The organism is Embleya sp. NPDC020630 (assembly GCF_044334985.1).
In the GTDB taxonomy this organism is placed as follows: Bacteria; Actinomycetota; Actinomycetes; order Streptomycetales; family Streptomycetaceae; genus Embleya.
In genome coordinates this window covers 789,449-847,119 of sequence record NZ_JBIRUB010000001.1, presented here as the reverse complement: position 1 = coordinate 847,119, position 57,671 = coordinate 789,449, and the positions used below count along the sequence as shown (strand labels likewise).

Sequence of the window (57,671 nt, the reverse complement as noted above, 5' to 3'; positions counted from 1 at the left end):
CGCCAGGCCGGGTGTGCGGCCGGCCTCGCCGGCCCGGTTGGCCACGGCCAGCGAGAGCAGGAACTCCGGTCGGTCGCATCGGTGTCGGAAGTACACCGCCGATGCCGCGGTCAGCAGCGACGACATCCACACGCCCATGGACTCGGCGGCGGCGATCCACCCGTCCGCCTCGGCGCGCGGCACGGTCAGCGTACGACTGACCATGCCGATGGAGTCGGCCAACTGCGCCCAGCGGTCCACCCGGCTCATCGGCTCGGCGAGCGCGACGCGCGCCGCGTCGGACAGCGGCACGCGCGGCACCTGCGCCGGCGCCGGCGCCTCGGCGAGGTAGTCGCGCCAGAACCCGGTGTCCTCGGCGAATTTCGGGGACTCCTGGTATCGCGCGGCGTCGGCTGCGAACGACTCGACATCCCATGGGTGTTCCGGCTCCGGCACGGCCGTGCCCCGAGCCAGCGCGGTGTACACCTCGGCGAGGCGCCGCGACAGCAGGCCGCCGGCGCCGTACCCGTCCGAGACGAGGTGGTGGTAGGCGATCACCACGAGGGAGCGGGCGGGCCCGAGCCGGACCACGCCGAGCCGGAGCAGCAGATCGCGCTCCAGGTCGAACGGCTGCTTCATCATGTCGGCCAGCGCCTCGCGCGCGGCCTGCTCGGGATCCGGCTCGGCGCCGACGTCCAGGAAGAACGGCTGCCAGTCGGTCGATTCCCGGGGCACCAGGAGCAGATTGCCCTCGCCGTCGTCGACGAAATCGATCCGCAGCACTTCCGCTTCCGCCAGCACGTGCCGGAATGCGGTTTCCATGACCGCCGTGTCGATTTCACCGTCCACGTCCCACATGCTCAGCGCATGGTTGAGCATGTCCGGAGACATTTTCTGGGCCAGCCACAATCCTTTATGCGCCGACGACGCACCGAACGAACGCACAGGGATCATCCCCTCGGCAAACAGGCCAGGAACCTGAATGAATTCGCAGATCACCTCCACCTTCACGGAGGTGTGATCGGCCGGTCAAGACAACGGGTGCCGGAACGCGCCGGGCCGCGTCGAATGCGCGGTGTCCCGCCGGCGGGACATCCCGACGGGCGAAATCCCGCCCGCAACGGCGGGGATACGCCGGACGCGCGCCCGCTTCCCGGCGTGGCGTCGCCGCGCCGCGCACCACCCCCGTCACGGTGGCGACGCTATCCCGCGCGTCCGCCCATCGACGACAGGATGTGCGCCGCGACCTGTCGCGGCGACGGGTGCCGCAGCGCCAGGTTGGCCCTGAGTTTGAGGCCGGTCGTCGCGGCGAGGCGTTTGCTCAGTTCCACCGAAAGCAGCGAGTCGAAGCCGAGTTCCCTGAACTCCCGGTCCGGGTCGACCGTCGCACCCGAGCCGTGCCCGAGCACCACGGCGACCCTGGTCAGGACATGGTCCAGCACGAATGCCGCCGCGTCGTCGGCGGACAGCGTGGGCAGCACGTCCGCGAGCGCGACGGCCTGCTCCTCGTCCGAGGGGGCCTCGGTCGCGGGCAGATCCGCCGTCGGCGCGGTGTGCGCGGAGTTCAGCCAGAAGCGCTGCCGCTGGAAGGCGTACGTGGGCAGGTCGACCCGGCGGCGCGCGCCGAACAGGGCGTCCCAGTCCACCGTGCCGCCCCTGGTGTGGAGGTGGGCCAGCGAGCCGAGCACGGCCTCCGCCTCACCCTGGTCCCGGCGGGACGAGGACAGGACCACCGCGTCGTCCACATCCTCGACGATCTCCTGTACGGGAACGGTCAATACCGGGTGCGGGCTCATCTCGATGAAGGTCCGGAATCCGTCGTCGACCGATCGCCGGATCGCGGTTTCGAAGCGGACTTGCTCCCGGAGATTGGTGTACCAGTACTCGCCGTTCAGTTTCGCGGTGTCGATCGTCTCGCCGTACAGCGTCGAGTAGAAGGGCAGTGTCGAGGTTATCGGTTCCAGGTCGGCGAGGGGTGCGATCACCTGTTCGCGGACCCGGGTCACCTGGTGGGAATGCGAGGCGTAGTCGACCGATATCCGCCGCGCCTGCGCACCTTCCGCCTTCATCTTCTCGACGAATTCGTCGAGCGCGTCCGGTTCCCCGGAAACCACCACCGAGCGGGGTCCGTTGACGACGGCGATGCCCACCCGGTCCTGCCACGGGGTCAGCCGGGCCGCGACGAGATCCGCGGATTCCGCCACCGAGGCCATCCCGCCGTGACCGATCAGGTCCACCAGGGCCTTGCTGCGCAGCGCCACCACCTTGGCGGCGTCGCGCAACGACAGCGCGCCGCACACGTGGGCGGCGGCGATCTCACCCTGGCTGTGCCCGACCACCGCGGCCGGTTCCACGCCCCAGGACCGCCACAGCGCGGCCATGGACACCATCACCGAGAACAGCGTCGGCTGGACCACGTCCACCCGGTCCAGCGTCGGCGCCCCGGGCGCACCGCGCACCACGTCGAGCAGCGACCAGTCGGTCCACTCGGCCAGCGTCGCTCCACACTCGTCGAGGGTGCGCGCGAACACCGGGAAGGCGTCGTAGAGTTGCCGGCCCATGCCGACCCACTGGGATCCCTGCCCGGGGAACATGAAGACGACCCCGCCGAGGTTCCCGGCGACACCGCGCACCACCTCGGCCGACTCGGTGCCGTCGCGCAACGCCGCGAGCGCGGCGAGCAGTTCGTCCCGGTCGTGGCCGAGGACCACCGCACGATGGTCGAACCGCGAACGGCTCGACACCAGCGACCAGCCGAGGTCGGCGACGTCCGCGTCCGGGTCGGCGGCGACGAACTCGTGCAGTCGGCCCGCCTGTCGCTCCACGGCCGCGGCGCTCTTGCCCGACAACACCCACGGCACCAACCCGCCGACGACGCCCGCGGCCGGGCCGCGCCGCTCGTCCTCCGGCTCCGGTACCTCCTCCAGGATCACGTGCGCGTTGGTCCCGCTGACGCCGAACGACGACACCGCGGCCCGCCGGGGACCGCCCGCCCGGGGCCATTCGCGCCCCTCCGCCAGCAGTTCGATCGCGCCGGAGGACCAGTCGACGTGCCGGGAGGGGGTGTCCACGTGCAGCGTCCTGGGCAGGTAGCCGTGCCGCAGGGCCATCACCATCTTGATCACCCCGGCCACCCCGGCGGCGGCCTGCGCGTGCCCGATGTTGGACTTCATCGAGCCGAGGCGCAGCGGCCGGCCCTCGGCCCGGTCCCGGCCGTACGTCGCGAACAGCGCGCCCGCCTCGATCGGGTCCCCCAGCACGGTGCCCGTGCCGTGTGCCTCGACCGCGTCCACGTCGGCGGCCTCCACCCCGGCGTTGGCCAGCGCCTGCCGGATCACCCGCTCCTGGGCCCGGCCGTTGGGCGCGGTCAGCCCGTTGCTGGCCCCGTCCTGGTTCACCGCGGAGCCGCGCACGACGGCGAGCACCGGGTGGCCGTTGCGGCGGGCGTCGGACAACCGCTCCAGGAGCAGGACCCCCGCGCCCTCGGCCCAGCCGGTCCCGTCGGCGGCGTCCGCGAAGGACTTGCACCGGCCGTCGGCCGACAGGCCGCGCTGCCGGGAGAACTCCACGAAGATCGCGGGTGTGGCCATCACCGACACCCCGCCCGCCAGCGCCAGCGAGCACTCCCCCGAGCGCAACGACTGGATCGCCAGGTGCAGGGCCACCAGTGACGACGAGCACGCGGTGTCCACGGACACCGCCGCCCCGGTCAGCCCCAGTTCGTACGCCACCCGGCCGGACGCCACGCTCAGCGCGCTCCCGTGCAGCAGGTAGCCCTCCAGCTCGCCCGCGCTGCCCTCCAGGAAGCGCAGTCCGTACTCGGACGAGGCCACCCCCGTGAACACGCCGATGTCGCTGCCGCGCACGTCGGCGGGCACGATGCCGGCCCGCTCCAGGACCTCCCACGAGGTCTGTAGCAGCAGGCGCTGCTGCGGGTCGATCGCCAGCGCCTCGCGCGGGCTGATCCCGAAGAACTCGGGGTCGAAGTCGGCGGCGTCGGCGAGGAATCCGCCGTGCCGTACGTAGGAGCTGCCGAGTGTGTCGGGGTCCTCGTCGTACAGGTCCCGCCAGCCCCGGTCCGCCGGGAACTCGTCGATCGCGTCGACCCCGTCGCGGACCATGTCCCACAGTTGCTCGGGCGAGGACACCCCTCCGGGGTAGCGGCAGGCCATCGCCACCACGGCGATCGGTTCGACCCTGGCGGCCTTGAGCGCGTCGTTCTCCTGGCGCAGCCGGTCGCGCTCCTCCAGGAGGGTGCGGAGCGCCTGGGCGACCCGGTCCCCGCCGTCCGCCGGGCGTTGCGCGGCGTTGTTCGCGGAGGTGTTCATGGTCACTTGCCCTTCTCGGCCAGAGCCAGGTCGACGAGTGCTTCCAGGTCCAGCGCCGCCAGTTCGTCCGCGCCGGTGTCCGCGTCGGGTGGTCCGGCGTCGGGTGGTCCGGCGTCGGGGTGCGACGGCGCGGCGGCGCACGCCAGGATCTGCTCCAGCAGGCCCGCGTCGCGCAGTCGGTCGATCGGGATGCCGCGCAGCACCTCGCGGATCCGCGCGTCGTCGTCCCCGTCCGCACTCGTGCGCTCCGCGGGGCGCAGCAGGTCGAAGACGTGTTGCCCCAGCTCGCGGGGGGTGGGGTAGCTGAAGACGAGGGTGGATGCCAGGCGCAGCCCGGTCGAGGAGGCCAGGCGGTTGCACAGCTCGACCGAGGTGAGCGAGTCGAAGCCGAGGTGGGTGAAGGCCTGGTCGGCGTCGACGGTCGTGCCGGCGGGGTGTCCGAGGACGACGGCGACCTGGTCGCGGACCCAGTCGAGCACGGCCGCCTCTCCCTCGCTCTCGGACAGCCCGGCCAGGCGGGCGGGCAGACCGAGGGAGCCGGCGCCGGCGGCGGTGCTCGCGCGGGTGCGGGCGGGGCGGCCGGCGGTGACGAGGTCGCGCAGGAGCAGCGGGAGGTCGTCGGCGGCTCGGCTCCGCAGCGCGGTGAGGTCCAGTCGGGCCGGGATCAGGACCGGCTTGTCGATCGTGCACGCGGCGTCGAGCAGGCTCAGTGCCTCGGCGCCGGGCATCTCGGCGATGCCGAGGCGGCGGATGCGCCGCAGGTCGACCTCGTCCAGGTTCTCGGTCATCCCGCTGCGCTGTTCCCACCAGCCCCAGCACAGGGACGTGCCGACCCGGCCGGCCGCCCTGCGCTGGGCGGCGAGGCCGTCCAGGAAGCCGTTCGCGGCGGCGTAGTTGGCCTGGCCGCCGGTGCCGAGCGTGCCGGCGAGCGCGGAGAAGAGCACGAACGCGGACAGGGTGTGTTCGCGGGTCAGTTCGTGCAGGTTGATCGCGCCGCCGGCCTTGGCCCGCAGGGCGCGGTCCAGGCTCTGCGGGGTCTGCGCTTCGAGGGTGCCGTCGGCGAGTACGCCGGCCGCGTGCACGACGGCGGTCAGCGGGTATCCGGGCGGCATCTCGGCGAGCAGGTCCGCCGCCGCGGCCCGGTCCGCGACGTCGCAGGCCGCGACCCGCACGAGGGCGCCGGCCGCCTCCAGGTCCGCGACGAGTTCGGCGGCGCCGTCGGCCGCCGGGCCCCGGCGGCTCGCCAACACCAGGCTGCGTACGCCGTGTTCGGCGACGAGGTGGCGTGCCACGAGCGAGCCGATGCCGCCGGTGGCGCCGGTGATCAGGACGGTTCCGCCGCCGAAGCCGCTGCCCATGTCGAAGATGATCTTGCCGATGTGTCGGCCCTGGCTCATCTCGCGAAACGCCCCGCGCGCGTCGCGGATGTTCCGTACGGCGATCGGGTTCAATTGCACCCGCCCGTCGGCGAACAGTTCCATGACCGCGCGGAACACCTCGTGGATGACCTCGGGGCCGGCCTCGTAGAGGTCGAACGCCGCGTATGCGACGCCCGGTTGCCCGGCCGCCACCTGCTGCGGATCGCGGATGTCGGTCTTGCCCATCTCGACGAAGCTGCCGCCCTCGGGCAGCAGGCGCAGCGAGGCGTCGACGAAGTCGTGTGCCAGGGAGTTGAGCACGACGTCCACGCCGCGACCTGCGGAGGAGGCCAGGAAGGTGTCGGCGAACTCCAGGTTCCGCGACGAGGCCAGGTGCGCGTCGTCGAGCCCGAGGGCGCGCAGGGTGGGCCACTTGGCCGGGCTCGCGGTGCCGTAGACCTCGGCGCCGACGTGCTTGGCCAGTTGCACGGCGGCCATCCCGACGCCGCCGGCCGCGGCGTGGATCAGGATTCGTTGGCCCTTTTCGAGGTTGGTCACGTGGAACAGGGCGTAGTAGGCGGTGAGATAGGCGCCCGGTACGGACGCCGCCTCGGTGTAGGTCCACCCGTCGGGGATGGGCATGAGCAGGCGGTGGTCCGCCACCGCGATGCGGCCGAACGCGCCGGAGAAGATGCCCATCACCCGGTCGCCCGGGGCGAGGTCGGTGACGTCGTCGGCCACCTCCAAGACGGTTCCGGCGCCCTCGCCGCCGATTCCGGCGTCCAGTGCGGTGCGCTCGACCAGTCCCAGGGCGATCGTGACGTCGCGGAAGTTGAGGCCGGCGGCCTGCACCGCGATGCGGACCTGACCGCTCGTCAGCGGCGCCTCCACCTCGGGGCAGGGAATCCAGGTCAGATTCTCCAACGTGCCCTTGGTCGGGATGCCCAGCCGGTACGCGCCGACCGCGGGCGGCTCGATCCGGTTGGGCGCGGGGGCGGCGGCGGTCAGGCGCGGCACCAGGTAGGCGTCGCCGCGCAGGGCCAGTTGCTCCTCGTCGAGGGCGAGCGCGTCGGGGATGCGGGGCCATGCGGCGGCCACGTCCTCGACGTCCACCAGCCGGAACCTGCCCGGGTGTTCGGTCTGGGCGGACCGGATCAGGCCCCAGACGGAGGCGCCGGGCAGGTTGTCCACCCGCTCTCCGCCGCCGGTGTCCACGGCCAGCCGGGTGAGCACGACCAGTGTCGATGCGGCGAGGGTGTCCTCGGCGAGGAACCGTTGCACGCATTCCAGGACGCGGGTGTCCGTGTCGGCGACGGCGGCGAACAGGTCGGTCTCGGACGCGGCGACGTCGTCCGGGCACAGCACGATGTGCCGCAGCGGCTCCCCCGCGACGAGTTCGTCGAGGCTCGCGTGGAACACGACTCCCTCGTGCGCCGGTTCGCCGAGTCGGGCGGGCGAGCCGAGCACGGCCCAGCGCCCGGGGGGTGTGGCCGGCTCGACCGCGAGGGCCGGGCGCCAGGCGAGTTCGTACAACGACCGCTCGCCGCGCGCCGCGCGCAGGTGTTCGGCGCTCGCCGGTCGGAACGTCAGCGCCCCGACATGCGCGACCGGGCGGCCCCGCTCGTCGGCGATCGCCACCGACACGGCACGGTCCCCGGCCGCCGGGTCGGCGGCCGGGGTGAGGCGAATCCGCACGGTCGAACCGCACGGCGCGAACCGCTCCACCCCGGACCACGAGAAGGGCATCCAGCCCTGGTCGGCGCCGATCTCGACGACCCCGCCGGCGACCACCGCGTGCAGCGCGGCATCCAACAGCGCCGGATGCAGGGCGAACCCGGCGGCGGCCGAGTCGTCGGCATCCGTCGGCAGCGTGGCGGTGGCGAACAGGTCGTCGCCGTGCCGCCACACCTCGCGCAGTCCGCGGAACACCGGCCCGTAGTCGAAGCCCGCGTCCGTGAAGGAGTCGTACAGGGCGCCGATGTCGACCCGTTCCGCCTCGGCCGGCGGCCATGCGAGCGGAGCGTCCGCGTGGTCGGCGCGCGCGCCGCCCGGTGCCAGGCTCCCCGTCGCGTGCCGGGTCCACCCGCCGGCGGCGCGGTCCTCGTCGCCGTCGGCGCCGGAGTACACGTCCAGCGTGCGGCGTCCACTCTCGTCCGGCGCGCCGACCACGACCCGGATTCGTACCTCGCCCGTGTCGGGGACGATCAGGGGTACCTCCAGGGAGAGTTCCCCGACCGTGGTACATCCGACGAAGCCGCCCACCCACAGGGCCAGATCCAGGTACGCCGTCGCCGGTACCACGACCGCGCCGAACACCGCGTGGTCGGCCAGCCATTCGTGGGTGCGCAGCGACCATCGGTCGGTGAACACCACCTCGTCGGTACCGGGGTGCTCCACCACCGCGCCCAGCAGCGGGTGTTCGGCGGCCGAGAGACCGGCGGAGGCCACGTCGGCGGTGCCGGTACCGGCCCGGAAGTCCAGCCAGTAGCGCTGCCGTTGGAACGCGTAGGTCGGCAGGTCCACCGGCCGCCGCACGTCGCCGAGCAGGGCCGCCCAGTCCACCGCGCCGCCGCGGACGTGCAGTTGGGCCAGCGAGCCGATCAGGGTGGACACCGGCCCGCGGTTGCGCCGCGACGCCGACAGGGCCACCGCGTCGGTCACGCCGACGGCGGCGAACGCCTCCTTGGCGATGCTCGTGAGGGCCGATCCCGGGCCCATTTCGTAGAAGACGCTCGCGCCGGCAGCCCGGGCGTTCTCCACGGCGGTGAAGAAACGAACGGGTTCGCGGACGTGCCGTACCCAGTGCGCGACGGACGTCAGTTCCTCGACCGTGCTCTCGCGGCCCGTCCTGGTCGAGACGATCGGGATCGCCAGGCGTCCCGTCGGGAGTTCGCCGATCGACGCGGCGAACTCGTCCAGGATCGGATCCATGAGCGGCGAGTGGAACGCGTGGTCGACGTCGAGCAGCTTGGCCGAACCCCCCTCGGCGACCAGCCGATCCCGCAGGTCGACGACCTGCTCGCGGGCACCGGAGACCACCACCGACTCCGGGCCGTTGACGGCCGCGATGCCGAGGTGGTCGTATCCGTCGAGCAGCGCGTCGACGGCGTCCTCCGAGGCGCGTACCGCCAGCATGGCGCCGCGCTCGGTGACCGCCTGCATGAGCCGGCCGCGCGCGCCCACGAGCCTGGTCGCGCCGTCCAGGTCCAGGACGCCGGACACGTGCGCGGCGGCGATCTCGCCGACGGAGTGGCCGATCAGGTGGTTCGGCTCCCCGCAGAACCCGGTCAGCAGCCGGTACAGCGCGACCTGGAGCGCGAACAGCGCGGGCTGCGCCACGTCGGTGCGCTGCGCTCGGGCCTCCTCGGGCGCCTCGGCGAGCAGCAGTGCCTTCAGCGCGAAGGGCAGGTGGGTGTCGAAGCGCGCGCAGACCTCGTCGAGGCTTTGTGCGAAGACCGGGAAGGTGTCGTACAGCTCCCGGGCCACACCGGCCCAGGGAGAGCCCTGCCCCGGGAACATGAAGACGGTGCCGCCGAGTTCGCCGACGACGCCGCGCACCAATCGCGCGGAATCGGCGCCCTCGCCCAGCGCCGTCAGACCGCTCAGCAACTCGTCCCGGTCCCGGCCCAGCACCACCGCGCGGTGCTCGAACCGCGACCGGCTCGCCACCAACGACCGGGCGATGTCGACGACACGCGCATCCGGCTCGGCGTCCGCGAACTCGCGCAGCCGCTGCGCCTGGGCGCGCAGCGCCGCCTCGGAGCGTGCGGACACCACCCACGGGATCACCTCGACGGGGTGATCCGCGCTCTCCGGCGCCGCCTCCTCGGACGCGACCTCCTCGGGCGCCTCCTCCAGGATCACGTGCGCGTTGGTGCCGCTGGCCCCGAACGCGGACACGGCCGCCCGCCGAGGCCGTCCGGGGGTGCTCGGCCACGGCCTCGCCTCGGTGAGCAGTTCCACCGCCCCGGCCGACCAGTCCACGTGTGTCGACGGTCGGTCCACGTGCAGTGTCCTGGGCATGAGCCCGTGCCGCATCGCCATGATCATCTTGATCATGCCGCCGACGCCCGCCGCCGCCTGCGTGTGGCTGATGTTCGACTTCAACGAGCCCAGCCACAACGGGTTCTCGGGGTCGCGGTCGCGGCCGTAGGTGGCCAGCAGTGCCTGTGCCTCGATCGGATCGCCCAGCGTGGTGCCGGTCCCGTGCGCCTCCATCACGTCCACGTCGCCGGCCTGCACCCGGGCGTTCGCCAACGCGGCTCGGATCACCCGCTGTTGGGCGGGGCCGTTCGGCGCGGTCAGCCCGTTGGACGCGCCGTCCTGGTTGATCGCCGAGCCCCGGATCACCGCCAGGACCCGCCGCCCGTTGCGTCGCGCGTCGGACAGCCGCTCCAGCACCAGCACCCCGACGCCCTCGGCGAATCCGGTGCCGTCGGCGGCGTCCGCGAACGCCTTGCATCGGCCGTCCACGGCCAGTCCGCGCTGGCGCGCCATCTCCCGGAACACCTGTGTGGTCCCCATCACGGTGACGCCCCCGGCCAGGGCCAGCGCGCACTCGCCCTGCCGCAGCGACTGCACCGCCTGGTGCACCGCCACCAGGGACGAGGAGCACGCGGTGTCGGTGGATATCGCCGGACCCTCCAGGCCCAGCGCGTACGCCACCCGCCCGGACGCCACGCTCAGCAGCGAACCGGTCTGCCCGTAGCCGGAGATGACCTCGGGGGTGGAGAAGTGGTTGCCGTAGCCGAAGTAGGCCAGACCGGCGAACACGCCGGTGGCGCTGCCGCGCAGGGTGTGCGGGTCGATGCCGGCCCGTTCCAGCGACTCCCACGCGGACTCCAGCAACAACCGGTGCTGCGGATCCGCGGCCAGCGCCTCGCGCGGGTTGATCCCGAAGAACTCGGCGTCGAAGTCGCCCGCGTCGTACAGGAATCCGCCGGCGCGCGTGTTGCAGGTGTTCGGCCGGTCCGGATCCGGGTCGTAGAGCCGGTCCAGGTCCCAGTGGCGGTCGTCGGGGAAGTCCGACACCGCGTCCCGGCCCTCCCGCACCAGGTCCCACAACGTCTCCGGCGAGGTCACCCCGCCCGGGTAGCGGCAGGCGATGCCCACGACGGCGACGGGCTCGGCGGCGGCCTCCGTCAGCTCGTTCAGACGCCGACGGGTGTCGAGCAGTTCGATCGACGTCCGCTTGAGGTAGTCGAGCACATCGGCGTTGTTGTCGTTTGTCATCGCTCTCCCCTAGCCGAGCTCTTTGTCCAGCAGCGAAAGCAGCTCACCGGCCGATGCCGCACTGATCCGGTCGGCGATCCCGACCGGCGATCCGTCGCCCGCCAGGGCCCGTACGCGGCCCTGCAATTCGCCGAGCAGCGTGGTGATGGTGGCCTTGTCCGCCGCGGCGAGGTCGCGGAAAGCGTCCTCCAGCCGGGCGCCCAATCCCTCGATTTCCTGGGTCAGGCGATCGGTCGGGGACAGCGGGTCGGCGACGGAATCGGGGTTGATGCCCGCGTGCAGGAATCCCGCGAGGGCGGCCGGGTTCGGGTAGTCGAACGCGAGCGTGGCGGACAGCTTCAGCCCGGTCACCGCCGTCAGCCTGTTCCGCAACTCCAGCGCCATGAGCGAGTCGACCCCGAGGTCCTTGAACGCCGAGGCGGGGCCGACCCGCGCGGCGTCGGCGAGGCCGAGCACACTCGCGGTCTGCGTGCGCACGGCGTCGAGCAGCAGCGCCTCCGCGTCGGCCGGGGGCAGCGAGGCGATCCGCCGCGCGAGTGGGATGTCGGCGGTCTCCGCAGCGAGAGGGCTCGTACCACTACCGGGACCGGCGGGCGTCCCGACCAGCGCGCGCAGGAGCGGCGACAACACCTGACCCGCACTCGGCGCGCCCGGCACCGGCAGGCTCAGCCGCACCGGCACCAGCACCGGCTCGTCCCGCGCGATCGCCGCGTCGAACAGCGCCAGTCCCTCGTGCGTGGCCAGCGGCCGCACGCCCTGTCGGCGCAGGCGCGCGATGTCCGACTCGCCGATGTCCGCGCCCGCCTCGGTGCGTTGCGCCCAGTAGCCCCAGCACAACGAGCCGGCCGCGAGCCCCTCGGCCCGACGCGCTTCGGCCAGTCCGTCCAGGAACGCGTTCGCCGCCGCGTAGTTGGCCTGCCCCGCCGTACCGAGCACGCCGGCGATCGAGGAGAACAACACGAACGCGGACAGGTCCAGGTGCCTGGTCAGTTCGTGCAGATACCAGGCGCCGCGCACCTTCGGCGCGAGGACCGTGTCCACCCGCTCCTCGGTCAGTGTCTCGACGACCCCGTCGGCCAGCACGGCCGCACAGTGGATCACCGCCGTCAACGGGTGCTCCACCGGCACGCCGGCGATCAGCGCCGCGACGGATTCGCGGCTCGTGACGTCGCAGGCGACGATCTCGACCTCGGCTCCCGCCTCGATCAACTCCTGCCGCAGTGCGGCGGCGGTCACAGCCGTCGGCCCCCGCCGGCCGGCCAGCAACAACCGGCGCACCCCGTGCCGCCGCACGAGGTGCCGGGCCAATGTCGCGCCCAGGCCGCCGACTCCGCCCGTGATCAGCACCGTCCCGGAGCCCAGGCCACGGGCCCGGTGCCCGGCGGAAATGCCCGGCACGTGGGCCAGTTGCGGGGTGGTCGCCACGCCCGCCCGGATCCTGAGCTGGGCTTCCCCGGTCTCGGCCACCGCCGGTACGCGCGCCCACGAGTCGGGGTGGTCGTCCGTGTCCACGAGTGTGAAGCGGCCCGGGTTCTCGGTCTGCGCGGTGCGTACGAATCCCCAGATCGCGGCCGCGGCGGGGTCGGTGCGGTCGGTCGGGCCGTCGGCGAGCGCCTCCCGCGTCACGATGACCAGACGCGAGTCGGCGAACCGGTCCTCGGCGAGCCAGCGTTGGGTCAACCGCAGCACCCGGTGCAGGTTGCGCTCGACCAGGGCCGGGGTGTTGCCGACGCCCGCGTCGGTGCGCTCGACGGTGGTCACCACGATCGGTGGGATCGGTCCTGCGGAGGCGGCGAGTTCGTCGAGGTCGGCGAACAGGGCCCCGCGCGCGCCGAGGGACGCGGTGAGCTCGTCGGGCGGCCCCGCCACGGCGAACCGGCCCGCGGCATCCCCGGGCTGGGCCGGGAGCGGGACCCAGTCCACCCGGAACAGCGAGTCCCGCCGGTCGAAGCCCAGTTCGGTCAGTTCCGCGACGTCCACGGGTCGCAGCGTCAGCGACTCGACACCGCCGACGGGGGCTCCGTGGCGGTCCGCGACGGCCACGGATCGGGCGCCCTCGCCGGTGGGTTCCAGCCGTACGCGCAGCACGGTGGGCGCGGCGGCGGTCAGCCGAATGCCCGTCCAGCGATGCGGCAGCCGGCCCGCGTCGCCGGCCCCCGGGCCGATCGGCAGCAGCGCGGCGTGCAGCAGCGCCGGGTGGATCCGGAACCGGCCCGGGTCCGCACTGTCGGGTGCGGGCAACTCAACTTCGGCGAACAGGACTTCACCGCTGCGCCAGACCCGCTTCAGGCCGCGGTACAGCGGCCCGTGGTCGAACCCGAGCGCGGCCGATCCGGCGTACGCGTCCTCCACGGGCACCTCGACCGCGCCCGGGGGCGGCCACACTGCGAGGTCGGGCTCGCGCCGGCCGGCTCCGGTGTCGCTTCCGACGGACCCGACGGCGTTGCGTGTCCACTCGGACTCGCCCGCGCCCTTGGAGTGCACGGCGAGCGTGCGCTTGCCGTCGATCACCACGCGGATCTCCCGCTCGGCCGTGCGGGACAACACCAGCGGTGTCTCCAGGGTGAGTTCGTCGACGACGTCGCAACCGACCTTGTGCGCCGCCCACGCCGCCAATTCGACCAGCGCCGTTCCCGGCACCAGTACCGCGCCGTGCACCACGTGGTCGGCGAGCCACGGCCGGCGGCGCACGGACAACCGCCCGCTGCCCACCAGTCCGCCGCGTTCGCCGTCGTCGGGCAGGTCGATCACGGTGTCGAGCAGGGGGTGGTCCGAGCTGCTCGCGGAGGCGCCCTCCACGGGCAGGTCCAGCCAGTAGCGCTCCCGTTGGAAGGCGTACGTGGGCAACTCGACCGCAGGCCCGTCACCGCCCGGGAACGCCGCCTCCCACGACACCGGGACGCCCGACACGAACGCCTCGGCCATCGACCGGTACAACCGGGCCGGTCCTCCGTCGCCGCGGCGCAGCGAGCCCACCACCACGCCGCCGGCGCCGGGGGTGTTGTCGAGCATGTCGCGGATGTTGATCGTGAGCAGCGGGTGCGGGCTCATCTCGATGAACGCGCCGTGCTCGGTGTCGAGGAGGCTGCGCATGGCGGCCTCGAACTGCACTGGTTCGCGCATGTTGCGGAACCAGTAGGCGCCGTCCAGTCCCGCCGTGTCGAGCGGCCCACCCGTGACCGTCGAGTGGAAGGCCACCGGCGAGGACACGGAGGTGACCCGGCCCAAAAGGTCCCGCAGCGGCCCCTCGAACCGGTCCACCAGGGGCGAGTGCCCGGGTACGCTCGCCGGGATCCACCGGGCGCGGGCGCCCTCGGCCTCGCAGAGCGCGACCACCTCCCGGACCGCCGCGGCCTCGCCCGCGACGGTGGTCGAGTAGGGGCCGTTGATGCCCGCGATCACCACTCCGGGGCCGACCCGCTCCAGCATTTCCCGGACCCGCTGCTCGGGCAGCACGATCCCGGCCATGCCGCCGTCCTGGTCGGCGGTGGCCAGCAGTTGCGAGCGCAGGGCCACGATCCTGGCCGCCTCCCGGAGGGTCAGCGCGCCGGCCGCGCAGGCGGCGGCGATCTCGCCCTGGGAGTGCCCGATCACCGCGTCGGGAATCACCCCGAAGGAACGCCACACCTGCGCCAGCGACACCATCACCGCGAACAGCACGGGTTGCACGACCTCGATGCGCTCCAGGTCCGCGCCCTCCGGCTCGCCGCGCACGGTGTCGATCAGCGACCAGGGCACCCACGGCGCGAGGGCCTGGGCACACTCGTTCATCCGCTCGGCGAAGACCGGGGACGTGTCGAGGAGTTCCCGGCCCATGCCCACCCACTGTGAGCCCTGGCCGGGGAAGACGAACACCGTCTTGCCGAGGGGTTCGACGGTGCCGGAGACCACGCCGGGCGGATTCCTGGTCGTGCCGACGTCGGTGCCCAGGCGGGCGAGCAGTTCGTCGCGGTCGGCGCCGATCACCACCCGGCGGTGCTCGAACAACGACCGTGTCGTCACCAGCGCACGGCCCGCGCCCGCGAGCGGCAGGTCGGGGTCGGCGGCCAGGCGGTCCCGCAACCGCAGCGTCTGCTCCCGCAGTGCCTCGGCCGAGCGCGCCGACACCACCCACGGCACCGCCCCGGGACGCGGTTCCGGCCCCGGCGCGGTCGCCGGCTCCGCCTCCTCGGGTGCCTCTTCGAGCACGACGTGCGCGTTCGTGCCGCTGATCCCGAAGGAGGACACGCCGGCGCGCCGGGGCCGTCCGGGCGTGGCGGGCCATTCCCGGGCCTCGGTCAGCAGTTCCACCGCGCCGGACGACCAGTCGACGTGCGGGGTCGGCCGGTCCACGTGCAGTGTCTTCGGCAACACCCCGTGGCGCATCGCCATGATCATCTTGATCATGCCGCCGACGCCCGCCGCGGCCTGCGTGTGGCCGATGTTCGACTTGAGCGAGCCCAGCCACAGCGGGCCGGCGGCGGCGCGGCCCTGTCCGTAGGTGGCGAGCAGCGCCTCCGCCTCGATGGGGTCGCCCAACCGGGTGCCGGTTCCGTGCGCCTCCACCGCGTCCACGTCGGCGGGCGAGAGCCCGGCATCGGCCACGGCGGCGCGGATGACCCGCCGCTGCGCCAGTTCGTTCGGCGCGGTCAGCCCGTTGGAGGCCCCGTCCTGGTTGATCGCCGAGCCCCGGATCACCGCCAGGACGCGCCGGCCGTTGCGCCGCGCGTCCGCCAGCCGCTCCAGGACGAGCACGCCCGCGCCCTCTCCCCAGCCGGTGCCGTCGGCCGCCTCGGCGAAGGACTTGCAGCGCCCGTCGGCGGACAGGCCGCGCTGCCGGGCGGCCTCCACCAACATCCCGGGGCTCGGCAGCGCCGACACCCCGCCGGCCAGTGCCAACGTGCACTCCCCCGCGCGCAGGGACCGCACGGCCTGGTGCACGGCGACCAGCGACGCCGAGCACGCGGTGTCGATCGAGATCGCCGGTCCCTCCAGACCCAGTACGTACGCCACCCGGCCCGAGGCCACACTGGTGTACGTCCCGGTCATCGAGTGGCCCTCCACCTCGGCGGCGGCCCCGCCGCCCATCCGCGGGCCGTAGTCGACCGCGTAGATCCCGGTGAACACCCCGGTCGCCGAACCGCGCAGGCCCACCGGGTCGATCCCGGCCCGCTCCAGCGCCTCCCACGACGTCTCCAGGATCACCCGCTGCTGCGGATCCATCGCCGGCGCCTCGCGGGGGCTGATCCCGAAGAACGCCGCGTCGAACTCGGCGAGGTCGGGGAGGAATCCGCCCGAGCGGGTGTACGTCCTCCCCTGCGCCGCGGGGTCCGGGTCGTACAGCGCCTCCAGGTCCCAGCCGCGATCCGTCGGGAAGTCGCCCACCGCGTCGACCCCGCCAAAGACCAGGTCCCACAACCCTTCGGGGGAGTTCGCCCCGCCCGGGAAACGACACCCCATGCCCACCACCGCGACCGGCTCGCGCGCGGACTCCTCCAACGCGCGCACCCGCTCGCGCAACTCCTGCGCGTCGCCGACGGCACGGCGCAGGTAGGACCGGAGCTTGTCGACATCCTCCACGGGAACTCCCCCAAGGGTTACTCGGACGAACGGGTGGCGCTACACGTATCCGCGGTCGATCAATGCGTACAACTCGTCGTCGCTGCGGCTCGCCGAAGGTGTCTTCGGCATCGGGGCCGGGGCCGCCGCCGAGGTCGACGTCGGCGTCGATTCCCGTGCCGTTTCCGGGACTTCGGGGGCCGACGGTGCGAGCAGCGTGAAGATGTGCCGGGCGAGCGCCCGTGGGGTCGGGTAGGTGAACGCGACGGTGGCGGGCAGTCGTACACCGGCCGCCGTCGTGAGCCGGTTGCGCAGCCGTACCGCCATCGAGGATTCGAAACCCAGGGCCTTGAAGGTCTCGGTCGACCTCGCGGCGAGTTCGGCGGCGGTGACGGGCGCGTCGGGCGTGCTCAGCAGCGCGGCCGTCTCGGTGCATACGAGTTTGCCTACCGCCGATTCCGAGTCGAGCTCTCCGGTACGGGAGTTCGCATCCGCCGGGGCGGTGTCCGCGGGTGGTGTCAGCCAGTACCGCCGCCGCTGGAACGGGTAGGTCGGCAGGGCGATCCGGCGCGGCCGGGCCGCGGCGAAGCAGGCCGTCCAGTCCACCGGCACGCCGCGCACGTACAGGTCGGCCGACGCCGCCAGGACCCGGCCCATGCTCCCGTCGTCCCGGTGCAGGGTGCCCGACAACACCGGCGAGGCGGCGAGCGCGTCGGCGGTCTCCGCCATCGCCACCGCGAGTACCGGATGCGGGCTGACCTCCACGAACACGCTGCCGCGCACGCGCATCAGGTCTTCGATCACCTCGCCGAATCGCACCTTCGAGCGCAGGTTGTCGTACCAGTACGCGCCGTCGAGCCCGCGGGTGTCGAGCGGGGCGCCGGTGACGGTGGAGTGGAACGCCGCGGCCGACGCCCTGGGCGTGATGCCCTCCGCGGCGGCGAGCACCCGGTCCCGGATACGTTCGACCTGGTGCGAGTGCGACGCGTATTCGATCCTGACCCGGCGTACCCGGACACCGTCGCCGGCCGCCATCGCGGCGAACTCCGCCAGTGCCTCCAGGTCGCCGGAGATCACCACCGAGCCCGGCCCGTTGACCGCGCCCACGCACAACCGCCCGGCCCACGCCCGCAACCGCTCCTCGACCCAGTCCAGGGGCGCGAACACCGCGTTCAGCCCGCCCAGTCCGGCCAGTTCGGTCAGTGCCGTGCTGCGCAGCGCGACCACGCGCGCCGCGTCGTCGAGGGAGAGCGCGCCCGACGCGCAGGCCGCGGCGATCTCCCCCTGGGAGTGCCCCACCACCACGTCGGGGACCACGCCCAGGGAGTGCCAGACCCGGGTCAGGGACACCATCATCGCGAACAGGGCGGGCTGCACCACGTCGTCGCCGCGCTCCAACAGCGCCGCCGAGTCCGTCCCCGTGACCACGTCCGGCAACGACCAGTCCAGCCACGGTTCCAGGGCCCGCGCGCACTCGTCGATCGAGCGGGCGAAGACCTCCGACTCCGCGTACAACCGCCTGCCCATACCCGCCCACTGCGACCCCTGACCGGGGAAGACGAAGACGATCGGGCCGGGCGGGTTCGCCGCGACCCCGCGCAGCACACGGGCCGAATCGCCGCCCGCCGCAAGGAGATCGAGCCCGGTCAGGGCCTCCTCGCGGCCGGCGCCCAAGACCACCGCCCGGTGGGCGAAGGACGCTCGGGTGGAGACCAGCGAGTGGCCCACGTCGGCCGCCGACGGCGTCGCGTCCGTGCTCAGCCGGTCCCGCAGCCGTGCCGCCTGCTCGCGCAGGGCGGGCTCGGTGCGCGCCGACAACACCCAGGGCACCGTCCCCTCGTCGACGACCCCGGGGCGCCCCTGCTCCTCCGGTGCCTGTTCGAGGATCACGTGCGCGTTCGTCCCGCCCAGGCCGAATGCCGACACCCCCGCCCGTCGCGGCCGGTCGGCCGGGCTCGGCCAGGCCCGGGCGGCGCTCGGGACGTCGAAGTGCTCGTGGAAGTTCGGGATGGCGGGGTTGGGCGTCCGGAAGTTCGGGTGCGGCACCAACCGCGCACGGTCCAGGCACAGTGCGGCCTTGACGAAACCGACGATGCCGGCGGCCGGCTCCAGGTGCCCGACGTTGGCCTTGGCCGAGCCGATCACCAGGGGGCGATCCCGCCCGGTCGTCCGGAACACCTCGCGCAGCCCGGCCGCCTCGGCCGGATCGCCGACGCGGGTCCCGGTGCCGTGCGCCTCGACGTAGTCGACGGTGTCGAACGGCACGCCCGACCGCTCCAGCGCGGTGCGGATCGCCGCCGCCTGCCCGGCCGGGCTGGGATCGGGCATCCGGCTGGTCGCGCCGCCGCTGCCCACCCCCCAGCCGCGCACCACCGCGTAGATGTGATCGCCCTCGGCGACGGCCAGGTCGAGCCGCTTGAGCAGGACGAACGCCCCGCCCTCGCCCCGGACGAAGCCGCCGGCGCGTTCGTCGAAGGGGAAGCAGCGGCCCTCGGGCGACAACGCGCCCAGGTTCGCCAGGCCCAGGCCCGCCTCCGGGTCGGCGATCAGGTGTACACCGCCCGCGAGCGCCAGGTCGACCGCGCCGGCGCGGATCCGGTCGCACGCGAGGGCCAACGACACGAGGGAGGAGGACTGGCCCGAGTCCGCGCACAGGCTCATCCCGCGCACGTCGAACAGGGTCGAGATCCGGTTCGCGATCCACGCGCCGCCGGACCCGAGCGCGGCGTAGTGGTCGTCCCGGTCGCCGCCGGACAGTTTGCGCAGCACCTCGTAGCCGGAGGGCGCGCTGCCGACCACGACGTCGATCTCCCGGCCGGCCAGCGCGGTCGCCGGCATCCGGGCGTCCTCGACGGCCTCCCAGGCGAGTTCCAGGCCGAGCCGCTGCACGGGGTCCATCGCGGTGGCCTCCGCCGCGTCCGTGCCGAAGAACTCCGCGTCGAACCCGTCGATGGCGTCGAGGAAGGAACCCGCGTTCACCGTGGCGGCGTCCGGGTGGGTCGAGCGCCGCACGTCGGCGGCCCGCCGCTCGGGGAAGGTCCCGATGGTGGACCCGCCGTCGACCAGCAGGCGCCAGAACTCGTCCGGACCGCGCACCCCGGGGAAGCGGCACGACATCCCGACAACGGCAATATCGGTGGCTGCGCCACTCATACGAATTCCTTCCGATTCCCTCGCCGGCCGGCGCTCGCGGGCCGCCCCGCCGTCACCGCCGGGCGGTCAGCAACTTCAGCAGCTCGTCCGGCGCGTTCATGAAGTCGTGGTGGCCGCCCTCGACGACCCGGATCTCGACCGAATCCGCGTACCGACGCCATCCCTCCAGTTGGTCCGGGGTCACGTCGGGGTCGTCGCGCCAGTGCAGGACGACGATGGGACAGCCCAGCCGCACCGGTTCGACCCTGCGGTAGGCGCGCGCGGCGGCGAGGTCCTCGAGAAGCACGCTCATCCCCACCTCGACCATGTCGGGCCGCGGCTCGATGCCCCGCCCGCGCACCACCGACACCAATTCGGCGCGCAGTTCGGCCTCGGTCATGGTGAGCATGCGATCGCTCGCGGCGTCGTGCGGCGCGGGTTGGCCGGACACGAACAGGCAGTCCGGCCCCGGCAGATCCAGTTCGGCGAGCCGGACAACGGTCTCGAACGCGGGCAGCGCGCCCGCGCAGTGCCCGAAGAACGCGAACGGCCGGTCCAGGCGCGCCGCCAGCGGTTCCACCAGGGCGGCGGCCAGATCCTCGTAGGTGCCGTAGTGCGGTTCGGCGAGCCGGCTCTCCCGGCCGGGGAACTGCACCGGGCAGACCTCGACGTCGTCGATCGTGGCCGGCCAGGCGCTGAACGCGGAGGCGCCGGAGCCGGAGTAGGGGAAGCAGAACAACCGGGCCGGGGGGTCGCCGGCCGGTGGCCGGACGAACCACGGCGACATGGCGGGGGCGCTGCCGGATGTCATGGCGTCGTTCGTTTCTGGGCGACGATGGGGAGGTGGGTCATCCCGGCGATGAAGTACGACCGCAGATGTTGCGGCTCGCCGTCGAGTTCGATCGAGCCGAAGCGGCCGAGCAGTTCCTCGAAGAAGATGCGCAGCGTCTGCCGGGCCAGCGGACCGCCGATGCAGTAGTGCGGCCCGAATCCGAACGCGACGTGGCGGTTCTCGCGCCGGGTGACGTCGAATTGGTGCGGGTCGGTGAACTGCGACTCGTCCCGGTTGGCCGAACCGATCCACGCGACGACCGCGCCGCGGGCGGGGATCGTACCGCCGCCGATCTCGGTGTCGTCGACCGCGTAGCGCATGAAGTTGCACGCGGCCGAGGTCCAGCGCAGTCCCTCCTCGACCAGGGACGGCACGAGCGAGGGGTCGGCCTGGACCTTGGCGAACTGCTCGGGCCGCTCGATCAGCGCGTGCACCGTGCCCGAAACGGTGTGCGGCGTGGTCACGTTGGCGCCGAGCAGGATGCTGTAGCCGTCGAGCGCGATCTCCTCGTCGGTCAGCGGCGCGTCGCCCGGTCGCACGGTCATCAGGTGGTCGAGCAGGCTGCCGTCCTCGCCGCCGGCGGCCCGCCGCCGTTTGACCCATTCGGTGACATAGGTGACGAGTTCGTGGTGGGAGATGGCCAGCGTCGCGGCCTCGCTGCCGTGCTTGAAGTGCGGATCCGAGGGCGCGGTGACCATCGCGGTCAGCTGTACCAGCTCGTCCCAGTCCCGTTCGGGGATCCCGAGCAGCGGTCCCGCGACGATCATCGGGAGCCGGTGCGCCTTCTCGGCGAGGTCGAACGTGCCGCCGTCCAGGGCCGGTTCGAGGAAGCGCACGATCGCCTCTCGGATCCGGTCCTGCCACGAGGCCACCGCGCGCGCGGTGAGCCGCGCGCCGATCGCCCGGCGCACCTGGGTGTGCCGAGGCGGGTCGGTGGAGGTCATCAGCTTGCCCGCCGCGACGTCGTCCTCCCCGAGATGGGTGACCACCGTGCCGCGCTCGGAGGTGAACCTCCGGTGGTCGCCGAGTACGGCGCAGACGTCGTCGTAGCGGGTCACCGACCAGAACTCGCGGCCGTCCGGGAGGACCTGGTGGTGCAGCGGAGCCTCGGCGCGCATCACGTCCCAGATCGGGTGCGGGTCGCCCGAGGTGTACAGGTCCAGGTCGAACAGGTCGACGCGGTCGAGGTCGATCTCGCGCGCGGCACCCGGCGTCAACCTCACGTTCGCGCCCTTTCCTGTTCGATCAGCTCGGCGACCCGGGCCGGGGTCTGGGCCAGGTAGAACCCGCGCACGGACAGGGCGACGCCGTAGTCCTGGGCCACCCGATCGATGATCTTGATCCCGATCAGCGAATTGCCGCCGATCGCGAAGAAGTCGTCGTCCGGCCCGACCTCGCGGCCCCCGAGGAATTCCCCCCACAGCGCCGCGATTTCCGGTACGAGGACGGTCGACGCGCCGTCCGGCGCCGCCTGTCCCTGCGATGTCTCGTCCTGTTCGCCTCGTTCGTGGATACGCGGCAACGATTCCATGGCCGGCCTCTCCTTCCTTCGCCGAACGGATCGGGAATGCGCCGGCGAACCGGCATGACAACGCCATCCGCAGGCGTTGTGCCCGCTGTTCGACGATTGGTTCGTGCCGGGGGCTCCGGGGACCCCGAGGTGAAAGCGACCGCCTGTGCACGCCGACCGAAGAGCGTTACGGTGGGCGGCTGTCGGGGCAAACTCGCGTCGCCAACATAAATCGCCGGGGAAAGCCGGTGCAAGGGACGGTGGTCCGCGCACACCGACGGACGCCGATGTCCCGCCGACAGGACAGTAATACGACACCGGCCGACCGAGGACCCCACGGCCCCGACGAATGCCGTGGATCGCCCGGGCATTGATTCCGGCACCGTCCGGTTTTTCGGCGTCGGCTGCCGATCGCCCCGAAATCGGTACCGAATTCCCGCGCGGTATCGACACGCGGACACGCCATATCGCGAACGAGGTCCGTCAAGGTTTCGGGATCCGGTCGGGCGGCCCGAACAACCGTGGCAAAATCGGTGGGTGCAGATCGGGATGCTGGGTCCTTTCGAGGTTCGCACGGACGCCGGCGGTACGGCCGACGTGCCGGGCGCGCGGCTGCGCGCGTTGCTGATCGCCCTCGCACTGAGACCGGGCCAGCCGGTCCCCAAGGCCGTGCTCGTGGACTGGATCTGGGGCGAGCACCCGCCCGTCGACGCGACGAACGCACTGCAACGCCTGGTGTCCCGGCTGCGCAAGGTGCTGCCCGACGGGGTGATCGAGGGCCGGCCGGACGGTTACCGGCTGTTCGTGGAACCCGACGCCGTCGACGCGGTGCGGTTCGAACGCCTCGTGGCCGCGGGCCGCCTGCGCACCGAGGACGCCTCCCGACGGGTGCGCCTGCTGCGCGAAGCCCTCGACCTGTGGAGCGGTGCGGCCATGCAGGACGTCGGTCTGGCGGACAGCGCCGCGTTCGACGCCGCGATCGTGCGCCTGGAAGGCTTACGCCTGACCGCCACCGAGGAGCGGTTCGACGCGGAGGTCACCCTCGGGCGCGGCGCCGAGGTGGTCACGGAGTTGACCGACCTGGTGGCCACACATCCGCTGCGGGAACGGTTCGCCACCGCGCTGATGCGCGCCCTGGTCGCGACCGGGCGCGACAGCGACGCGCTGCTGGTGTACCAGCGCACGAGGCAGGCCCTGGTGGACGAGTTGGGCGTGGATCCCTCGCCGGAGCTGGCCGCGTTGCATGGCGCGCTGCTGCGGGGCGAGTTGGGGCGGCGGGAGGAGAACCGCAGGAGCAACCTGCGCGCCGAGCTGACCACCTTCGTCGGGCGCGACGCCGACATCGCCGCGGTTCGCGAACTCGTCGCCGAGCACCGGCTCACCACGGTGATCGGGCCGGCGGGGGCGGGCAAGACCAGGTTGGCCACGGAGACCGCCCGCACCCTGCTCGACGACCTGCCGGACGGGGCCTGGCTGGTGGAACTGGCCGCCATCGGCACCGACGGCGACGTGGCCCGCGCCACCCTCTCCGGCCTCGGTCTGCGTGACGCGCTGCTCGGCGCGGCACCGAGCGTGGAGCCGACCGACCGGCTGATCGCCGCGATCCGCGAGCGGGAGGCGCTGCTGATCCTGGACAACTGCGAGCACGTGATCGAGTCTGCGGCGGTGTTCGCCCACCGGGTGCTCGGGGAGTGCCGGCGGCTGCGGATCCTGGCCACGAGCCGCGAGCCGCTCGGCATCACCGGGGAGGCGCTGTGGCTGGTCGAGCCGCTGGCCCTGCCGGACCCGGACGCGAGCCCCGACGAGATCGAGGCCTCGCCCGCCGTGCGGCTGCTGCGCGACCGGGCCGGGGCGGTGCGTCGGGACCTGTGGGTCGAGACCCCCGCGCCGGAGACGATGGCGCGCGTGTGCCGGGCGTTGGACGGGATGCCGCTGGCGATCGAACTGGCCGCGGCACGGCTGCGCACCATGTCCATCTATCAGCTCGCCAACCGACTCGACGACCGGTTCCGTCTGCTGACCAGTGGCAGCCGGACCGCACTGCCTCGACACCGGACACTGCGCGCGGCCGTCGACTGGAGCTGGGAACTGCTCACCCACGTCGAGCGGGTGGTGCTGCGCCGGCTCTCGGTGTTCGCCGGTGGGGCAAGCCTGGAGGCGGCCGAACGGGTCTGCGCCGGTGACGCGGTGGACTCGGAGCAGGTACTGGAGTTGCTCACCGCGCTGACCGAGAAGTCGCTGCTGCTCGTCGAGGGCGACCATACCCAGCGCTACCGCATGATCGGCACGATCAAGGAGTATTCCCGGCATCGGCTCGCCGAGGCGGGGGAATCGGACCGGGCGCGCCGCGCGCACCTGGCCTGGTTCACCGAACTCGCCGAGACCGCGGAGCCGCATCTGCGCCGCGCCGAACAGTTGGAATGGCTCGCCACGCTGGAGAGCGAGCACGACAACATCAGCGCGGCGATGCGTGGCGCACTGGCGGCGGGCGAGGCGCAGGCGGCGATGCGGCTGGCCGCGGGCACGGGTTGGTACTGGTGGCTCAGCGGACACCGGACCGAGGGCATCGAGCTGATCATCGCGGCCACCCGCACGCCGGGCGAGGTGACCGACGAGACCCGGGCCATGGTGTACGCGCTGGTCGTGCTGTTCGTCAGTTCCGGGCGCGGCGACGAGCACCAGGCGGCGGTGTGGATCCGCGAGGCGCACCGGTTCAGCCTGCGCAGCCGACGCCGCTACCCCCTGCTCGGGCTCGTCGCCGCGCTGGAGCGCCTGGTGCAGGCGCCCGACGCGTTCCTGCCCGCGTTCGAGCCGCTGCTCGACAACGAGGACCCGTGGGTACGCGCGCTTGCCCGGCTGCACCTGGGCAAGATGCGGATCATGCTCGGCCAGGGCGGGCGGGACGCGGACGCGTATCTGGAGATGGCGCTGGCCGAGTTCCGGGAGATCGGCGAGCGGTTCGGTATCTCGTTCGCCCAGACGGAGTTGGCGGATCGCATCGCCGTGCGCGGCGAGTTCGCCGGCGCGTGCGAGCACTACGAGCAGGCGATCGCGGTGGTCACCGAGGTGGGTGCCCTGGAGGACGTGATCCGGATGCGCTCGCGGCAGGCGCAGTTGTACTGGTTGCTGGGCGACGAGGAGGCCGGCACGGCCGCCCTGGCCGAGGCGGAGCGGCACGCGAAGCGGGTCACCTGGCCGGACGCGCTGGCCGAGTTGGCCTTCGCGCGTGCGGAACTCGCTCGGTGGAGCGGCGATACCGAGGAAGCGCGTCGGCAACTCGGCGTCGCGACGGCCATGTTGGGTGAAGAGGCGCAGCAGGCGAACGTCCGGGCGGCCACGCACGACCTGCTCGGCTATCTCGCCGAGGACGTGGGCGAGACGCGGGAGCACCGGGCGGCGGCCTGCCGGGCGGCGACCGAGGCGGGGCACGCGCCGGTGATCGCGCAGGTGCTCGTCGGGGTCGCTGACCTGGCGCTGCGCCGCGACGATCCCGCGCAGGCCGCGCGGCTGCTTGCGGCGAGCGCGGACGTACGCGGGTTGCCGGACCGCTCCCATCCGGACGCGGCGCGGATCGAGCAGGACGCGCGACGCCGCCTCGGCGACGGGGGTTACGCCGAGGCGGCTCGGGAGGGGACACGAACGAACTGGTCCCGCTTGGTCGAGATCACGCTCGCTTCGTGAAGCAGGCGTCGATCGAGGTCAGGCCCGCTTCTTGAAGGTGGAGATCGCCCACAGGTAGCCGACGACGGCGAGTCCGATGCACCAGGCGATGCCGGCGAGCGCGTCGCCGGTCGACGGATCACCCGCCAACAGCCCGCGCAGCGTCTCGATGATCGGGGTGAAGGGCTGGTATTCGGCGAACTGGCGCACGCCGGCGCCCATCGTGTCCGCGGGCACGATGGCGCTGCTCAGGAACGGCAGCATGATCAGCGGCACGGTGGCCAGGCCCGCCGATTCCGCCGACTTCGCGGCCAGCCCCAACGCCACGGTGAGCCAGCTGGCCGCGACGGTGAGCAGGACGACGAAGCCGAGGACGCCGAGCCAGTCGAGGGCGCTCGCGTCCGGGTCGAACCCCATCGCGAAGGCCACCGCGATGATCGCCGTGCAGGCCACCAGGCAGCGCACCGTGGTGACGATGACCTGCCCGGTCAGCACGGCGCCGCGGGAGATGTCCATCGCCTTGAAGCGGTTGATGATGCCCTTGGTCATGTCGTCGTTGACGGCCGTCGCGGTGGACCCGAGCCCGTAGCTGACGGCCATCACGAGCATGCCCGGCGTCGCGTAGTCGATGTAGCTCTCGCCGACCTCGAAGGCGCCGCCGAGCACCTTGACGAACATCAGCAGCAGCACGATGGGGAACAGGATCGCGTTGAACAGCACGAGGGGGTTGCGCATGGTGTGCTTGAGGTTGCGGCGCAACATGATCGTCGAGTCGGCCCACGCCGTGGCGACATTGCTCATGACGCGACCGCCTCCTCGCTCGGGTGCCCGGTCAGGGCGAGGAAGACGTCGTCGAGGTCCGGGGTGTGCACGGAGAACTCCTGTGCGTTGATCGAGTACTCGTCGAGCCGGTCCAGCAGGGCCCGCAGCGACTTCGACTGGCCGTCGCTGGGCACCCGCAGGAGCAGTTCCTGGTCGTCTCTCGTGCCGCCGCGCAACACGCGCGCCGCCGCGTCGAGTTCGTCGAGGTCGGTGAAGCGGAGCCGCACGTGGGTGCCGGGGACCTGACGCTTGAGTTGGTCGGGGGTGCCCTCGGCGACCAGCCTGCCCTGGTCCAGGACCACGACCTGATCGGAGAGGTGGTCGGCTTCGTCGAGGTATTGGGTGGTGAGGAAGATGGTGGTGCCGTCGGCCACCAACTCGCGGACGATCCCCCACATCGTGCGCCTGCTGCGCGGGTCCAGGCCCGTCGTCGGCTCGTCCAGGAAGATGATCCGCGGGTCGCCGACCAGCGTCATCGCCAGGTCCAGCTTGCGAGTCATGCCGCCGGAATAGGTCGAGATGCGCTTGTCCGCCGCCTCGACCAGGTCGAAGCGCTCGAGCAGTCGTTCGACCACCCGTTCCCCGGAGCGCACCCGCTTGAGGTCCGCCATCAGCTGCAGGTTCTCCCGGCCCGACAACAGCTCGTCCACCGCGGCGAACTGGCCGGTGACCCCGATGGCCGCGCGTACCTGCCTGGTCGCGGTCAGCACGTCGTGCCCGGCGACGTGCACCGTTCCGGCGTCGGCCTTCAGCAACGTCGCCAGCACGTTCACCGTCGTCGTCTTGCCCGCCCCGTTCGGGCCGAGCATGGAGAACACCGATCCCTCGGCGACCTCGAAGTCGATGCCGTCGAGCACCACCCGGTCGCCATATGCCTTGCGCAGCCCGGAAACTGCGATCGCCGAACTTCTCATGCATCCACCATTTCCACGGTGACTGTCACCCGACTGTCACACCCCTGACACGGCCGCTGCCATGGCATTTCGTCGTATCGCCCCGGGTCGGGACGCCGCCCCCGGGCAGGCGGCGGCTCGTCACCTCGCGGTGTCGCGGGCGGACTGCGCCTCGATCAGATCCAGAATCTCCCGGGCGTGATCGACCAGATACATGTGATCGCCCGGGAACTCGGCGTATTCGAACGTGCTCGTGGTGGCGTCTCGCCACTCACGGGCCTGGTCCGCGCTGACCAGGCCGTCGGAGCCGCCGCGAATCGAGCAGATCGGCACCGACACCGGGTCGTCGGTGCTGGGCAGGTAGTTCTCGTGCATCTCGCAGTCGGCCTGCAACACGGGCAGGATCAGCTCGCGCATCTCCGGGTGATCCAGTGCCTCGTGCCGAAAACCGGCGAACTCCTCCACCCGGGCCAGGAACTCCTCGTCGGGAAGGCCCGTCGCCCGCCGCTCGCGCTGGGTCCAGGGACCGGGCGAGCCACTGACGATCAGCCGCTCCACGGGCACGTCGCGCGTACTGAGCAGATGCACCAACTCGTACGCCAGCACCGCGCCCAGGCTGTGCCCGAACAACACGGTCCGCGACCCGCGGCCGAGGTTCGCGACGATCTCGTCGACCGAGTTCTTGGCCGCCTCGACGACATTGCGATACGGCGTCTCCAGGATCCGCCGCTCCCGGCCGGGCAGTTCGACCGAGAGCAGGCGCCACCGGTCGCCGGCCGGCGCCCGCCACGGGTGGAAGAACGACGGTCCCGCGCCGGCGAACGGCACGCACAGCAGCGCGGTTCGCCCTCGATCCGGCGCGGACATGCCGGGTGTGCTCACCCCGACCAACCCCAATCCTGCGTTCGATGGTTCATGGAAACCCGCGACCCGGCGACCGGGGGCGGCCAGGCGATCGGCGGCCCCGCTACGGCCGTTCGATGGCCGATCGTTCCGCGTCCGCGAGTTTGCGGACGATGACCTCCATGACCTCGGCCACGGGCGCGGGCATGTTCATCTCGTGGTGCGTGGCGCGCACGTCGTGCACCTCGATGTCGCCCAGGACCAGCGGTCGCCACATGTGCGCGTACAGATCGTCCTTGAGCGTCGCGCTGAAGAACACCACGTCGCCGCGGTAGACCGGCGATTGGAAGGTCATGATGTGCCGGGTGTTGTTGGCCAACACCTTCGACATGGTGTCCAGGAAGTCCTGTTGGTTGTCGGTGCCGATGTACTGGCCGAAGAACTCCTCGAGTTCGTCCCGGTAGTCCTCCAGCGTCTTGCCGGCGTGGATCTCCGAGAACCCCTCGCCGCCCGGCTGGGAGTCGAGGATCGCCACCAGGCCGACCTTGTGCCCGCGCCGGTCGAGCCCCTCCGCGACGGCCTGCACGACGGTACCGCCGTAGGACCAGCCGATCAGGTAGAACGGGCCCTCCGGCTGGATCTTCAACATCTCGGCGATGTAGTCGTCGACCATCTCCTCGACGGAGCCCGCGAGCGCGTCCACGCCGTTGGAGCCGCGCGATTGCAGCGCGTAGGCCGGGCGGTCCGGCACGTGCATGACGAAGCTGAAGTAGGCCCAGCCCAGGCCGCCTCCCCCGTGGAAGAACCACAGGGGTTCCTTGCCCGTGCCGGGATCGTTGTTCAGCGGCAGCACGACCCCGAACGGGTCGACATTGTCGCCCACGGGGATGCCGCCGATGAGCACGAGCGAGGCCAACTCGGCCACCGTCGGGAACTTGATGATCGTCCTGAGGGGCACGTCGACGTGGAACATGGCGCGGATGCGCACACTGAGCCGGGTGGCCATCAGCGAGTGGCCGCCGAGGGCGAAGAAGTCCTCGTGGATGCCGACGTTCTCCCGGCCGAGCAACTCGCCGAACAGCGCGCACAACTTCTCTTCGGTGACATCGCGGGGTCCTTCGCCGACCGCGGCGCTCGTCTGCTCCGCCGGCAGCGCCCGCCGGTCGAGCTTGCCGTTGGGCGTCAGCGGGATCCGCGAGAGCGCGATCACCGAGGCGGGCACCATGTACTCGGGCAGGCGCCCGCGCAGGTACTCGGTCAGTTCGGCGAGCAGCGCGACCGTCGCCTCGTCGTCGTACACGCGCGGCCCCTCGCCCGCCGGGGCATCGGAATCGGCCGGCGCGCCGACGGTGGAGGCGGGCACCACGTAACCCACGATCTGCCGGTCGTCCTCCCGGTCCTCGCGCACCACCACCGCAGCCTGCGCCACCGCGGGGTGCCCGGCCAGCGCGTGCTCGATCTCCCCCAACTCGATCCGGTAGCCCCGGATCTTCACCTGGTGGTCGGTGCGGGCGATGTATTCCAGCAGGCCGTCGCGGTTCCACCGCGCCAGGTCCCCGGTGCGGTACATCCGCGCGCCGGCCGGGCCGAACGGGCAGGGCACGAACCGCTCCGCGGTCAGGTCGGGCCGGCCCTGGTAGCCGCGCGCCATACCGGTGCCGGCGATGTACAACTCGCCCTGCACGCCGCGCGGGACCGGGCGCAGCCGCGCGTCGAGCAGGTACACCTGGGTGTTCCCGACCGGAGTCCCGATCGCGACCCCCGCCCCGGCCTTCACCGGCGCCATGGTCGACCACGTCGTGGTCTCGGTGGGGCCGTACCAGTTGCCCACCTCGACGGCCTGGTCCGCCAGCGTCTCGGCCAGCCGTACCGGCACCGCCTCCGCGCCGGTGATGATCCGCAGGCCCTGCGCGGCGTTCGGCTCGTGGGTCAGCACCATCTGCCAGAACGCGGGGGTGGCCTGCACCACGGTGACTCCGTGCCGGCGCAGGAACGCCACCATCCTCGACGGTTCGGTGACCGTGTCCCTCGTCGCCATCACCATGGTCGCGCCGCAGACGAACGGAAGGTACAGCTCGGTGTTGGCCATGTCGAACGACACCGTCGTGCTGAACAACATGCGGTCGTCGGGCGACAGCGGGAACCGTCGCCGCGTCGCGGCCACGAAGTTGGCCAGCGCGCCGCGCGGGATCGCCACCCCCTTCGGGGTTCCGGTCGAGCCCGACGTGTAGATCACGTACTGGGTGTTGTCCGGCCGTACGACCACATCCGGCGCCGAGTCCGGGTATCCGGAACAATCCGCCTCGGCCAAGGTGTCGGCGTCGAGCACCAGGAGCGGATCCGCCTGCCCGAGGACGTGGTCGATCCGCGAGCGCGGGTGGTCCGGATCGACCGGGACGTAGGCTCCGCCGGCCTTGAGCACCGCGAGGATCGCCACCATCAGGTTCACCGTGCGCGGCAGGCACACCGCGACCAGCGACTCGGCCCGCACGCCGCGCTCGACCAGCCAGTGCGCCAGCCGGTTCGACCGGACGTCCAGTTCCCGGTAGGTGAGCGTCTCCTCCTCGCCGATCACGGCGAGGGCCTGCGGCGTGGCCTCCACCTGTCGGTCGATCGCCGCCAACAGGCCCTGCTCCAGGCTCGGTTCGGCGGTGTCGTTGACCTCGACGAGCAGTTGCTCCCGCTCCCCCGCGACCAGCACGTCGACGTCCCCGACGCGCACGTCCGGATCGGCCACCACCTGCTCCAGGATCCGGACGAACCGGGCGGCCATGTCCTCGACGGTGCCCCGGTCGAACAGCTTGCCCGAGTACTGGATGTCGCCGTGCAGCCGGCCGGCCTCGTCCATGCCCATGCTGAAGAACAGGTCGACCATCGTCTTCTGGGTGAGCGCCTGCTGGAACTCCACCCTGAGTCCCGGCAGTTCAAAGCTGGGCCGGGCGTAGTTCTGCCAGCCGCACATCACCTGGAACAGCGGCCGGTACTCGGCCGAGCGGTCGGGGTTGAGCGTCTCCACCAGCACGTCGAACGGCACGTCCTGCTGCTCGTAGGCGGACAGCGCCTTGTTCCGCGTCCGGGTGAGCAGCTCGACGAAGGACGGGTCGCCCGAGAGGTCGATGCGCAGCACCAGGTTGTTGACGAAGCAACCGATCAGGTCCGCGAGCGCGTCGTCGGTGCGGCCGGCGATCGGGGTGGCGATCGGTACGTCGTCGCCGGCGCCGAGCCGGCTCAGCAAAACCGCCACCGCGGACTGCACGACCATCGCCATGGTCGTGCCGCGCTCGGCGGCCAGCTTCTCCAGTCCGGCCGACACCTCCCGGGTCGCCGCGAGGGCGACCGCGTTGCCGGCGGTGTCCGTCTCCACCGACCGCGGGCGATCCAGCGGCAGGTTCAACGGCTCCGGTACACCTTCGAGTTCGTCGCGCCAGTACTCGATCTGCGTGGCGACCAGGCTGTCCGGGTCGTCCACGTCGCCGAGGACCTCGCGCTGCCACAGCGTGTAGTCCTTGTACTGCACGGGCAGCGGCTCCCACTCCGGTGCCCGACCGTCGCGGCGCGCGGTGTAGGCCACGCCCAGGTCTCGGGCCAGCGGCGCGCCCGAGCTGCCGTCGGTGGCGATGTGGTGGATCACCACGGCCAGCACGTGATCCTCGGGCGAGCAGCGGAACAGGCTCGCCCGAAAGGGGATTTCGGTGGCCAGGTCGAACCCGTGCGCGACCGCCTCGTCGACCGCGCCGGCCACGTCCTCGGCCGCGAGCTCGACCACCGGCATCCGCGCCTGCGGAAGTGCCTCCGCCAAGGGCAGGATCCGCTGGTGCGGCTCACCGTCCTCGTCGGTCACGTACGTGGTGCGCAGGACCTCGTGCCGCTCGACCACGTCCCGGACGGCCGCGGCGAGGGCGTCCCGGTCCAGCGCTCCGGTCAGTCGGAACGCCGCCGCCATGTTCCAGGTTTCCCCACCCTCCAGTTGGTGCAGGAACCAGTAGCGACGCTGTGCGAATGACAGCGGAATCATTGCCTCACTCCTCTACGGTCATCTTGCGCAAACCGGGGCGGCGGGGAGCCGTCGGTTCCTCCGACCACGGTGCGAGCGCGGCCACTGTCGGCAGGTCGAAGATCTTGCGGATGGGAATCTCGATCCCCAGGTCGGCGCGGGCCCGGCTGATCAGCCGGGTGGCCAGCAGGGAGTGCCCGCCGAGCGCGAAGAAGTTGTCGTCGATGCCGACCCGGTCGATGCCGAGCACCTCGGCGAACAGTCGGACCAGGGTCTCCTCGCGGGCGTTGCGCGGCGCCCGATAGGCGGCCCCGCCGAGCTCCGGCTCGGGCAGCGCGGCCCGGTCCAGCTTGCCGTTGGGCATCAGCGGCAGCCGGTCCAGGAACACCAGTGCCGACGGCACCATGTACTCGGGCAGTCGCTCGGCGAGGAATCCTCGAACGGTGTCGCCGTCGACCTCGCCCGACGACACCAGGTACGCGACGAGCCGCGTGCCGACGCCGGTGCCCCGGGTGAGCACGGCGGCGCGGGCGATGTCGGGGTGCGCGGTGAGCGCGGCCTCGACCTCGGCGGGCTCGATCCGGAAGCCGCGCAGCTTGACCTGCGCGTCCCCCCGCCCCACGTACCGGAGTTCACCCTCGGCGTTCCAGCGGGCCAGGTCCCCGGTGCGGTACATGCGCGAGCCGGCCGGGCCGAACGGATCGGCGAGGAAGCGCTCCGCGGTCGATCCGGGGTTGCCGTGGTAGCCGCGGCCCACGTTCCCGCCGACGTACAACTCGCCGACCGCGCCCGGCGGCACCGGCGCGAGGTCGGGGCCGAGGAGGTAGGCGCGCATGTTGCCGAGCGGGGTGCCGACGGGCGCGCTGCCCGCCCAGTCCCGGGTGTCGCCGGAGACGGTACTGGTGGTGGCGTAGAACGACTCGCTCTGCCCGTAGGCGTTGACGATCCGGACGCCGGGGAACGCCTCGCGCGTCTTGTCGACGAGCGACGGCGGCAGGGCCTCGCCGGCGAAGACCACCGTCTCCACCTCGACCCGGTCGCGGATGCGGTCGACGAGTTCGGCGAAGGCCGACGGCACGGTGGACACCACCGCGCCGCTCCAGCTCTTCCGCTCGTCCAGGACCAGCACGTCGCGGACCACGTCGACGACGCCGCCGGCGGCGAGGGTGGTGAAGATCTCGAACGCCGAGACGTCGAAGTTGATCGACGTGCCGGCGAGCATGCGCTTGCCGGATTCCATGCCCACCCGGGAGGCGAGCCGCAGTACGCCGTTGACCACGTTGGAGTGGGTGATCGCGACGCCCTTGGGCTTGCCGGTGGATCCGGAGGTGTACAGCACATACGCCAACTGCTCGGCGTACGGCGGTCGCTCGATGGCGACGCGCGCGGTGGTCGGGTCGAGCACGTCGAGGAGCACGTCCGGGGCGTCGTGCTCCGGCAGCGCGGCGACAGTCGCGGAGTGGGTCAGCACCAGGTGCGGGCGCGCCTCCTCGAGGATGGCCCGCAGGCGTTGGCTCGGGTACTTGGGGTCGACCGGCAGATACGCGCCGCCGGCCTTCAGGACCGCGAGCAGGGCGACCACCAGGTCGGCCGAGCGCGGCAGCGACACCGCCACGGGCGACTCCGGACGCACCCCGAGTTCGACCAGTTCGCGCGCCAGCCGATCGACCCGGGCGTCCAGCTCGCGGTACGTGAGCGATTCGCTCTCGGCGACCACGGCGACCGCGTCCGGGGTGCGCGCCGCCCGGGCCTCGACCAGTTCGGTGATGCTCACGTCCGGGGTGGGCACGGCCGTGTCGTTGAACGCGACGAGCAGGCGCTCGCGTTCCGCCGGATCCAGCGTCTCGACCCGGGCGACCGTGCGTGCCGGTTCGGCCACGAGTTGCCGCAGGATGCGCAGGAAGCGGGCCGCGATCGCCTCCACCGCGGCCCGGTCGAAGGCATTCGGCGCGTACTGGAGGATGAACTCCGGGTGCGGGTCGGCGGCCACCATCAGGGCCAGCGGGTAGTGGGTGCCGTTGTTCGGGCGCAGGCCGGTGAAGGTGATCCCGTCCGCGGCGGCGCCGGCGGCGGTCAGGCCCTCGCGGTCGATGGGATACGACTCGAAGACCACCAGGGTGTCGAAGAGGGACGGCAGGCCGATGGCCTGTTGGATCTCGGTGAGCCCGTGGTGGTGGTGCTCCATCAGGTCGGCCTGTCGGCTCTGCAACGCGACCAGGACCTCGGCGAGGGTGTCGCCGGGGGCGTGGCGCACGCGGACGGGGACGGTGTTGATGAACATCCCGACCATCGACTCGACGCCCGCCACCGCGGGCGGGCGCCCGGAGACGGTGGCGCCGAAGACCACGTCCCGGCGGTTGGTGAGTCGGCCGAGCAGCAGTGCCCAGGCGCCCTGCACCAGGGTGTTGAGGGTGATGCCCATCGCGGCGGCCCGACGGATCCACTCGCGCGCCTCGTCGACCGGGAGGGCGATCTCCAACTGTTCGAGACCGCCCTCGCCCACGCCGGCGGAGCCGGGCGCGAGCAGGGTCGGCTCCTCGATCCCGTCGAGTTCGGCCGCCCACGCCCGTGCCGTCTCGTCCTCGTCCTGCCGGGCCCGCCAGGCCAGGAATTCGCCGTAGCTGCGGCTCTCGGGCAGGCCGGCCGGATCGCCTCCGGAGGCGTAGAGCAGGAGCAGGTCGCGCATCAACAACGGCATCGACCAGCCGTCGAACAGCACGTGGTGGGCGGTCATCACGAACTCCGCCCGCCCGGCCTCCAGGGTGATCAGGGCCAGTCGCATCAGGGGAGGGGTGCGCACGTCGAAGTGGGCGGCCCGGTCCCGGACGAGGAATCGCTCGAACGTCTCGGTCCGCTCCGCCTCGCCGACCGAGGTCAGGTCCAGGTGTGTCCAGGGCACGGTCACCCCGCGCGCCGGCACCGCCTGTACGAGAGCGCCGTCGGCCCGCTCGACGAACGCCGCGCGCAGGTTGGTGTGCCGCTCCAACAGTGCCTGACCGGCTCGACGCATGCGTTCCGGGTCGACCTCGCCGGAGAGCTGGAAGACCAGCTGCACGTGGTAGGCGTCGAAGGACGCGCCGGCCAGCATGCTGTGGAACAACATCCCCGATTGCGCGGGGGTGGTCGGCCAGATCTCGGTCAGCCGGCCGAGCCGGGCCTCCCAGTCGTCGATCTCCTCCTGACGCACCTCGACCAGCGGCGCGTCGGTCGGGGTCAACCCGCCCGCGTCGGGGGTCGCGGCGTGCCGGGCCAGCGCGGTCGACGCCTCGACCCACGCCTCGGCCAGCTCGGTCACGTCCTCGCGGGAGAGCACGCCGGTGGGGAAGGCGAAGTGGGCGGTCAACTCGTCGCCGGCGGCGGTGGGCGTGGCCACCACGTCGATCTCCAGGGCCGAGAGCACCGGCATGTCCGCGTCCGGTGCGGCGATCAGGTCCGGGTGCGTGGTGTCCGGCGCCCAGCCCAGGCCGCGCAGCTCCGCGGGGATGTCCGTGCCGGAGGCGCGGCCGAGGTAGTTGAACCCGATCTGCGGCTCCCGCTCGGCGGCCAGTGCCCCGGCGGTGTCCTGGTTGAGCCGGCGCAGCAGGCCGTAGCCGATGCCGTTGTCCGGCATCGCGCGCAGCTGCTCCTTGACCGCTTTGATCGCCAGGCCGGCGGCCGGGCCGCCGGCGAACGCGTCCGCCACGTCGATCCCGGCCAGGTCGAGCCGTACCGGGAACGAGGAGGTGAACCATCCGATCGTGCCCGACAGGTCCGCGCCGGGGATCACGTGCTCCTCCCGGCCGTGCCGCTCCATCCGCACCAGCGCCGAGGACTCGTTCCCGCCTCGGGTACGACGCCGCCGCGTCAGCGCCAGCGCGAGCGCGGCCAACAGCCCGTCTTCGGCCCCGCCACGGAACACCGCCGGGACGGTGGTCAGCAGGGCCTCGGTGACGTCGGCCGGCACCCGGACCCGCACCGTGTCGACGGTGGCCGCGACATCGCGGGTGCGGTCGAGTTCCCGGGCACCGAGCACGGGCTCGTCGCCGCTCAGGATCCGCTGCCACACGGGCAGTTCCGCCACGCGCGCGGCGTCGGCGGCCTCGGCGGCCAGGGCATGCGCCCACCGGCGCAGCGAGGTTCCCGCCGGCGCCGGTTCGGGGGTGCGGCCGGCGTGGATCCGTTGCCACGCGGAGATCAGGTCCGGTACCAGGATCCGCCACGACACCCCGTCGATCACCAGGTGGTGCAGCACGATCAACAACCGGCCCGCGCCCGGGTCGGCGGCGAACCACACGAACTGCGCCACGACACCCGCGTCCGGATCCAACCGGCTCGCGGCGGCGTCCAGTTCGGCGGTGACGTCGGCGTCGCCGCTGGGCACCTCCCGCAGCAGCGCGCCGGCGTCCACGCTGCCGGGCGGCTCGATCCACAGACCCGGCCGGGCCCGGTCGAGCCGCGAGCGCAACACGTCGTGCCGGTCCAGCACGGCCTGGAGCGCGCCGAGAAGTTCGGCGCGGTCGATGCGCTCGGGCAGGGTCAGCATCGCCAACATCGAGAACCGCCCGATGCCACCACCGAGTGCGAGCACGTGCGCCGCCATCGGCGTCAGTGGGGCCGGGCCGACGCCACCGCCCGGCAACTCGGCCAGGATCGGCCCCTGTTCGGCGTCCCGCCCCGCGACGGACTCGGCAAGCCGGGCGACCGTGCGGTGCTCGAAGATCTCCCGGACGCCGACCGTGATGCCCCGGGCCTTGGCCCGGGCCACCACCTGGACCGAGCGGATACTGTCGCCGCCCAGCGCGAAGTAGTCGTCGCCGATCCCGACACTCTCCAGACCGAGCACTTCGGCGAACACGGCGCACAGGATCTCCTCGCGCCGATTCCGCGGCGCCCCGCCGGTCGACACCTGTGCGAAGTCCGGCGCCGGCAGCGCCCGCCGGTCGAGTTTCCCGTTGGGCGTCAGCGGGATCGCGGAGAGCGGGACGATGGCGGCGGGCACCATGTAGTCGGGCAGCCGGGCGCGCAGGTGCTCGCGCAGGTCGGCGAGCAGGACGGCGTCCCGGGACGGCGCCGTGGCATCGGCCTCGGTCGGCGCGCGGTCCGGCGCAAGCTCCGGCGCGAGGCCCGACCCGGAGTCGGGTTCGGACTCCGGCTCGGGGTTCGGCTCGGGGTTCGGCTCGGGTTCCGGAACCACATAGGCGACCAGCCGCTTGTCGTCCCCGTCCTCGCGCACCACGACCACCACCTGCGTCACGCCGGGGTGTGCCGCCAATGCATGCTCGATCTCGCCGAGTTCGATCCGGAATCCGCGGACCTTGACCTGGAAGTCGGTCCGACCGACGTAGTGCAGCCGTCCCTCCCGGCCCCAGCGCACGAGGTCCCCGGTGCGATACATCCGGGCGCCGGCGGGGCCGAACGGACAGGCGACGAATCGTCCGACGGTCAGGTCGGGCCGCCCGTGATATCCGCGGGCCAGGCCGTCGCCGGCGATGTACAACTCGCCGTCGACCCCGCGCGGGACCGGCCGCAGCCGCGAATCCAGCACGTAGACCCGGGTATTGCCGATGGGTGTGCCGATCGCCGGGGCACCGGATCCGGGCGCGACGGGCGCGCTCGTCGACCAGATCGTCGTCTCGGTCGGGCCGTACACGTTGAGCACGTCGACGGCCCGGTCGGCCAACGTCTCGGCCAATCGCTGCGGCAGCGCCTCGCCGCCGACCAGGACCCGCAGGCCCGTCGCGGCGGTCGGCTCGTGGGTCAGCACCATCTGCCAGAACGCGGGCGTCGCCTGTACGACGGTGACCCCGTGCCGACCGATCGTCGCCACGGCGGCGGCCGGATCGGACACGGTGTCCTTGTTCGCGAGCACCACCGCCGCCCCGGAGATCAGCGGCAGATACAGCTCCAGCGCCGCGATGTCGAACGAGATCGTCGTCACCGCCAGCAGGCGATCCGCGGGCGACAGCGGGACCCGCCGACTCATCGTGGCCAGGAAGTTCGTCAGCGCGCCGCGCGGGACCGCGACACCCTTCGGGTTACCGGTCGAGCCGGAGGTGTAGATGACATAAACGGTGTTGTCCGGCGACACGCGCACGGTCGGCGCCGAGTCCGGGCCCGTGGACAGATCCATGTCGGCCCATGTCCCGGTGTCGAGCACGAGCACCGGGCGGGAGTCCGCCAGGATGTGGTCGATCCGGGAACCCGGGTGCTCCGGGTCGATCGGGATGTAGGCGGCGCCGGCCTTCTGCACCGCGAGCAGTGCGACCACGAGGTCCGCGGAGCGGGGCAGTCGGACGGCGACCGGCGACTCCGGCCGCACCCCGCGCTCGATCAGCCGGTGCGCCAGCCGGTTGGCCCGGGTGTCCAACTCGCGGTAGGTCAGCGACCGTTCCTCGCCGATGACGGCGAGCGCGTCGGGGGTGTCGCGCGCGTGCCGTGCCACCGTGTCCACGAGGTCGGCGGCGGGGATCGGCTCAACCGTGTCGTTCGCCGTGCGCAGCAGCCACGTCCGCTCGTGCTCACCGAGCACGTCGAGGTCACCGACACCCACGCCCGGATCGGCGACCACCAGTTCCAGGATGCGTACGAACCGCTCGACGATGTCGGCCGCCGTGGCCCGATCGAACAGTTCGGTCGCGTACTCGAGTCGGCCGTGCGCACGTCCGGTGGCGTCCGGGACCACGTTCAGGAACAGGTCGACCTTGGCTGTGTCGGTACCCACCGGCACGGGGGTGACCCGCAGACCCGGTATCTCGATCGGCGGCCACACGAACTGCCAGGCCAGCATCACCTGGAACAGCGGCTGGTACGCGGTGGAGCGTTCCAGGTCGAGCAGTTCCACCAACCGCTCGAACGGCACGTCCTGGTTGTCGTAGGCGGCCAGGGACTTGTCCCTCACCTGTTCGAGCAGTTCGCCGAACGAGGGGTTGCGGGACAGGTCGGCCCGCAACACCCAGGTGTTGACGAAGAACCCGATCAGCTCGGCCAGGGCATCGTCGGTGCGCCCCTCGATCGGGCTGCCGATCGTCACGTCGTCACCGCCGCCGAGGGTGCGCAGCAGCACCGCCAGCGCCGCCTGGGCCACCATCGGCGCCGTGGCGCCGCGGTCCGCGGCCAGTTTCCCGAGCCGGGTGAGCAGCTCGGGTTCCAACTCGAAGGAGACATGACCGCCGTCGTGGCCGGCCACCGTCGGCCGGGGCCGGTCGAGCGGCAGCTGCAACGGCTGCGGCACGTCGGCCAATTCGCCTCGCCAGTAGTCGAGTTGCGTGGCGGCGAGGCTGTTCGGGTCGGCCTCGTCGCCGAGCAACTGCTGCTGCCACAGCGTGTAGTCCTTGTACTGCACCGGAAGTGGTGTCCACTCCGGCGCGCTCCCCTGCCGCCGGGCCGTGTACGCCGACACCAGATCCCGGAGGAACGGCGCCATCGACGATCCGTCGGCCGCGATGTGGTGGAACACGAACACCACGACGTGCTCCTGCGGGGCGACCCGCAGGAGGGTCACCCGCAGGGGCAGGTCGGTGTGCAGTTCGAACCCCTCGCAGGCGACCTCCCGCGTCACGGCCTCGACCGCGTCCGCCGCCACGTCGACCACCCGGAACCGCGGAATGGCCGCCTCCGGGGCCAGGATCCGCTGCTCCGGCGTTCCGTCGGCGTCCTCCACGATCAGGGTGCGCAGGCTCTCGTGCCGAGTGACGATGTCCGTCACCGCCGCGGCCAGGGCCGCCGTGTCCAGTGGCCCGTCCAGGCGGAGCACGAACGGAATGTTGTAGGTCGCGGACGAGCCTTCCAGACGGTGGAGGAACCACAGCCGACGCTGGGCGAAGGACAACGGGATCATCGACGCTTCTCCTATGTGGTCATCGGGCGCAGCTGCGGGCGGCTGGAGGCGGTCGATTCGCCGAGGCTCTCCGCCAGCTTGGCGACGGTCGGATTGCGGAATACCGTCGTGACTTTCACGTCGACGTCGAGTTCGTTGCGGATGCGACCGGTCAGCCGGGTGGCCAGCAGCGAGTGCCCGCCGTGCTCGAAGAAGTCGACGTCGATGCCGATCTCCTCCACACCGAGCAGTTCGGCGAACAACCGGCAGAGCACTTCCTCCCTCGGGTTGCGCGGCCCGCGACCGACGGCGGCCTCGGTCTGCTCGGGCACGGGCAGGGCCTTGCGGTCGAGCTTTCCGCTCGCCGTCGTGGGGAACTCGGCGAGCGGCACGATGGCCGAGGGGACCATGTACTCCGGCAGCCGTTCCCGGGCCAGGTCGGTCAGCGCGGCGAGGTCGAGGTCGGCCGCCCGCGCGATGCCCGGGCCCTTGCCCGGGACGACGTAGGCGACCAGCCGCTGATCGCCGGCGCGCTCTTCACGCACCACGACCACCGCGTGGTCGACGTCGGGGTGTGCCGTCAGCGCCGCCTCGATCTCGCCGAGTTCGATCCGGAAGCCGCGCACCTTGACCTGGAAGTCGGTGCGGCCGAGGTATTCGACCTGGCTGTCCTCGTTCCAGCGGACCAGGTCGCCGGTGCGGTACATCCGGCTTCCCGGGGCGCCGTACGGGCAGGCGACGAACCGGTGCGCGGTCAGGTCGGTGCGGCCGAGGTAGCCCCGGGCGAGGCCGGCGCCGGCCAGGTACAGCTCCCCCGCGACGCCGGGAGCGACCGGGCGCAGTGCCGCGTCCAGCACGTACACCTGCGTGTTCCAGACCGGCGCGCCGATCGGGACCCGCTCCGCGCCGGGTACGTGTTGCCAGGCGGTGACCTCGACGGCCGCCTCGGTGGGCCCGTAGAGGTTGTGCACCCCGCAGTCGGGCAGCAGGTCGACCGTCTTGTTCGCGAGCGTGGCCGGGAACGCCTCGCCGGCGACCTCGATCCAGCGCAGGCTGGTGCACGCCGCGGCCGAGGGTTCGGCGACGAACGCCTCCAGGAGGGAGGGCACGAAGTCGGCGCCGGTCACCTTCTCGCGCCGGATCAGCTCGGCCAGATAGGCCGGGTCCCGGCGCCCGTCGGGCCGGGCGATCACCACGGCGGCGCCGACCTGGAGGGGGGCGAACAGTTCGGGTACCGACACGTCGAAGCTCGCCGAGGTACTGAGCAGCACCCGGTCCCGTTCGTCGACGTCGAAGTGCGCCAGGCCCCACTTCAGCCGGTTCATGATCGACCGGTGTGACACCTGTACGCCCTTGGGGCCGCCGGTGGATCCGGAGGTGTAGATGACGTAGGCGGCGTTGTCGGGCGACAGCGTGCGCTCGGGGTCGACCACCGGATATCCGCAGACGTCCGGGAGCGTCCCGTCGAGCACCAGGAGCGGCTTCGCGCTGTCCAGTACGTGGCGCACCCGGTCTTCGGGCAGGTCGGTGTCCACGGGGAGGTAGGCCGCACCGGCCTTGACCACGGCGTAGATCGCCACCATCAGGTCCACCGACCTGGGGATCCGCACCGCGACGGTGTGCTCGGGGCCCGCGCCCTGGACGATCAGCCAGTGCGCCAGTCGATTGGCGCGCCGGTTGAACTCGCCGTAGGTCAGCGTCTCGCGGTCGCCGATCAGCGCGATCCGGTCGGGCTCCCGTGCCACCTGGGCCTCGAACGCGCCCGGCAGGGTGTCGGGGGCCACCGGGTGCGTTGTGTCGTTGACCCGGCGTACCAGCCGGTCCCGCTCGTCCGCAGCCAGGACGTCGACGGCGCCGATCGGCACGGTGGGGTCGGCGAGCACCTGCTCCAGCACCCGCACGAGCCGGGCGGCGACCTCCTCGGCCGCGGCGCGGTCGTAGAGGTGGTTCTGGTAGTCGAGGGACAGTCGCAGGTAGGGGTCGGAGGCGTTGAGCGTGAGCGGGTAGTGCGAGCCCGCGAACGGCCGGATGGCGTCGATGGAGAAGCCCGCGGAGGTGTTCGCCTCGATCATGCCCTCGCGGTCGATCGGGTAGGACTGGAAGACCACGATGGTGTCGAACAGGGCGGGCAGTCCGACCCCGCGCTGGATGTCGGCCAGCCCGTAGTGGTTGTGGTCGAGCAGCGCGGTCTGCCGCCGCTGCAACTCGGTGACCACGTCGGCGACACGCTGGTCGGGTGGGCACGGGACCCGGATCGGCAGGGTGTTGATGAACAGGCCGACCATCTCGTCGGAACCGAGCAGGTCCGCCGGGCGACCGTTGACGGCGGCGCCGAAGACCACGTCCTGCTGTCCGGTGAGCTTGGCGAGCAGGATCGCCCACGCGGCCTGGAGCAGCGTGTTCAGCGTGACGCCGAGTTCGGCGGCGCGCCGGGCGAGTTCGCGGCCCTTGTCGATCGACAGCGGTACCTCGATCCGGCCCAGGGCCGACGCCGTCTCCCGCAACGCGGTGCTCGGGGCCACCAGGGTCGGCCGGTCGAATCCGGCCAGCTCCGCGGCCCACGCGGCGGCCGACGCCTCCCGGTCCTGCGCGGCCAGCCAGGCCAGGTAGTCGCCGTAGCCGCGGACCGGCGTCATCTCGTGGGTGCCGGAGTAGAGCCGGATCAGGTCCGTGATCACCGACGGCGACGACCAGCCGTCGAACAGCGCGTGGTGCGCCGTGATCACCAGCTTGGCCCGCTTCGGCCCGCAGGTGAGCAGGGCCAGGCGCAGCAGCGGTGGCCGGACGGGATCGAGTTGGTCGACCCGGTCCGCGGCGAGGAACCGGTCCAGCTCGGCGTCCTGTTCGACCTCGTCGCGGTCGGTCAGGTCGATGTGCCGCCAGGGGATGTCGACGTGTTCCGGCACGACCTGGATCGGCTCACCGCCGGCTCCGGTCAGGAACGCGGAGCGCAGGTTCGGGTAGCGGGAGAGCAGTGCCTGCCCGGCCGCCCGGGTGCGCTGCGGGTCCACGTGTCCGGACAGGTGCAGCACGAACTGCATGTGGTAGACGTCGAAGGAGCCGTCGGCGAGCGCCGCCTGGAACAGGATGCCGGACTGCGACGGGGGCATCGGCCACACCTCGGCCAGCCGGCCGTAGCGCTCCTCCCAGGTCTCGATCTCGTCCTGTCCCACTGTGACCAGCGGGTTGTCCGACGGCGTCAGTCCGCCGATCGCCGGCTGCGCGGCGTGTGCGGCCATCCCGCGCAACATCTCCACCCACAGCTCGGCCAGTTCGGCGACGCGTTCGCGGGTGAGCAGGCCGGTGGGGAACATGAGGGCGGCCTGCAGTCGGGTGCCGTCGGGGGTGTCGGTGGCGACCGCGCTGACCTCCAGGGCGGACAGCGCGGGCAGGTCCGGGTCGGGTGTCGGGACCAGTTCGGCGGACCAGGACGACGCCGGTCCCCATCCCTGCGCGCGCAGGTGTTCGGGCACGTCGGCGTCGGAGATCCGGCCGAGGTAGTTGAACCCGATCTGCGGCACCGGGAGTTCGGCCAGTTGGTCGGCGGTCTCCGGGTTGAGGTGACGCAGCAGGGCGAATCCCACGCCCTTGTCGGGGATGGCGCGCAGTTGCTCCTTGACCAGCTTGATCGCCCGCGCGACGCCGGACCCGCCGCCCGACACCTCGGCCGGGTCCACGCCCCGCACGTCGACCCGGGCCGGATACATGCTGGTGAACCAGCCGACGGTGCGGGACAGGTCGGCGCCGGGGACGACGTCCTCCTCGCGGCCGTGTCCCTCCAACCGGACCAGGGTGGAGTGCTCCGCGCCCTGCCACCGGTTGATCGCCAGGGCGAGTGCGGCGAGCAGTACATCGGTCCCGGTGCCCTTGAAGGCCGCGGGGAGCGTGGTCAGCACCGCCTCGGTGACGTCGGCGGGCACCTGCACCCGCACGCTGTCGAGCGTGGCCATCACATCCACCGCGGGGTCGAACGCGCGGGCGCCCAGCGGAGGGTTCGGCGCTTCCAACATGTCGCGCCAGAACGCCAGTTCGGCTTCCCGCTTCGGGCTCAGCGCCTCGTCCGCCAGGGCCGATGCCCAGCGGCGGGCCGAGGTACCGACGGCGGGCAGTTCGGGCGTACGGCCGGAGCCGACCTGCTGCCACGCCTCGGCGAGGTCGGCCATCAGGATCCGCCAGGACACGCCGTCCACCACGAGGTGGTGCAGCACCACGAGCAGTCGGCCGGCGCCCGACTCGGCGGCGAACCAGACGAAGTCGGCCATGGTCCCGGCTTCCGGGGCCAGGCGTCCGGTCGCCTCGTCCAGTTCCGTCCGCGCCAGGTCGAGCAGCTTCGGCTCGTCCCACCGGCCGTCGCACGGGACCCGGCGGATCAGCTCCGCCGCCCGCACCGCGCCCCGCGGGCGGACCACGAGGGAGGATTCGCCGTGCTCGCGCACCAGTCGCGCGCGCAGCAGGTCGTGCCGGTCGAGTACCGCGTCCAGCGTCGCCGCCAGGCCGCTCTCGTCGATGCCGGCGGGCAGTTCCAGGGCGATCGACATGGCGAACCGGTCGATCCCGCCGCCGTGTTCGAACACCTGCCGGGCCACCGGCTGCAACGGCATCGGGCCGACGCCGCCGCCCTCGTGCTCCGCGAGCGCCGGGATCGTGTCCCGTCGCGCGGTCGCCACCTCGGCGAGTCGGGCCGCCGTACGGCACTCGAAGATCTCCCGCGTGGTCAGCTCCAGGCCCCGGGCCCGGGTCCGGGCCACCACCTGGATCGAGCGCAGGCTGTCCCCGCCGACCGCGAAGAAGTCGTCGTCGACGCCGACGCGCTCCACGCCGAGCACGTCCGCGTATGCCGCGGCGACGATCGCCTCGGCCTCGGTGCGCGGTTCCCGGTAGGTCTCGCCGACGAACTCCGGCTCGGGCAGGGCCGAGCGGTCCAGTTTGCCGGTCGGTCCCAGCGGCATCCGACCGAGCACCACGAAGGCCGAAGGCACCATGTAGTCGGGCAGCCGGGCCGCGACGAACCTGCGCAGCTCGGCGGCCGAGGCGCCGGACTGGACGTCCACGTCGCCGATCCCGCCGGCGCCGTCGTCGCCGACACGTTCGCCTTCGGTGTGCACCACGTACGCGACCAGTCGCCGGCCGCCGCCGGGCACCTCGCGGGCGACCACCACCGCCTCGCCGATCCCGGGGTGCGCCGCGCAGGCCGCCTCGACCTCGGCGGTCTCGATCCGGAAGCCGCGCACCTTCACCTGGCCGTCGCCGCGCCCCAGGCATTCCAGCTGCCCGCGCGCGTTCCATCGGGCCAGGTCGCCGGTGCGGTACATCCGCTCGCCGGCCGGACCGAACGGGTTGGCCACGAACCGCTCGGCGGTCAGGCCCGGACGGCCGTGGTAGCCGCGCCCGAGGCAGGTGCCCACCACGTACAACTCGCCGACCACACCCTGGGGCACCGGGGCCAGCCCCGGGCCGAGCACGTAGGCGCGCACGTTGCCCAGGGGGGTGCCGATCGGCGCGACCTCACCGTCCGTCCACTCCTCGGATCCGCCGATGGAGAACGTGGTGGCGTAGAAACTCTCGCTCTGCCCGTAGGAGTTGACGACCTGCACGCCGGGCAGCGCCTCGCGCACCTGCCGCACCAGTCGGGCCGGGAGGATGTCGCCCGCGAAGACGACCGTGCGCACGTCGGTGGTCTTCTCCAGGTGGCCGACCAACTCGCCGAACACCGAGGGGACCGCGCTGATCACGTGGCCGGCCCAGCCGGGCCGCTCGGCCAGGGCCAGCGCGTCGGGCACCACCTCGGCCGTGCCGCCGGTGGACAGGGTGGTCAGCAGTTCGAAGACCGAGACGTCGAAATTGACCGAGGTGCCGGCCAACATCCGCCATCCGGGCGGCGCGTCCAGCACGCGGACCAGCTCCCGCACGCCGTTGACCACGTTGCGGTGGGTGATCGCGGCGCCCTTCGGCTTGCCGGTGGAGCCGGAGGTGTACATCACGTAGGCCAGGTGGTCCGGCGCCAACGGCGAGATCCGGCGCGCGTCGTCCGGCGCCCCCACGGGCGTGTCCCACTGCGCGCGCCGGTCCAGGTCCACGGCCCGGATGTCGTTGGCCGGCATGTCCGACCACGTCCGCGTGTCGGTGACCGCGAATCGCGGACCGGCCTCGGCGAGCACCGTCCGCGCCCGCCCGCCCAGGTACCGCGGGTCCATCGGCACGTATCCGGCACCGGACTTGAGGATCCCGAGCAGACCGACCACCAGGTCCTCGGTGCGCGGCAGGGCCAGCACCACCAGGTCCTCGGGCCCGGCACCGCGCCGGATCAGCTCCCACGCGACGGCGTTGGCCCGGTCGTCCAGTTCGCGATAGGTCAGCGTGCGCTCGTCGCACACGATCGCCGGGGCGTCCGGTGTCGTCGCCACCTGGGTTTCGAACAGCTCCGGGACCGTCAGCTCGGTCGGGGTCGTGGCGGTGTCGTTGAACGTGCCGAGCAGCCGCTCCCGCTCGGCCTCGTCCAGCACGTCGATCCCGCCGATCCCGCGCTCCGGGTCGGCGGCGAGTCGGCCCAGCACGCGCACGAACCGCCCCGCGAGGGCTTCGACCGTGTCCCGGTCGAACAGGTCGGTGCGGTACTCCAGTCGGCACTGCGCCCCGCCCGAGGCGTCGGGGAGCAGGTCGAAGAACAGGTCGAACTTGGCGGTTCGCGTCTCCAGCCGCTCGGCGCGCACCTGCAGACCGGGAATGGTCAGTGCCGGCACCGGCGGCTGCCAGGAGAGCATCACCTGGAAGAACGGGTTGTAGGCGGTGGACCGGTCCGGGTTGAGCAGTTCCACCAGTCGCTCGAACGGCATGTCCTGGTTGTCGTAGGCGGCCAGCGCCCGATCCCGCACCCGCCCCAGCAGTTCGCCGAAGGTCGGGTTGCCGGAGAGGTCGACGCGCAGCACCCAGGTGTTGACGAAGAAGCCGACCAGATCCCGCAGTTCCTCGTCGGTGCGGCCCGCGATCGGGGCGCCGATGGGCACGTCGTCGCCGCAGCCGAGGTGGTGCAGCAGCACCGCGAGCGCGGAGTGCATGACCATCGAGACCGTGGTGTCCGCCTGCGCGGCCAGCTTCTCCACGGAGCGGAGCAGGTCGGGGTCGATGGCGAATCCGACCGCGTCACCGCGGGCGCTCATCATCCTCGGCCGCGGCCGGTCCGTGGGCAGCGCCAGCGGCTGCGCCATGTCGGCCAACCCCTCTCGCCAGTAGGCGAGTTGCCTGGCCGCCAGGCTCTTTGGGTCGGATTCGTCGCCGAGCACGTCGCGCTGCCACAGCGTGTAGTCCGCGTACTGCACCGGCAGCGCCTCCCACACCGGTGCCGCGCCCGCGCGGCGTGCCGCGAAGGCCGCGGTCAGGTCGCGGAACAGCGGCCCGAACGACTCCCCGTCCACGGCGATGTGGTGCGCCACCACCACCAGCGTGTGCTCGCGCGGACCGCACCGCACCAGCTCGGCCCGAATCGGCACGTCGGCCGCCAGGTCGAAGCACTTCGTGGCCACCGCGTCGACCGCCGCCGCCCGCCCCTCCTCGGCGACCTCGACGACCGGCAGGCGAAACGGCTCGTGATCGGCGGGCAGCACCACCTGATGGGGGACCCCGTCGTCGTCCTCGACGATCACCGTGCGCAGGACCTCGTGCCTGTCGACGACATCGCGAAGCGCCGACTCCAGTGCGCCCACGTCCAGTTCGCCGGTCAGCCGCAGCGCGAACGCGCCGTTGTAGGTCGGCGAGGGGCCTTCGAAGCGGTCCACGAACCACAGCCGACGCTGCGCGAACGACAACGGAATCATTGTGTCTCCCAATCGGCAGAACTACACAGAGGCAATCCGCCACTCAGTTCTGATCGAGCACCGTCAAGAGGTCGGCGTTGTAGAAGTCGTCGAGGGAGCACGCACCCGAGACCGTGGAGAAGTAGCGGTCGATCAGGTCCTGGTGGCCGACGAGTTTGCGCAACATCTCCGTGCGCCCCTCGGGCTTGAGCTCGGCCACGTTGAGCACGCCCTGGTAGAGGTTGAGGAAGTTGTTGTTCAGGTCGTTCTCGTAACGCCGCAACGCCCGCTTGAGCACCGCGTCGTCGTGCAGGCCGTCACCGATGTGGTCGACGAGCGTCTGGGCCTGGATGAAGGCGTCGGTGATCCCGCGGGCGGTGATCGAGTCCTTGTGGTGCACCGCGTCGCCCAGCAGGACCCACCCGGGCCCGTAGGCCTTGCGGAAGTAGTTCTCCTGGTGCCCCGTGCCGTACATCTGCTCCACGCGCTTGCCCGCCGCCATCCGCTCGAACAGCACGGGGTTGGTGGTACGGACGGCCTCCAGGTAGGCGGGCTCCACCGCGGTACGGACGGTGGGGAACTCGTCCTGCGGGAAGTAGGTCATGATCAGCGTGAGGTCGTCGTTGGTCGGGATCGCGGCGATCCAGCGCCCCGGCCGCTCGAACAGCTCGAAGCTCGACGGCACATCGGCCCAGTAGCTGTAGTAGACGCAGGTCGCCCGCGGGTGCTCGACGACGTTCTGCGCGCCGACCTTGCGGGCCACCAGCGAACGCATGCCGTCCGCGCCGATCACCAGCCGGGCCCGGTCCGTTGCCTCCGTGCCCTCCGGCGTGGTGTACCGCACCCCGACCACCCGATCGTCTTCGAAGATCAGGTCGGTGACCGCGCAGGACTCCCGGAAGTCCACACCCGACGCCACCGCTCCGCGCGCCAGGATCGGGTCGAGCACGAACCGCCTGGGCGCGTAGGTCGTGCGGTAGCCGTCGACCGGCAGCGAGAAGCCGTCCAGTCGCACCCCGGGCCCGTCGTAGCTCTCGTGGTTGATCGGTGGGCAACCCGCGGCGCGGAGATCGTCGAGCAGCCCCCAGCGACCGAGCAGCGCCACTCCCGGCTGGTGGATGTAATGCGAGGACAGCGTGTCCAGGGGGAATCGTGCCTTCTCCAGGAGCAGGACTCGATATCCTTGACGCGCGAACAACATGGCCGCTGGCGAACCCGCGCAACGGGCACCGATGACAATGACGTCGTACATGGTGCCTCTCTCACTTGGTGGTTATCTGGATCCCGAAGCGGCCGCGGCCGGAAAGTCGTCGTGACGGCCGGAACGACCGGTCGACGCTATGAGGTCGTTGCGCCCATGGATTCGATGTACGCGGAAATCGACGACACCGTCGGATTGAGGAACAACTGGTCCATCGGAACCTCGACGTCCAGCTCCTCGATGAACGCACCCTGTATACCGGCCATGATCACGGATTGGCCGCCGAGGGTGAAGAAATTGTCGTCGACGGAAATGTCGTCGCGCCGGAGTTCCCGACGCCAGATGGACAGCACTCTTTCGGCGATCATCACAGGTCCTCTCGGTTTTCATCAAGGTCCGTCGACTACGCCGGGGTGCCGCTGTCGGCGAAGTTGCTCCGGAACTCCCGGACCAGCGCCGGCCGATCCACCTTCCCGTGCGGACTCAGCGGAATCCGCGCGGTGTTGACGAACCGGGCCGGAACCATGTTTCGCGGCAACGTCGCCAAAAGACCGGCGCGCACGTCGTCCTCGGCGAGGTCGTCGCCGATCGGGACGAGGAACGCGATCAGCTCGGCGTCGCCCGAGTCGGTGTGCGCAACCGCCACGGCGGCCTGCCGGACGCCGGGCAACCGGCCGAGCGCGCGCTCGATGTCGGTGGGGTCGATGCGCATCCCGCGCACCTTGACCTGCGCGTCCATCCGGCCGGCGATAACCAGATCGCCGTTCGAGTCGACGTGGCCGCGGTCGCCCGTGCGGTACACCCGGCGCGGTTCGCCGTCCACCTCGATCGTGGTGAACCGTTCGGATTCGGGCCCGGTGCCGTTGAGGTAGCCCGCGCCGACACTGGTGCCGGCGATCAGGATCTCGCCGTACTCGCCCGCCCCGACACCCCGCATGTGCTCGTCGACGATGTGCAGGTCGGTGTTGTACGCCGGTCTGCCGACGGGTGCGATGTCGTGTTCACCCGGCCGGTAGTCGGCCAGGTCGTAGGACGAGGCGACGTCGGTGCACTCGGCGACCCCGTACTGGTGCAGGAGGGTGCAGGTATTGCCCTCGCGGCGCATCCAGTGCGCGAGCCGCTCCACGTGCAGCGGCTCGCCGCCGAAGATCACGTAGTCCAGCCGGGTCAGCGCGTCGCCCTTGCGCGCCGTCTCCCAGTCCACCAGCAGATACAGCGTGCTGGAGGCGCAGTGCACGACCCGGATCCCGTGTCGGTTCAGCAGCCGATAGGCCATGGCGGCGTCGAAGTTGCGGCTCGCCAACAGGTGTTGGGTCGCGCCGCAGAACAGCGGCATCATCAGGCTGCGTTGCGACAGGTCGAACCCGAACGCGCTGACCACGAGGTTGTCCGACCCGGAGTTCAGGCCGAATTCGAGCATCAGCCAGTTCAACAGGTTGAACCAACCCTCGTGCCGCACCGCGGTCAGCTTCGGCGTGCCGGTGGACCCGGACGTGAAGACCGCGTAGCACACGTCGTCCCCGGTGACCGCGACGTCGGGGGCGGTGCCGGCGAGCCCGGCGAGATAGTCGGCCAGCTCATCGAAGACGACCACCTCGGCGGGCGCCGACTCGACCTGGGCGAACGTCGCCGGGGAGGCCACGATCATGGCGAGATCGGGGACTTGGCCCAGCAGCAGTCGCAGTCGCGCCTCCGGGTAGGCCGGGTCGAGCGGGACGTAGGCCGCGCCCGCCTTCAGCGTGCCGAGGAGGGCGACGAGCAGGTCGATCGAGTAGTCGAGGCACAGGCCGACCTTCGCGCCCCGGCCGTGTCCGCGCGCGAGAAGCAGGCGGGCGAACCGGTTGGCGCGCGCGTCCAGTTCGGCGTACGTCACCTCTCGGTCGGCCCAGCGCACGGCGACGGCGTCCGGGGCGGTTCGCGCGTGCGCCTCGAATTGCCGGTGCACGACGGGATTCGGTGGCAGGGCGACCCGCTTTCCCCGCAGAATCACCGGTCCGCCGCCATGGCCTCCCGCAGGCTCTTCGGGCGCAGGTCGGTCCAGTTCCGCTCGACGTATTCCAGGCATTCGGCCCGGCTCGCCTCGCCGAAGACCACCCGCCAGCCCTCCGGCACGTCGGCGAACACCGGCCACAGGGAGTGCTGTTCCTCGGCGTTGACCAGGACCTGGAAACGGCCGTCCTCGTCGTCGAAGGGGTTCGTACTCATGGGCACCGTCCTTGATCGTCACGTCACAACTGGGAATCGAAGAATGTCGCGACCGAGCCACCCCGGGTGATCACGGGGCAACTCGGTGGGCAATTCGGCCGAGGCGCACACCATTTCACAACCCTCGCCCGCGGCCGGGCGACTCGATATCGCTCGTCGCGGAGCCGGGGCGCGGGTTCGTCGTTCGGCGTCGTCCCGTCGACGGGACACCCGGCATCCGCCGGCCGCACCGCGGTTCCGAGGCCACACCGTAGGACCCGACCGCCCACGTCACAATGGCGACGGGCGCACCGAACAATGGCTGTGGGAGTACCGGCCTCCCGGGCATGCGTCGGACCTGTACCCCACCGAGTTCTGTGCCACCATGACCGGGCATCGGCCCGTGGACGGGTCTGCTCGAATTCGGGTTCTGCCAATCTCCTCCCCGGAGGCGATCGAGAGCGCGCAGTCGATTACGGGTCTGCGCGGTCGGCCCGCCGAGGCCCGATCTCCCGGGCGGGGAAATGCCGGAAAAACCGCACCCCGACCGCCGACGTACGGTTCGCCGTCACCCGGAGGTCCTCGGGATGTTGCGCGCGATACCGCGATACGACGACAGAAAGCTCATCGACGAACCTACGGCTGGTGATCCATGGTCTTGAAGTCGGAATCCGAGTACGGGTACGCGACCGAATTGCACGACGACACACGGCGGTCGTTGTTGCGCCACATGCTCGTGGCGAGAGGTCTCGACGAGGAGGCACATCGGCTCCAGAAGCAGGGCGGGCTGATCCTGTGGGCTTCGGGGCAGGGGCACGAGGCCGCGCAGGTGGGCTCCGCGCTCGCCGTGGGACCGGAGGCGACGGTCTTTCCCACCTACCGCGAGCACGCCATCGCGCTGCTTCGGGGCGTGGCGCCGGACGAGTTGCTGGCGCAATGGGCCGGCCGCACGTTCTGCGGCTGGGATCCGTATCGGTTGCGGTTCTTCCCCTACACGCTGGTCCTGGCCGCGCAGACCCTGCACGGGGTCGGCTATTCGATCGGGCAACGCCTCCAGGGGCGCGAGGACTTCGTCGTCGTGTACGTGGGCGACGGGGCCACCAGCGAGGGCGACATGTCGGAGGCGCTGAACCTGGCCGCCGTGGAGTCGGCGTCCGTGTTGTTCGTGTGCCAGAACAACGGCTGGGCCATCTCGAAGCCGGCCGAGGAGCAGATGCGCACCTCGGTGGCCGAGCGGGCCCGGGGTTTCGGGATCGAGTCGGTCCGGATCTCGGGTCGGGATCCGGAAACCGTGTTCTCGGCCTGCTCGCGGGCCGCCGCCCACATTCGTGGCGAACGCGCGCCCTATCTGGTCGAGATCCAGGTCGGCCGCATCCGCGGCCATACGACCACCGACGCGCAGGAGGTCTACCGCACCCGCGACGACATCGCGCGCAGCGCGGCCGCGGATCCGGTGACCTCGTACGCGGCCCGGCTGAGCGGCCTGGGCGTGGTGGACGCCGCGTGGCTCGAGGGTGTCGAGACCGAGGTACGGGAGATGCGCGAACGGTTGATGAAGGAGTACGCGTGACGAGCACCGTCGAGACGAGCCCCGTGCGGACCCCCACGTTCGCGGAGTCGATCAACGCGACCCTCGCCGACCTGCTCGAACACGAGCCGGCCCTGCTGCTTCTCGGCGAGGACATCGGCCGCCTCGGCGGCGTGTTCCGGGTGACGCGGGGTCTGCGCGATCGCTTCGGCGCGGAGCGGGTACGCGACGCGCTGCTGGCCGAGTCCACCATCGTGGGCCAGGCCGTCGGCATGACGATGAGCGGCCTCGTGCCGATCTGCGAGATCCAGTTCGACGGGTTCACCTATCCCGCGGTCAACCAGCTGGTGACCCAGGCGTCCCGGATCGGCTACCGGTGGAACGGGCAGGTGAGCCCGAGTCTGGTGGTGCGCATCCCGACCGGCGGCGGCTTCCGGGGCGTGGAGCACCACAGCGAGTCCAACGAGGCGCTGTTCGCCCGCTACCCGGGCATCTCGGTGGCGTGCCCGTCCACCGGCGAGGACGCCGACCAGGTGTTGCGCCACGCGGTGACGCTGGGCTCGCCCGTGGTGGTGTACGAGCCGATCCGGCTGTACTGGCGGCGGGACACACCCGTGCGCGACCCCGAGCCGGCGCGGTCGCCGACCGCGGCCCGGATCGTCCGGCGCGGCACGGACCTGACGATCGCCACGTTCGGCGCGATCACCCACGAAGTGCTGGAGGCGGCGCACGACCTCGCCCCCGATGTCGACGTCGAGGTGGTGGACCTGCGCTGGGTGGCCCCGCTCGACATGGACACGGTCCTGGAGTCGGTGACCCGTACCGGCCGGCTGCTGATCGTGCACGAGGGATCGAAGGATGTCGGCATCGGCGCCGAGATCGCCGCGGAGGTGGCCGAGCGCGGCTTCGACACGCTCCGGGGCCCGATCCGCCGGTTGGCCCCCGAACGTCGCATCTATCCCCCGGCGAACTTCGAGAGCGAATACCTGATCGGTGTGCGGGAGATCAAGGACGAGGTACTGGTGATGACGAAGTGAGCGACTCCTCCGAGGACATGCCGGTTCCCGGCTTCGGCCACGGTCTCGGCGAGGCCCTGCTGATCGAGTGGGTCGCCGGTGTCGGTGACCGGGTCGAGCGCGGCGACGTGATCGCGGTCGTGGAGACCGACAAGGCCACTACCGAGATCGAGGCGGAACGCGGCGGACGAATCACGGCCCACGCCGCGACGGTGGGCACGATCCTCAAGTCCGGCGAGGTGCTGTACCGGTTGGCGGCCGAGTAGTTCCCCCCGGGGACGGAGAACGGAGAAGGACATGAGCGACATCGAGAGCCGGATCGCGGACACCATGCTGGCCAAACTGCGCGAGCGCGACCCGGGGTTGGGTCCCGACGACCTCGCCCGGCCGATCGCCGACCTCGACCTCGACTCCCTAGACCTGGTCGAGCTGCACCAGCAGTTGGAGAGCGAGCTCCAGGTCAAGGGCGATCTGAAGGAGACCGCGGGCTTCGCCTTCCTGGACGATTTCACCACCTATTTCGTGAAGTTGGCGAACCGGGGATGAGCGCGGGCATCGTCGACATCGCCACCGCCAAGCCGGGCCGAACGATCGACAACGACCACTTCACGTCGATCGGCCTCACCGACGAGTGGATCCGGCGCCGCAGCGGCATCGCGTCCCGCTCCTGGCTGCCGGACGAGACCTCGTTGGCGGAGGTGGCGGCGGAGGCCTGCGCGCCGATCGTGACCGCGATGGCGGACTCCTCCGAGATCGGCGCCCTGATCGTGGTCAGCACCTCGTCGCCGCAGCGGGTTCCGGGAATCGCGCAGAAGGTGGCGCAACTCGTCGGACTGGGGACCTCGGTGCTCACGTTCGACATGAACGCGGCCTGTTGCGGCTTCGTCTACGGCCTGGTCACCGGCCTCTCGTTGTGCGACGCGGGGTCGGCGCGGTCGGTCCTGCTGTGCTCGGTGGAGGCCATGTCCCGGATGGTGGACCGGACGGACCGGCAGACGGCGTGCATCTTCGCCGACGGCGCCGCGGCCGTACTGCTGGCGGATCGCCCGGAATTCGAGGGATTTCGCCAGGTGGCCGGCTGCGACGGCGCCCAGGAGGCGCTGATGCGCGAACTCGACGGCGGCGGCATCCATCTGGACGGGATGCAGGTGTACGACCGCGCCGTGCGCCGGATGACGGAGTCGGCGCAGTACCTGTTCGACCACGGCCCCGCCCCGACCGTCGTGGTCGGCCACCAGGCGAACGGCCGCATCCTGGAGCAGGTCCGCAACTTCACCACCCATCTCGGCGTGCCGTTCGTGAATCGGATCGAGAACTCCGGGAACACGTCGTCCGCGACGATCCCGCTGGCCTTCGCCGAGGAACTGACGGCCGGATCCCTGCCCACTACGGGCCGACTCGCGGCGGTGGCCTACGGCGCGGGCGAGGCATGGGGCGGGGTGTCGGTGGGCTACCGAGTGGGCCTCTAGAGCTTCGGGACTTCGCGAACACAGTCGATCACAGGAGGTTGTCATCTACTCGCCAGATGCCTGGGTCCTGCGCTCCGGTGCGATGACCGGTGCGCACGACGGCAGTCCCGGGAGCGCGTTGCAACGCGATCGGTTCGCCTTCGGCCCGCTGGAGGAGGGTGAGGCGCTGGTGGAGCCGATCCTCTGCTCCTGGGAGGCCAACATGGACCACGCCCTGACCCGTTCACCGATCGACGTGTGCAGCAGTCGTGGTGAGGACGCGGTGGTCCTGGGCAACCTGGGCGTGGTGCGCGTGCTCGACGTGAACGCCGCCGGCCGGGACGTGCGGGTCCGCGAAGGGGACCTGTGCCTGCTCATGCCGTTCGGGAAGCTCGACCGCTTCGGCTACGCCGAACTGGCCTACGCCTACGACTGCCCGCACACCATCGGCCTGCTGGCCAAGCGGACGAAGATGGACGCCCGGCTGCTGCTGCCCATCCCGGACGGCACGGCCTACTCGCTGCCGCAGTGGACCACGTACGGGCGGTACTTCACCGCATGGGACAACTGGCAGAAGGCGTACGGGTGTTGGCGCACCCAGGTGGCCGACGACGACCCCGCGAACCATCTGGTCTTCGGCTGGGGCGGCGGCGTGGCCTTCGCCGAACTGATGCTGGCCAAGCGTGCCGGGTTCCGGGTGGCGATGACGGCGGGCTCGGACGACCGGATCGCCTTCCTGCGCGAGAACGGCATCACCCCGGTGGATCGCCGCCGGTTCCCCGCCCTCTCGCTGCCCACCCGCGCGGAACGCACGGACCGCGAGCGGCACCAGCGACGGCGCACGTCGGTTCGGGAGTTCCTGGAGCTGGTGAACGAACTCAGCGACGGCCACGGGGTCGCGATCTTCGTGGACAACATCGGCGAGCCCCTCTACGACGTCACCCTGACCGCGCTGGCCCGCGAGGGGGTCGTCACCACGTGCGGCTGGAAGGCGGGGATGCGCCTGTCGCATCTGCGTGGCGCGGAGAGCATCGCCCGGCACCTCCTCATCAATACGCACGTCTGGCGCCTTCCGGACTCGCCGGGCATCCGTGACTTCCAGGAGGCCGAGGGCTGGATCGCGCCGAAGGGGTCCGACGTGATCTACGACTTCGACCGGGTACCGGAGTTGGCCGACGACTACGCGAACGCCCGGATCGGGTCGTACTTCCCGATGTACCGCGTGAACCCGCTCTGACCGGTTGGAGACGCAGTGATATCAGGGGGAGACGACGTGGCACACACCGGCATGGACGCGGACGTGGTGATCGCGGGCGCCGGGCCGACGGGCTTGATGCTCGCCTGCGAACTGCGGCTGGCGGGCGTCGACGTGGCGGTGGTCGAGCGGCGCGCGGACCGCACGGGCGAGGCGCGCGCCGGCGGGATGCACTCCCGCACCCTGGAGGTGCTGGACCAGCGCGGGGTGCTGGACCGGTTCCTGGCGCTCGGCGAACTCCAGTCGGTGGGCCACTTCTCCGGTATCTGGCTGGACTTCGACGAGTCCGAGTCCCGGCATCCCCTCCCGCTGATGATCACGCAGTCCACCATCGAGCGGCTGCTGGAGGAGTGGGCGGCCGAACTCGGCGTGCGGGTACGGCGATCGGCCGCGGTGACCGGGCTGTGTCAGGACGAGTCCGGGGTGACCGTCGAGTTGGGTACCGACGAGCCGTCGACGCTGCGCGCCCGCTGGCTGGTGGGCTGCGACGGCGGGCGCAGCACGGTGCGCAAGCTGGCCGGCATCGACTTCCCCGGCACGCCGGCCACCATGACCGCGCTGATCGGCGACGTCGAACTCCCCGATCTGGACGAGGAGTACATCTGGGCACGGCGTCGCCCCGACGGCGAGTTCTCGGTGATCGGCTTCGAGCCTGGCTGGTACCGGGTGATCACGTCCGCGTACGACCGGGTCGCGGATCGCGACGAACCGGCGACGTTCGAGCAGCTCCGGGACTCGCTGATCACGCTCGCGGGCACCGACTACGGCATGCGCAACCCCCGGTGGATCTCCCGGTTCGGCGACGCCGCGCGGCAGGCGGCCCGCTATCGGGTCGGCCGGGTGCTGCTCGCGGGAGACGCGGCGCACATCCACTTCCCGGCCGGCGGGCAGGGACTGAACGTGGGTGTACAGGACGCGGTCAACCTCGGCTGGAAGCTCGCCTCGGTGGTGCTCGGCCGGGCGCCGGAGCAGCTGTTGGACACCTACCACGACGAACGCCACCCGGTCGCGGAGCGGGTGCTGCACAACACCCGGGCGCAGTCGGCCCTGACCCGCCCGGGGCCGCAAACGGACGCGCTGCGCGACGTGTTCGGGTCGCTCATCGTGTTCGACGACGTCAACCGGCATCTGTGCGCCATGCTCACGGCGCTGGACATCCGGTACCCGATCGACGGGGACCACGCGCTGGTGGGCCGGCGGGTCCCCGACGCCGATCTCAAGACGTCCGAGGGCCTCGGCCGGATCCACGAGTTGTTGCACGCCGCCCGCCCGGTCCTGCTCGATCTGCGGGGCAACGCGGAGGTGGCGGAGGTGGTCCGGGACTGGTCGGACC

The 57,671-nt window shown here is 71.8% G+C and carries 25 protein-coding genes and 1 pseudogene (2 of these 26 running past the window's edge); 8 read left to right on the top strand and 18 right to left on the bottom strand.

Features of this window, described 5'->3' with window-relative positions:
- From ACH4XV_RS03390 to ACH4XV_RS03355, 8 genes and pseudogenes are all read right to left on the bottom strand, one after another.
- Window positions 1-933, bottom strand: the 5' portion of a protein-coding gene (locus tag ACH4XV_RS03390) for an amino acid adenylation domain-containing protein (RefSeq protein ID WP_395786577.1). Its footprint begins 2,415 nt before the window's first position; 933 of the gene's 3,348 nt are visible here — the first part of the coding sequence; its start codon is at window positions 931-933; its stop codon lies off the left edge, out of view.
- Window positions 934-1,181: 248 nt separating this feature from the next.
- On the bottom strand, window positions 1,182-4,307 hold the full coding sequence (locus ACH4XV_RS03385) for a type I polyketide synthase (protein WP_395786576.1): 3,126 nt from the start codon (window positions 4,305-4,307) through the stop codon (window positions 1,182-1,184).
- Window positions 4,308-4,309: 2 nt separating this feature from the next.
- The gene (locus ACH4XV_RS03380; protein WP_395786575.1) at window positions 4,310-10,897 is read right to left on the bottom strand and encodes a type I polyketide synthase; all 6,588 of its coding nucleotides are present in this window, start codon (window positions 10,895-10,897) and stop codon (window positions 4,310-4,312) included.
- Window positions 10,898-10,906: 9 nt separating this feature from the next.
- Window positions 10,907-16,456 (bottom strand): annotated as a pseudogene (locus ACH4XV_RS03375) (SDR family NAD(P)-dependent oxidoreductase); the annotation flags it as partial.
- 39 nt (window positions 16,457-16,495) lie between these two features.
- Entirely contained in the window at window positions 16,496-19,588 is a 3,093-nt protein-coding gene (locus tag ACH4XV_RS03370) for a type I polyketide synthase (RefSeq protein ID WP_395786574.1), read from the bottom strand.
- A gap of 52 nt (window positions 19,589-19,640) precedes the next feature.
- Entirely contained in the window at window positions 19,641-20,378 is a 738-nt protein-coding gene (locus ACH4XV_RS03365) for a thioesterase II family protein (RefSeq protein WP_395786573.1), read from the bottom strand.
- Complete coding sequence (locus ACH4XV_RS03360; RefSeq protein ID WP_395786572.1) at window positions 20,375-21,622, bottom strand: cytochrome P450; 1,248 nt, start codon at window positions 21,620-21,622, stop codon at window positions 20,375-20,377. Before ACH4XV_RS03360 ends, ACH4XV_RS03365 begins: the two co-directional genes overlap by 4 nt.
- A complete protein-coding gene (locus ACH4XV_RS03355; protein WP_395786571.1) occupies window positions 21,619-21,930 on the bottom strand; it encodes a phosphopantetheine-binding protein in 312 nt (103 codons plus the stop codon). Before ACH4XV_RS03355 ends, ACH4XV_RS03360 begins: the two co-directional genes overlap by 4 nt.
- Window positions 21,931-22,446: 516 nt before the next feature.
- Here ACH4XV_RS03355 and ACH4XV_RS03350 point away from each other — a divergent pair.
- On the top strand, window positions 22,447-25,590 hold the full coding sequence (locus tag ACH4XV_RS03350) for a BTAD domain-containing putative transcriptional regulator (protein WP_395786570.1): 3,144 nt from the start codon (window positions 22,447-22,449) through the stop codon (window positions 25,588-25,590).
- A gap of 18 nt (window positions 25,591-25,608) precedes the next feature.
- Here the strand turns inward: ACH4XV_RS03350 and ACH4XV_RS03345 are convergent, their stop codons facing one another.
- From ACH4XV_RS03345 to ACH4XV_RS03300, 10 genes are all read right to left on the bottom strand, one after another.
- Window positions 25,609-26,370 carry an ABC transporter permease gene (locus ACH4XV_RS03345; RefSeq protein WP_395786569.1) on the bottom strand — a complete coding sequence of 254 codons (762 nt, stop codon included), beginning with the start codon at window positions 26,368-26,370 and terminating at the stop codon, window positions 25,609-25,611.
- On the bottom strand, window positions 26,367-27,305 hold the full coding sequence (locus tag ACH4XV_RS03340; protein WP_395786568.1) for an ATP-binding cassette domain-containing protein: 939 nt from the start codon (window positions 27,303-27,305) through the stop codon (window positions 26,367-26,369). Before ACH4XV_RS03340 ends, ACH4XV_RS03345 begins: the two co-directional genes overlap by 4 nt.
- A gap of 120 nt (window positions 27,306-27,425) precedes the next feature.
- Complete coding sequence (locus ACH4XV_RS03335) at window positions 27,426-28,151, bottom strand: thioesterase II family protein (protein ID WP_395787049.1); 726 nt, start codon at window positions 28,149-28,151, stop codon at window positions 27,426-27,428.
- Window positions 28,152-28,251: 100 nt separating this feature from the next.
- Window positions 28,252-32,142 carry an amino acid adenylation domain-containing protein gene (locus ACH4XV_RS03330; protein WP_395786567.1) on the bottom strand — a complete coding sequence of 1,297 codons (3,891 nt, stop codon included), beginning with the start codon at window positions 32,140-32,142 and terminating at the stop codon, window positions 28,252-28,254.
- Window positions 32,143-32,146: 4 nt separating this feature from the next.
- Window positions 32,147-39,937, bottom strand: a complete 7,791-nt coding sequence (locus tag ACH4XV_RS03325) for an amino acid adenylation domain-containing protein (protein WP_395786566.1) — start codon at window positions 39,935-39,937, stop codon at window positions 32,147-32,149.
- A gap of 11 nt (window positions 39,938-39,948) precedes the next feature.
- Window positions 39,949-47,727 carry an amino acid adenylation domain-containing protein gene (locus ACH4XV_RS03320; RefSeq protein WP_395786565.1) on the bottom strand — a complete coding sequence of 2,593 codons (7,779 nt, stop codon included), beginning with the start codon at window positions 47,725-47,727 and terminating at the stop codon, window positions 39,949-39,951.
- Window positions 47,728-47,770: 43 nt separating this feature from the next.
- A complete protein-coding gene (locus tag ACH4XV_RS03315; protein ID WP_379997772.1) occupies window positions 47,771-48,958 on the bottom strand; it encodes an NAD(P)/FAD-dependent oxidoreductase in 1,188 nt (395 codons plus the stop codon).
- Between the two features lie 86 nt (window positions 48,959-49,044).
- Window positions 49,045-49,275, bottom strand: coding sequence for an acyl carrier protein (locus ACH4XV_RS03310; RefSeq protein WP_379997774.1), 231 nt, complete (start codon window positions 49,273-49,275; stop codon window positions 49,045-49,047).
- Window positions 49,276-49,310: 35 nt separating this feature from the next.
- On the bottom strand, window positions 49,311-50,852 hold the full coding sequence (locus tag ACH4XV_RS03305) for an amino acid adenylation domain-containing protein (protein ID WP_395786564.1): 1,542 nt from the start codon (window positions 50,850-50,852) through the stop codon (window positions 49,311-49,313).
- 41 nt (window positions 50,853-50,893) lie between these two features.
- Complete coding sequence (locus ACH4XV_RS03300) at window positions 50,894-51,112, bottom strand: MbtH family protein (RefSeq protein ID WP_379997778.1); 219 nt, start codon at window positions 51,110-51,112, stop codon at window positions 50,894-50,896.
- 631 nt (window positions 51,113-51,743) lie between these two features.
- Here ACH4XV_RS03300 and ACH4XV_RS03295 point away from each other — a divergent pair.
- The 7 genes from ACH4XV_RS03295 to ACH4XV_RS03265 all read left to right on the top strand — a co-directional run.
- Window positions 51,744-52,661, top strand: coding sequence for a thiamine pyrophosphate-dependent dehydrogenase E1 component subunit alpha (locus tag ACH4XV_RS03295; RefSeq protein ID WP_395786563.1), 918 nt, complete (start codon window positions 51,744-51,746; stop codon window positions 52,659-52,661).
- On the top strand, window positions 52,658-53,656 hold the full coding sequence (locus tag ACH4XV_RS03290; protein ID WP_395786562.1) for an alpha-ketoacid dehydrogenase subunit beta: 999 nt from the start codon (window positions 52,658-52,660) through the stop codon (window positions 53,654-53,656). The genes ACH4XV_RS03295 and ACH4XV_RS03290 overlap by 4 nt, the downstream gene beginning before the upstream one ends.
- Window positions 53,653-53,901, top strand: coding sequence for a biotin/lipoyl-containing protein (locus ACH4XV_RS03285; RefSeq protein WP_395786561.1), 249 nt, complete (start codon window positions 53,653-53,655; stop codon window positions 53,899-53,901). The genes ACH4XV_RS03290 and ACH4XV_RS03285 overlap by 4 nt, the downstream gene beginning before the upstream one ends.
- Window positions 53,902-53,932: 31 nt before the next feature.
- Window positions 53,933-54,181 carry a phosphopantetheine-binding protein gene (locus ACH4XV_RS03280; protein ID WP_380029914.1) on the top strand — a complete coding sequence of 83 codons (249 nt, stop codon included), beginning with the start codon at window positions 53,933-53,935 and terminating at the stop codon, window positions 54,179-54,181.
- Window positions 54,178-55,104 carry a ketoacyl-ACP synthase III gene (locus tag ACH4XV_RS03275; RefSeq protein WP_395786560.1) on the top strand — a complete coding sequence of 309 codons (927 nt, stop codon included), beginning with the start codon at window positions 54,178-54,180 and terminating at the stop codon, window positions 55,102-55,104. The genes ACH4XV_RS03280 and ACH4XV_RS03275 overlap by 4 nt, the downstream gene beginning before the upstream one ends.
- 82 nt (window positions 55,105-55,186) lie before the next feature.
- Window positions 55,187-56,320, top strand: coding sequence for a zinc-binding alcohol dehydrogenase family protein (locus ACH4XV_RS03270; protein ID WP_395786559.1), 1,134 nt, complete (start codon window positions 55,187-55,189; stop codon window positions 56,318-56,320).
- A gap of 36 nt (window positions 56,321-56,356) precedes the next feature.
- A protein-coding gene (locus ACH4XV_RS03265) for an FAD-dependent monooxygenase (RefSeq protein ID WP_395786558.1) crosses the window boundary here: on the top strand, window positions 56,357-57,671 show its 5' portion. The gene runs 197 nt beyond the window's last position; 1,315 of the gene's 1,512 nt are visible here — the first part of the coding sequence; the start codon lies at window positions 56,357-56,359; the stop codon falls past the right edge of the window.

Excerpts from the sequence above, each read along its gene's own strand:
- ACH4XV_RS03340 (WP_395786568.1), bottom strand. The coding sequence starts at position 27,305 with ATGAGAAGTTCGGCGATCGCAGTTTCCGGGCTGCGCAAGGCATATGGC.
- ACH4XV_RS03380 (WP_395786575.1), bottom strand. The coding sequence starts at position 10,897 with ATGACAAACGACAACAACGCCGATGTGCTCGACTACCTCAAGCGGACG.
- ACH4XV_RS03295 (WP_395786563.1), top strand. The coding sequence starts at position 51,744 with ATGGTCTTGAAGTCGGAATCCGAGTACGGGTACGCGACCGAATTGCAC.
- ACH4XV_RS03275 (WP_395786560.1), top strand. The coding sequence starts at position 54,178 with ATGAGCGCGGGCATCGTCGACATCGCCACCGCCAAGCCGGGCCGAACG.
- ACH4XV_RS03345 (WP_395786569.1), bottom strand. The coding sequence starts at position 26,370 with ATGAGCAATGTCGCCACGGCGTGGGCCGACTCGACGATCATGTTGCGC.
- ACH4XV_RS03355 (WP_395786571.1), bottom strand. The coding sequence starts at position 21,930 with ATGGAATCGTTGCCGCGTATCCACGAACGAGGCGAACAGGACGAGACA.
- ACH4XV_RS03385 (WP_395786576.1), bottom strand. The coding sequence starts at position 4,307 with ATGAACACCTCCGCGAACAACGCCGCGCAACGCCCGGCGGACGGCGGG.
- ACH4XV_RS03335 (WP_395787049.1), bottom strand. The coding sequence starts at position 28,151 with ATGTCCGCGCCGGATCGAGGGCGAACCGCGCTGCTGTGCGTGCCGTTC.
- ACH4XV_RS03280 (WP_380029914.1), top strand. The coding sequence starts at position 53,933 with ATGAGCGACATCGAGAGCCGGATCGCGGACACCATGCTGGCCAAACTG.
- ACH4XV_RS03365 (WP_395786573.1), bottom strand. The coding sequence starts at position 20,378 with ATGACATCCGGCAGCGCCCCCGCCATGTCGCCGTGGTTCGTCCGGCCA.
- ACH4XV_RS03370 (WP_395786574.1), bottom strand. The coding sequence starts at position 19,588 with ATGAGTGGCGCAGCCACCGATATTGCCGTTGTCGGGATGTCGTGCCGC.
- ACH4XV_RS03270 (WP_395786559.1), top strand. The coding sequence starts at position 55,187 with ATGACCGGTGCGCACGACGGCAGTCCCGGGAGCGCGTTGCAACGCGAT.
- ACH4XV_RS03315 (WP_379997772.1), bottom strand. The coding sequence starts at position 48,958 with ATGTACGACGTCATTGTCATCGGTGCCCGTTGCGCGGGTTCGCCAGCG.
- ACH4XV_RS03300 (WP_379997778.1), bottom strand. The coding sequence starts at position 51,112 with ATGAGTACGAACCCCTTCGACGACGAGGACGGCCGTTTCCAGGTCCTG.
- ACH4XV_RS03310 (WP_379997774.1), bottom strand. The coding sequence starts at position 49,275 with ATGATCGCCGAAAGAGTGCTGTCCATCTGGCGTCGGGAACTCCGGCGC.
- ACH4XV_RS03330 (WP_395786567.1), bottom strand. The coding sequence starts at position 32,142 with ATGATTCCGCTGTCATTCGCACAGCGTCGCTACTGGTTCCTGCACCAA.
- ACH4XV_RS03325 (WP_395786566.1), bottom strand. The coding sequence starts at position 39,937 with ATGATCCCGTTGTCCTTCGCCCAGCGTCGGCTGTGGTTCCTCCACCGT.
- ACH4XV_RS03320 (WP_395786565.1), bottom strand. The coding sequence starts at position 47,727 with ATGATTCCGTTGTCGTTCGCGCAGCGTCGGCTGTGGTTCGTGGACCGC.